This is a genomic window from Pseudomonas sp. P1.31 (assembly GCF_001269815.1).
GTDB lineage: Bacteria > Pseudomonadota > Gammaproteobacteria > Pseudomonadales > Pseudomonadaceae > Aquipseudomonas > Aquipseudomonas rustica.
The window spans coordinates 400361-458031 of record NZ_LHVN01000019.1; the positions used below are offsets into that span (position 1 = coordinate 400361).

The 57671-nt window shown below is 58.2% G+C and carries 48 protein-coding genes and 1 pseudogene (2 of these 49 running past the window's edge); 13 read left to right on the forward strand and 36 right to left on the reverse strand.

Features of this window, described 5'->3' with window-relative positions; translation table 11 throughout:
• The 3 genes from AD669_RS12575 to AD669_RS12585 all read right to left on the reverse strand — a co-directional run.
• Positions 1 to 781, reverse strand: the 5' portion of a protein-coding gene (locus AD669_RS12575) for a nucleoside permease (RefSeq protein ID WP_053120145.1). Its footprint begins 452 nt before the window's first position; 781 of the gene's 1233 nt are visible here — the first part of the coding sequence; the start codon lies at positions 779 to 781; its stop codon lies beyond the left edge, outside the window.
• Between the two features lie 69 nt (positions 782 to 850).
• Complete coding sequence (locus AD669_RS12580) at positions 851 to 1903, reverse strand: sugar phosphate isomerase/epimerase (protein WP_156316156.1); 1053 nt, start codon at positions 1901 to 1903, stop codon at positions 851 to 853.
• A gap of 19 nt (positions 1904 to 1922) precedes the next feature.
• Positions 1923 to 3116 carry a Gfo/Idh/MocA family protein gene (locus tag AD669_RS12585; protein WP_053120149.1) on the reverse strand — a complete coding sequence of 398 codons (1194 nt, stop codon included), beginning with the start codon at positions 3114 to 3116 and terminating at the stop codon, positions 1923 to 1925.
• Between the two features lie 187 nt (positions 3117 to 3303).
• On the opposite strand from AD669_RS12585, the gene AD669_RS12590 reads away from it, so the two are divergent.
• Positions 3304 to 4323: a LacI family DNA-binding transcriptional regulator gene (locus AD669_RS12590; protein WP_053120151.1), complete on the forward strand. Its 1020-nt coding sequence runs from the start codon at positions 3304 to 3306 to the stop codon at positions 4321 to 4323.
• Positions 4324 to 4330: 7 nt separating this feature from the next.
• Here AD669_RS12590 and AD669_RS12595 read toward each other — a convergent pair whose 3' ends face one another.
• The 16 genes from AD669_RS12595 to rfaH all read right to left on the reverse strand — a co-directional run bounded on the left by AD669_RS12595 (position 4331) and on the right by rfaH (position 23235).
• Positions 4331 to 5233: a bestrophin family protein gene (locus tag AD669_RS12595; RefSeq protein ID WP_053120153.1), complete on the reverse strand. Its 903-nt coding sequence runs from the start codon at positions 5231 to 5233 to the stop codon at positions 4331 to 4333.
• A 114-nt stretch (positions 5234 to 5347) separates the two neighbouring features.
• Positions 5348 to 6367 (reverse strand): acyltransferase, encoded by a 1020-nt coding sequence (locus tag AD669_RS12600; RefSeq protein WP_256218851.1) that lies wholly within the window; start codon positions 6365 to 6367, stop codon positions 5348 to 5350.
• 148 nt (positions 6368 to 6515) lie between these two features.
• A complete protein-coding gene (locus AD669_RS12605; RefSeq protein WP_053120157.1) occupies positions 6516 to 7991 on the reverse strand; it encodes a family 16 glycosylhydrolase in 1476 nt (491 codons plus the stop codon).
• Positions 7988 to 9043, reverse strand: coding sequence for a UDP-glucose 4-epimerase GalE (gene galE, locus AD669_RS12610; protein ID WP_053120159.1), 1056 nt, complete (start codon positions 9041 to 9043; stop codon positions 7988 to 7990). Before galE ends, AD669_RS12605 begins: the two co-directional genes overlap by 4 nt.
• A 30-nt stretch (positions 9044 to 9073) precedes the next feature.
• Positions 9074 to 10492, reverse strand: coding sequence for an oligosaccharide flippase family protein (locus AD669_RS12615; protein WP_053120161.1), 1419 nt, complete (start codon positions 10490 to 10492; stop codon positions 9074 to 9076).
• A 13-nt stretch (positions 10493 to 10505) separates the two neighbouring features.
• Positions 10506 to 11459 carry a glycosyltransferase family 2 protein gene (locus AD669_RS12620; protein WP_053120163.1) on the reverse strand — a complete coding sequence of 318 codons (954 nt, stop codon included), beginning with the start codon at positions 11457 to 11459 and terminating at the stop codon, positions 10506 to 10508.
• Between the two features lie 17 nt (positions 11460 to 11476).
• Positions 11477 to 12790 carry an O-antigen ligase gene (locus AD669_RS12625; RefSeq protein WP_053120165.1) on the reverse strand — a complete coding sequence of 438 codons (1314 nt, stop codon included), beginning with the start codon at positions 12788 to 12790 and terminating at the stop codon, positions 11477 to 11479.
• Positions 12787 to 13899 carry a glycosyltransferase gene (locus AD669_RS12630; RefSeq protein ID WP_053120167.1) on the reverse strand — a complete coding sequence of 371 codons (1113 nt, stop codon included), beginning with the start codon at positions 13897 to 13899 and terminating at the stop codon, positions 12787 to 12789. The genes AD669_RS12625 and AD669_RS12630 overlap by 4 nt, the downstream gene beginning before the upstream one ends.
• Entirely contained in the window at positions 13896 to 14978 is a 1083-nt protein-coding gene (locus AD669_RS12635; protein WP_053120169.1) for a glycosyltransferase, read from the reverse strand. Before AD669_RS12635 ends, AD669_RS12630 begins: the two co-directional genes overlap by 4 nt.
• A gap of 2 nt (positions 14979 to 14980) precedes the next feature.
• Positions 14981 to 15685, reverse strand: a complete 705-nt coding sequence (locus AD669_RS12640) for a WecB/TagA/CpsF family glycosyltransferase (protein WP_053120171.1) — start codon at positions 15683 to 15685, stop codon at positions 14981 to 14983.
• 13 nt (positions 15686 to 15698) lie between these two features.
• Complete coding sequence (locus tag AD669_RS12645; RefSeq protein ID WP_053120173.1) at positions 15699 to 17039, reverse strand: UDP-glucose/GDP-mannose dehydrogenase family protein; 1341 nt, start codon at positions 17037 to 17039, stop codon at positions 15699 to 15701.
• Positions 17040 to 17105: 66 nt separating this feature from the next.
• On the reverse strand, positions 17106 to 18497 hold the full coding sequence (locus AD669_RS12650; protein ID WP_053120176.1) for an undecaprenyl-phosphate glucose phosphotransferase: 1392 nt from the start codon (positions 18495 to 18497) through the stop codon (positions 17106 to 17108).
• Between the two features lie 145 nt (positions 18498 to 18642).
• Positions 18643 to 20955, reverse strand: coding sequence for a GNVR domain-containing protein (locus tag AD669_RS12655; RefSeq protein WP_053120178.1), 2313 nt, complete (start codon positions 20953 to 20955; stop codon positions 18643 to 18645).
• Positions 20956 to 20957: 2 nt separating this feature from the next.
• Complete coding sequence (locus AD669_RS12660) at positions 20958 to 21491, reverse strand: polysaccharide biosynthesis/export family protein (RefSeq protein ID WP_053120180.1); 534 nt, start codon at positions 21489 to 21491, stop codon at positions 20958 to 20960.
• A gap of 12 nt (positions 21492 to 21503) precedes the next feature.
• Positions 21504 to 22664: an outer membrane beta-barrel protein gene (locus tag AD669_RS12665; protein WP_053120182.1), complete on the reverse strand. Its 1161-nt coding sequence runs from the start codon at positions 22662 to 22664 to the stop codon at positions 21504 to 21506.
• 37 nt (positions 22665 to 22701) lie between these two features.
• Positions 22702 to 23235 (reverse strand): transcription/translation regulatory transformer protein RfaH, encoded by a 534-nt coding sequence (gene rfaH, locus AD669_RS12670; RefSeq protein WP_053120184.1) that lies wholly within the window; start codon positions 23233 to 23235, stop codon positions 22702 to 22704.
• Positions 23236 to 23839: 604 nt separating this feature from the next.
• Here rfaH and AD669_RS12675 point away from each other — a divergent pair.
• Positions 23840 to 24817, forward strand: coding sequence for an NAD-dependent epimerase/dehydratase family protein (locus AD669_RS12675; RefSeq protein WP_053120187.1), 978 nt, complete (start codon positions 23840 to 23842; stop codon positions 24815 to 24817).
• A 104-nt stretch (positions 24818 to 24921) separates the two neighbouring features.
• On the opposite strand, the gene AD669_RS12680 is transcribed toward AD669_RS12675, so the two are convergent.
• Positions 24922 to 26952 carry an alkyl/aryl-sulfatase gene (locus tag AD669_RS12680; RefSeq protein ID WP_082341436.1) on the reverse strand — a complete coding sequence of 677 codons (2031 nt, stop codon included), beginning with the start codon at positions 26950 to 26952 and terminating at the stop codon, positions 24922 to 24924.
• 443 nt (positions 26953 to 27395) lie between these two features.
• On the opposite strand from AD669_RS12680, the pseudogene AD669_RS28105 reads away from it, so the two are divergent.
• Positions 27396 to 27836 (forward strand): annotated as a pseudogene (locus tag AD669_RS28105) (DJ-1/PfpI family protein); the annotation flags it as partial.
• 63 nt (positions 27837 to 27899) lie between these two features.
• Here the strand turns inward: AD669_RS28105 and AD669_RS12685 are convergent.
• Positions 27900 to 29033, reverse strand: coding sequence for an aminotransferase class V-fold PLP-dependent enzyme (locus AD669_RS12685; protein WP_053120188.1), 1134 nt, complete (start codon positions 29031 to 29033; stop codon positions 27900 to 27902).
• A gap of 191 nt (positions 29034 to 29224) precedes the next feature.
• Here AD669_RS12685 and AD669_RS12690 point away from each other — a divergent pair, with 191 nt between their 5' ends.
• Positions 29225 to 29851, forward strand: a complete 627-nt coding sequence (locus tag AD669_RS12690; protein ID WP_053120190.1) for a dTMP kinase — start codon at positions 29225 to 29227, stop codon at positions 29849 to 29851.
• Here the strand turns inward: AD669_RS12690 and AD669_RS28110 are convergent.
• The gene (locus tag AD669_RS28110; RefSeq protein WP_082341438.1) at positions 29818 to 29946 is read right to left on the reverse strand and encodes a DUF2256 domain-containing protein; all 129 of its coding nucleotides are present in this window, start codon (positions 29944 to 29946) and stop codon (positions 29818 to 29820) included. The genes AD669_RS12690 and AD669_RS28110 overlap by 34 nt on opposite strands.
• Entirely contained in the window at positions 29943 to 31481 is a 1539-nt protein-coding gene (locus tag AD669_RS12695; RefSeq protein ID WP_053120192.1) for a cryptochrome/photolyase family protein, read from the reverse strand. The genes AD669_RS28110 and AD669_RS12695 overlap by 4 nt, the downstream gene beginning before the upstream one ends.
• A gap of 243 nt (positions 31482 to 31724) precedes the next feature.
• On the opposite strand from AD669_RS12695, the gene AD669_RS12700 reads away from it, so the two are divergent.
• The 4 genes from AD669_RS12700 (at position 31725) to AD669_RS12715 (ending at position 35629) form a co-directional block, all read left to right on the forward strand.
• Positions 31725 to 31973, forward strand: a complete 249-nt coding sequence (locus tag AD669_RS12700; protein WP_053120194.1) for a CsbD family protein — start codon at positions 31725 to 31727, stop codon at positions 31971 to 31973.
• An 87-nt stretch (positions 31974 to 32060) separates the two neighbouring features.
• Positions 32061 to 33176, forward strand: coding sequence for an aromatic ring-hydroxylating dioxygenase subunit alpha (locus AD669_RS12705; protein ID WP_053120196.1), 1116 nt, complete (start codon positions 32061 to 32063; stop codon positions 33174 to 33176).
• A 75-nt stretch (positions 33177 to 33251) separates the two neighbouring features.
• On the forward strand, positions 33252 to 34823 hold the full coding sequence (locus tag AD669_RS12710; RefSeq protein WP_053120198.1) for a gamma-glutamyltransferase family protein: 1572 nt from the start codon (positions 33252 to 33254) through the stop codon (positions 34821 to 34823).
• A gap of 113 nt (positions 34824 to 34936) precedes the next feature.
• The gene (locus AD669_RS12715) at positions 34937 to 35629 is read left to right on the forward strand and encodes a GntR family transcriptional regulator (RefSeq protein ID WP_053120200.1); all 693 of its coding nucleotides are present in this window, start codon (positions 34937 to 34939) and stop codon (positions 35627 to 35629) included.
• Here AD669_RS12715 and AD669_RS12720 read toward each other — a convergent pair.
• Genes AD669_RS12720 through AD669_RS12735 form a run of 4 tightly spaced genes read right to left on the reverse strand, consistent with a single transcriptional unit; the run spans position 35626 to position 41392 of the window.
• Positions 35626 to 36852, reverse strand: coding sequence for an amidohydrolase family protein (locus AD669_RS12720; protein ID WP_053120202.1), 1227 nt, complete (start codon positions 36850 to 36852; stop codon positions 35626 to 35628). The genes AD669_RS12715 and AD669_RS12720 overlap by 4 nt on opposite strands.
• Positions 36849 to 39329 (reverse strand): branched-chain amino acid ABC transporter ATP-binding protein/permease, encoded by a 2481-nt coding sequence (locus tag AD669_RS12725; protein WP_053120204.1) that lies wholly within the window; start codon positions 39327 to 39329, stop codon positions 36849 to 36851. Before AD669_RS12725 ends, AD669_RS12720 begins: the two co-directional genes overlap by 4 nt.
• Positions 39326 to 40195: a branched-chain amino acid ABC transporter permease gene (locus tag AD669_RS12730; RefSeq protein WP_053120206.1), complete on the reverse strand. Its 870-nt coding sequence runs from the start codon at positions 40193 to 40195 to the stop codon at positions 39326 to 39328. The genes AD669_RS12725 and AD669_RS12730 overlap by 4 nt, the downstream gene beginning before the upstream one ends.
• Before the next feature lie 3 nt (positions 40196 to 40198).
• Positions 40199 to 41392: an ABC transporter substrate-binding protein gene (locus AD669_RS12735; RefSeq protein WP_053120208.1), complete on the reverse strand. Its 1194-nt coding sequence runs from the start codon at positions 41390 to 41392 to the stop codon at positions 40199 to 40201.
• Between the two features lie 322 nt (positions 41393 to 41714).
• Between AD669_RS12735 and treS the strand changes: the two genes are divergently transcribed.
• Entirely contained in the window at positions 41715 to 43781 is a 2067-nt protein-coding gene (gene treS, locus AD669_RS12740; protein ID WP_053120482.1) for a maltose alpha-D-glucosyltransferase, read from the forward strand.
• Between the two features lie 48 nt (positions 43782 to 43829).
• Here treS and umuC read toward each other — a convergent pair whose 3' ends face one another.
• The 5 genes from umuC to AD669_RS12760 all read right to left on the reverse strand — a co-directional run bounded on the left by umuC (position 43830) and on the right by AD669_RS12760 (position 47221).
• On the reverse strand, positions 43830 to 45110 hold the full coding sequence (gene umuC / locus AD669_RS12745) for a translesion error-prone DNA polymerase V subunit UmuC (protein ID WP_053120210.1): 1281 nt from the start codon (positions 45108 to 45110) through the stop codon (positions 43830 to 43832).
• Complete coding sequence (locus AD669_RS12750) at positions 45097 to 45528, reverse strand: LexA family transcriptional regulator (RefSeq protein WP_053120212.1); 432 nt, start codon at positions 45526 to 45528, stop codon at positions 45097 to 45099. The genes umuC and AD669_RS12750 overlap by 14 nt, the downstream gene beginning before the upstream one ends.
• 108 nt (positions 45529 to 45636) lie before the next feature.
• On the reverse strand, positions 45637 to 45960 hold the full coding sequence (locus AD669_RS28775; RefSeq protein ID WP_082341439.1) for a hypothetical protein: 324 nt from the start codon (positions 45958 to 45960) through the stop codon (positions 45637 to 45639).
• 90 nt (positions 45961 to 46050) lie between these two features.
• The gene (locus tag AD669_RS12755) at positions 46051 to 46863 is read right to left on the reverse strand and encodes a DUF1206 domain-containing protein (protein WP_053120214.1); all 813 of its coding nucleotides are present in this window, start codon (positions 46861 to 46863) and stop codon (positions 46051 to 46053) included.
• Positions 46864 to 47002: 139 nt separating this feature from the next.
• On the reverse strand, positions 47003 to 47221 hold the full coding sequence (locus AD669_RS12760; RefSeq protein WP_053120216.1) for a hypothetical protein: 219 nt from the start codon (positions 47219 to 47221) through the stop codon (positions 47003 to 47005).
• Positions 47222 to 48866: 1645 nt separating this feature from the next.
• On the opposite strand from AD669_RS12760, the gene AD669_RS12765 reads away from it, so the two are divergent.
• The gene (locus AD669_RS12765; RefSeq protein ID WP_082341440.1) at positions 48867 to 49397 is read left to right on the forward strand and encodes a YkgB family protein; all 531 of its coding nucleotides are present in this window, start codon (positions 48867 to 48869) and stop codon (positions 49395 to 49397) included.
• Between the two features lie 52 nt (positions 49398 to 49449).
• Here AD669_RS12765 and AD669_RS12770 read toward each other — a convergent pair whose 3' ends face one another.
• From AD669_RS12770 to AD669_RS12785, 4 genes are all read right to left on the reverse strand, one after another.
• Positions 49450 to 51852 carry a TonB-dependent receptor gene (locus AD669_RS12770; protein WP_053120218.1) on the reverse strand — a complete coding sequence of 801 codons (2403 nt, stop codon included), beginning with the start codon at positions 51850 to 51852 and terminating at the stop codon, positions 49450 to 49452.
• Between the two features lie 67 nt (positions 51853 to 51919).
• Positions 51920 to 52867, reverse strand: a complete 948-nt coding sequence (locus AD669_RS12775) for a FecR domain-containing protein (protein ID WP_053120219.1) — start codon at positions 52865 to 52867, stop codon at positions 51920 to 51922.
• Positions 52867 to 53376 (reverse strand): sigma-70 family RNA polymerase sigma factor, encoded by a 510-nt coding sequence (locus AD669_RS12780; RefSeq protein WP_053120221.1) that lies wholly within the window; start codon positions 53374 to 53376, stop codon positions 52867 to 52869. Before AD669_RS12780 ends, AD669_RS12775 begins: the two co-directional genes overlap by 1 nt.
• A gap of 96 nt (positions 53377 to 53472) precedes the next feature.
• Positions 53473 to 54369 (reverse strand): helix-turn-helix domain-containing protein, encoded by an 897-nt coding sequence (locus tag AD669_RS12785; protein ID WP_053120223.1) that lies wholly within the window; start codon positions 54367 to 54369, stop codon positions 53473 to 53475.
• 162 nt (positions 54370 to 54531) lie between these two features.
• On the opposite strand from AD669_RS12785, the gene AD669_RS12790 reads away from it, so the two are divergent.
• The 3 genes from AD669_RS12790 to AD669_RS12800 form a co-directional block, all read left to right on the forward strand.
• Positions 54532 to 55890, forward strand: coding sequence for a glutamine synthetase family protein (locus AD669_RS12790; RefSeq protein ID WP_053120225.1), 1359 nt, complete (start codon positions 54532 to 54534; stop codon positions 55888 to 55890).
• A 157-nt stretch (positions 55891 to 56047) separates the two neighbouring features.
• On the forward strand, positions 56048 to 57136 hold the full coding sequence (locus AD669_RS12795) for a polyamine ABC transporter substrate-binding protein (protein WP_053120227.1): 1089 nt from the start codon (positions 56048 to 56050) through the stop codon (positions 57134 to 57136).
• Positions 57133 to 57671, forward strand: partial view of an FAD-binding oxidoreductase gene (locus AD669_RS12800; protein ID WP_053120229.1) — the 5' portion only. It continues 763 nt past the right edge of the window; 539 of the gene's 1302 nt are visible here — the first part of the coding sequence; it begins with the start codon at positions 57133 to 57135; its stop codon lies beyond the right edge, outside the window. The genes AD669_RS12795 and AD669_RS12800 overlap by 4 nt, the downstream gene beginning before the upstream one ends.

Here is a 57671-nt window from a genome sequence, read left to right on the forward strand (position 1 = left end):
CAGACACCTGCCCGATGGCCATTTTTGCGGTGGGGTTTTCAACACCGATTTCGGACAGGAACGGATTGGCGTTCTGGTAATAAAACGCCAGAGGAATACAGATCAGAATCGAGGCGATGAAGAAGATCAGGTAGCCTCGATCCTTCAGCAAACCTAGAGCCTCCACCCCCAGCAGCTGTTTGAGCCCACCGCTATTTTCACCGTGCTCGAGCGGCGCGGTCGCGGGCAAAGTGAAGCTGTAGACACCAAGGATCAACGAGGCGACGGCGGACATCAGAAAAGTGTTGCGCAGCGCTCCTTCCGCGATGGCCTGTTGAGAGTCCCAGGCAAAGCCGAAGCTGATCACCAGCCCGGCGATAATCCAGCCGATCGTTCCCCAAACGCGAATCCGCGAAAACTCCAGCGCGGGATCTTTCATTTGCCTGAACGCGACGGCATTGACCAATGCCAGGGTCGGCATATAGACCATCATGTAGGCGAGGACGTAAGGGTAAAACGCGCTGAAATCATCAGCGAGATAGAGCTGATAGAGCAGGGCGGCGCCCAGTAGATGCAGCACCGCCAGAATGCGTTCCGCGTTGAAAAAGCGGTCAGCAATCAGGCCAATCACGAACGGGGCGAAAATCGCTCCCCACGATTGCGTGGAGAAGGCCATGCCCACCTGACCGCCGCTGGCAGCCAGCGTCGTGGTGAGGAACGTCCCGAGGGTGACGAACCAGCCACCCCAGATAAAAAATTGCAGAAACATCATCGCGCTCAGTCGCGCGTTAATTCCAGGCATGTCAGTCACCCTATTATTCTTATTGGATAGACGTTATTGGATAGACGTTAGTGGCCAGCCGCTGTGGCGTCAGTCAGCGCCCAGGCCGAGCAGTCGTCGATTGGATTGCTGATCGGCCGTCACACGGGCGAAATCGTCGAAAGCCTTGTCGGTCTTCTTGATCATGTGTTGCTCTATGAATGCCGCGCCTTCTGCGGCGCCCTGGGCGGCGTCCTTCAGGCAGCATTCCCATTCCAGCACGGCCCAGCCGCTGAAATCGTATTGGGTCAATTTGCTGAAGATCGACTTGAAATCGATCTGGCCATCGCCCAGCGATCTGAATCTGCCGGGCCGATCCATCCAGCCCTGATACCCGCCGTACACGCCGGAGCGGGCGTCGGGACGGAACTCGGCATCCTTGACGTGGAACATGCGGATGCGCTCGTGATAGCGATCGATGAAACCCAGATAGTCCATTTGTTGTAAAAGCAGATGGCTTGGATCGTAGAGAATCGCCGCGCGCGGGTGATGATTCACCGCTTCGAGAAAGCGTTCGAACGAGGCGCCGTCGTGCAGATCTTCCCCAGGATGGATCTCGTAGCAGAGATCAACGCCCGCTGCTTCAAAGCAATCGAGGATCGGTAACCAGCGCCGCGCCAACTCGGCAAACCCCTCATCGACAAGCCCGGCCGGGCGTTGTGGCCACGGGTACAGAAACGGCCAGAGCAAGGCGCCGGAGAATGTCGCGTGAGCCGTCAAGCCTAAGCGTTGACTGGCGCGGGCGGCGAGTTTGAGCTGGGAAATTGCCCACTCTGTGCGAGCCTTGGGCTGGCCGCGTAAATGTTCAGGGGCGAAGTCGTCGAAGACGGCGTCGAATGCGGGATGCACGGCGACCAACTGGCCTTGCAGGTGCGTCGACAGTTCGCTGATGACCACGCCCGCTCGCGCACAGGTGGCGATGAGTTCGTCGCAGTAATCCTGACTCTCGGCTGCTCGCTCAAGGTCGATGAATTGCGTGCCGAGGGTCGGTATCTGGATCGCCTTGTAGCCTTGGGAGGCGGCCCATTGCGCGATCTCGGATAACGTATGGAACGGGCTCTCGCTGGACATGAACTGGGCGAGAAAAATACCCGGCCCGCGCATGCCTTTGGTCTGTCGCAACTCAGCGTTCATCTGAGGATTCTCCTGCGGTGTAGGTGTCGGGGATTTCGCTCCACTTGGCGTCACCCCGATGGTTGGCGATGGCCGTCTCGATGAACGCCATGCCGCGTAAACCAACGTTGATTCCGGGAACGCCCGGCGCATCGTGGCCTGGCACTTTGTGCAAAATCGATTGCGCCAGTGCGCGATAAAGATTGGCCATCGCTTCGAGATAACCCTCCGGATGCCCGGCGGGCAGGCGCATCCGCGTTAAGGCGTCGGCGCACAACCAGGGTTGCCCGACGCCTGAGCGCAACAGGCGGATCGGCTGGTCAATCGAGCGATGGATCAGGCTGGCCGGGTCTTCCTGACGCCACTCCAGCCCGCCTTTGTCACCGTAGAGGCGGATCTTCAGCGGGTTTTCCTCTCCCGCGCAGACCTGGCTGGCGATCAATACACCGCTGGCGCCATCGGCCATTTTGAACAGCATCGAGGCGTCGTCATCCAACTGACGGTTATCGAAGTGAGCGCTGAGCATTGCGCTGACGTGTTGAATTTTCTGGTCGGCGACAAACTCCGCGAGAGAGAAGGCGTGAGTGCCGATATCACCGATGCAGCCACCGATGCCGGACTGCGCGGGATCATCTCGCCAGTCCGCCTGTTTATTGCCGCGTCCGGAGACATCTTCGCTGAGCCAGCCTTGAGGATATTCGACCAGCACCTTGCGCAGGCGGCCGATCACACCGCTGCGTACCATTTCGCGGGCCTGCCAGACCATCGCATAGCCGAGGTAAGTGTGAGCCAGCCCGTAGATTCGATCGCTGTGGATGACGTCGTGTCGGAGCGACTGCAGTTCAGCAAGATCCAGCGCAGCAGGTTTTTCGCTGAACACATGGAAACCGGCGCGCAGCGCTTTACTGGCTATCGGTGCATGCAGATGGTTTGGCGTGACGATCACCAGCAATTCCATGCGCTGCTCAGGCGCAAGCACACTTTCGGCGTCGAGCATCGCCTGCCAGGTTTCGTAGCAGCGCTGGGCAGGCACACCCAATGCAGCGGCGGTGCGCTGGTTATTTTCAGGCGTGCGACTGAAGGCACCACAGACCAGCTCGAACTGGCCATCCAGGCGTGCCGCCTGCCGATGCGCCTGAGCAATGAAGGCGCCTTCACCGCCGCCGACAAAACCCATTCTTATTTTTCGACCTGCTGAACTCATGTGACTCGTCTCGGTAGGGTAATTGTTCACTATGCTTGAGTGGTGATGTAACCGGTTACATCTGCCCGGAAATTTAGGCTTCAATTCCGGCAGTGTCAAATCCTGCGACGATGTGGAGTGGACATTTCCGCCTGTCGCGACGTGCGGTAAGCTGCCGCACTCGATCTTCCGAACACGCGAGGCGTTTGTGTCAAATATCCGTGAGGTGGCTCGACTGGCAGGTGTATCCGTGGCGACGGTGTCCAGAACACTGAAATCACCGGAGAGGGTGCTCCCCGAAACCCGCGACAAGGTCAACGCCGCCGTCGAACAAGCCAACTACCGGCCGAACCTGATGGCCGTGCAGTTTCGCTCGCGAAAAACCGGCAACCTGGTGATCCTCGTTCCGGCAATCGCCAATACATTTTTCGCACGGGTGATCAGTGGGGCGCAGAAGGCGGCGCAGGCGGCCGGGTATCGGCTGCTGCTTTGCGATACTCAAGGGCAAGAAGCCGTCGAGCGGCAATTCGCCGAACTGGTATATGCCCACCAGGCGGACGGCGTGATTCAACTGCGCGCGTTTGACCCCTTTGATACCGCGGCTTCGAGCGCGGATCTGCCGCCGATCGTCAATGCCTGCGAAGTCATCAGCGACGGGCGTCACGCCACCATCAGCCTGGATAATTTCGCGGCCGCCAAGGCAATGACGGAACACCTTATCGCGCTGGGACATCAGCGGATCGGGCTGATCAAAGGCTCAAGAAGCAGTCCTCTGACACGCGACCGACTGGCCGGGTATCAGGCCGCTTTGCGCGAAGCCGGAATCGGTTTCGACGAGGAATTGGTCTGCCATGGCGACTTCACCCTGAATGCCGGGTTCGTCGGCGCTTCGACAATGCTCACGATGGCCACGAAGCCAACTGCGCTTTTCTGTGAAAACGACGAGATGGCCATCGGTGCCTTGAAACGCATCAAGCAAGCGGGTTTGCGCGTGCCTGAGGACATTTCGCTGGTGGGCTTCGACGATATTCCGATGGCCGCCTACTGCGATCCACCCCTGACGACCATCTCGCAACCCGCTGAGGCGTTCGGTGAGAAAGCCGTGCAAATGCTGATCATGCTGATCGATAAAAAGCCGCTGCCCAAGCGCCACGTCGTGCTGCCGTTCGAGTTCACCGGCCGCGCCAGTTCAGGCCCTTGCGCGGCTAGCAAAACGCAGCCGGTTTAAGCAAGCTTCAAGCAATTTCACCGTGCCGGCGCACGTCGCCCAACGAATCGCGTTGCATCGACTGCAGGTTTTTCTCGATGGTTTCGCACAGCGCTTCCATCTGAATCTGATGCTCGCTGTGGCGAAACGGGCTTTGCAGATCGGTGCCGATGCGCTCGATCGCCAGCAACATAAACCCGACCACGGTAGAGGCCAGCGGCGTAAACCAGCCCAGCGACTCCACCAGGCCCACCGGCACGATCAGGCAGAACAGCGAGATAAACAGGCGCGGAAAATACACATAAGGGTAGGGCAGCGGCGTATTCGCGATTCGCTCCATACCGCCCTGACTGTTCGACAGATCCACCAGCGTCGATTCCAGCCGCGCCAGACGAATGCTGTCCAGACGCCCGGCCTTGTATTCCCGCGCCAACAACGCAGCGGAGCCGGTGAGAATGTCGTTGGCGAAGTTATTGGTCGTGCCACTGCGGGCGAATTCGTCAGCGGGAATAAACGCCCGGACTTCCTCAGGGCAAGGCAAACCTTGCAGATGCGCCGCCAAGCAATTCACGTAAGCAACGTGACGGCGCAGCAACGTCGACTTGACCGGATTCACCTCGGTGCCGGGATCATCCAGCAAGGTCAGCACCTGCCGGGCAAAACTGCGCGAACTGTTGATCATCGAACCCCACAGCGTCCGCGCCTCCCACCAGCGGTTGTAAGCGCTGCTGTTACGAAAACTGATCAACACGATCAATGCCGAGCCCAATAACGTCAGGGGCATCAGCGGCAAATTCAGCTTGGCGTTGAGAAACAGCATGAAGTCGACCGTGACGGCGATGTCCCACAACAACAGCCAGAACAAGGCCCAGCCGACATAGCCCAGGGTCTTGATGATCAAACGGTATTTTTTGACGATGGCAGCTTTCAAACGGAAACCTCGTGGCGAGCGGGAAGCATTGATGCCTTAGCTCGGACGGTGTTTTCGCTGCAAGGTTCGATGAGGGCGGCGGGGGGCATGATAGATAGGGGTGCAGGAAGCCGGCTAATCGGCTCTGACACGTTTGAAGGAGATTGAAAGGTATCTTTTGATGAAGCGGGCAATCGGCGTTTCGATTTTCTTGTTGATGAACCAGGACGCGGCAATCATCAGGATGATGGTGCCCCAGAACAGCTGGTGCGGGTTAACCGCCGGGTAAGCGATGTTGAAGATCATGAAGCCGATCATTTGATGGAGCAGGTAAAGCGGATAAGTCAGTGCACCGAGAACAGTCCAGTTGCGCCGACTGATCGCAGGCGTTCGGTTGGTCGTGATCAAGTAGAACAGGATGAAAAACAGGCCGATCAGACCGCAGATGATCAGCGGATTGTATTCAGTCGAGTATTTGGTTTCGATCGATTCGGCCCACACCATCGCGGTAAAGCAGGCTAACGCCAACGCGCCCAGCAGTAGCAGAACCCGGGTTTTGTTAAAACCCTTGACCCACGCGAGGTAGAACGTGGCTCCGGCGATGAAGTAGGCGGCGTAATCAGTGATCAATAGCGAGCGTAGCTTTTCCAACACCAGTATTTCCGCTGTTGCAGAAACCAGCAGCCAGGCCACGAGGAACGGTTCGATTTTGTCTATTTTCTTCACGCTCAACAGGACGGAAATCATCAGGTAGAACTTTATTTCTACAAACAGTGACCAGTACACCCCATCGATCGGTTCTACATTCAGCATCTCGCTCAGAAAGGCCATGTTGATCAAGTATTGGTAAAGATCGGCCGAGAAGCGTGGCTGGCCGATGGCTAACGTGAACAAAAAGGTCAGCGTGCAGCACACCCAGAACGCCGGGCAGAGGCGCACGACGCGGGATATGAAAAATACGCTGAGGTTGTTGCTCGACGCGGTCATCAGGATGACAAATCCGCTGATCATGAAAAAAAGTTCGACGCCCAGATAACCGTATTTGGCAGGCTCGGCCAACCAGGGATAGGGCATCGTCGACATGTCGCCTTTTGCATAGCCGCGAAACGCATAGTGAAAAATCACGACGGCGATAGCGGCGAGGAAGCGCAGCAAATCCAGTTCCTGCAGCCGTCGGTTGTTCATATAGGGCGCTCCAGACTTTTTCGCGCTGATTGAAACTGACGACTCTGGTCACTGAAACGTGACCCCAGGCGAAAGCGATTGAAGCCGTGGCGATTCGTCCCCCGGTTTGATGAGACGGCTATGGACTGCGTTGCCACATGTGGATGTAGTCGATTTCGAAGGTGGAGGGCAGGTCAGCATCATCGACGATGCCGAACCACTTCCACATCGCCTCACTGTCAAAGACGATCTCCATGGGGAAGAAGAAGTGGCTGTTCTTCGATTCCCGCACCAGCACGCCATCGACGTACCAGCGCAGGGTGTCGGGCTGCCAGTCGAAGCCGTAGACATGGAAGTCTTCCGCCAGGCGCCATGGACTCAGCCAAATGCTGCCGTCGGCGATGTGTTCGCTGCTTTGCGGCGTGGCCCACAGGTGGGCGTTCATGTTGTACAAACGGTCGAGGGCGGCATTTTTGGTTTTGCCGCCGATTTCGAAAATGTCGATTTCGGTGGCGTTGTCCATCATGCCCGTCCACGCCAGCCAGAATGCGCTTGAGCCGGCGGAGTTCATCGGCTTGGCCCGTGCTTCGTAGTAACCGTAAAAACCGCGTTCAAGGGTGCGAACCATCGCTGAGGTGTAGTCCTTGAAACCGAGTTTGACGTACTTGTCGGGCAAGCTTTCTTTGCGGAAGACGATGTTCAGGTTGCCATCGTGGACAAAGGCATTGTTCGGCGAGTAAAGCGCCGGTTTACGTCCGAGCGATTCATTGCCGATGCCGTTATTGACGTGCCAGCGGGTGCGATCGAGGGCGGTGCCATTGAACTCGTCCGACAGGGTCGTGTTGAGCGTCCACTGACCGGCATTGGCCTGATCGGACAGCGGCAGATCGGGATTACTCCGCGTCGGCAACCGGCCTAGCGACCCCACGCGCGTCCAGGTATTGGCCACGCTGGGGACGGCCACTGACCACTTGTTTGCCAGGTAATGAAAGACTTGCTGGCGCTCGGCGAGGGAGGCAAACGCTCGGTCGTAAACCAGCACTTCGGCGATGTCGCCACGAAAGTTTTCGGCATTGCCCACGGCATTAAGACCAACCCCATACGGGCCAATCGGTACGTCGTAAAGCTCCAGCACGGACACCGTCGGCGCGTACGCGTCGGTCTGCGCCAGGCTGATGGCGATATTCGGCAGCACGTTATCGTTTTGCGACGGCTGCGGGCGTGAACTGAACAAGCGTTGCCAAGGGTCACTCCCGGCCTGTTCGGGCAGTCGGCGCGACACGATCAATACCGTCACCGGGCCTTTGGCGCTGCGCAGGGTCGTACCCAGAAACCCCGACTCACCAGTGAAACGCACCACCGGAAGGCTATTCAGTGCGTTCGCCATGCGCTGTGGCGGCGCGACGGCCTCGTCGACGCTGGCATCATTGCCCTTGCCGGATTTGTCCTTCCAATGCCGGACACGGTTCTGTCCGTCCAGGGTCATCGTTGACGGATCCGCCGCATCCAGCCACAGCACCAGCCCGGTGGTGGGTACAGCGGGCGGCGTCGATGCGGCGTTGCCCGCCATCGAAACCGCCAGCACGGCGATCAGCAAAGCGCCTCTAACGCTCATTTGACTGCAGTCAGCGTTGGCACTTCGAAGGAAGACTGATACCCCTGCGGATTACACGACTGCCACCGCCACGTATCGACAATCATCTGTTGCAGATCGCGTTGCGCCGTCCAGCCCAATTCGCGTCCAGCCTTGCCGGGGTCGGCCCAGCATTTTGCGATGTCACCCTCGCGTCGCGGGGCGAAACGGTAGGGAATGGTGATGCCGGTGATGTCTTCAAAGCTCTGGATGATCTGCAGCACGCTGTAGCCCACGCCGGTGCCGAGGTTCCAGAAATGGATGCCATTATTGCGCTGCAACACCAGCAGTGCCTTGAGGTGGCCGATGGCTAGGTCGACCACGTGGATGTAGTCGCGCACGCAGGTGCCGTCCACCGTGGGGTAATCGCTGCCGTACACCGTGAGTTCGGCAATCCGGCCAATGGCGACCTGGGTCAGACACGGCAACAGATTGTTGGGACGGCCTCGGGGATCTTCGCCGATCATTCCGCTTTCGTGGGCGCCAATCGGGTTGAAATAGCGTAATAAGCCGATGCTCCAGCGCGGGTCGGAGTGGCACAGATCGGTGAGTAACTCTTCGATCATCAGCTTGGTGCGGCCGTAGGGATTGACCGGTTTGCCGGTGCCGCAATCTTCGGCAATCGGTATCCGTGTCGGCTCGCCGTAGACCGTGGCCGAGGAGCTGAACACCAATTGAAAGACGTTATTGCGCGCCATCGCCCGGCACAGTTCAAGGGTGCCGGCGACGTTGTTGGTGTAGTAATCCAATGGCTTGCGCACGCTTTCTTCAACGGATTTGAGGCTGGCAAAATGCACCACGGCATCGATGTCATAGCGTCGGAAGATGTCGTCCAGCAGGGCCGCATCGCGGATATCGCCGTGGATGAAATCGACCCGCGTCAAGGTCAGTTGCTCAAGACGCTCGATGCACTCTCGACAGCTGTTGCTCAAATTGTCGAGCACCACCACGGGGTGACCGGCATTGATCAGTGCCAACGCGGTGTGTGAGCCAATGTAGCCGGCCCCTCCGGTAATCAAGGTCGTTTTGCGCATAGTGCGGGCTTCCTGTCTCAGGGAGTGAATTCAGCGGGAGGTAAAAACCGATTTGAATTCTTGCGGCCAGCGCGGGTGCATGACGCTATACGTCACGCCATAGCTCAGCGCGCCGATCACAACGTTGCCGATCAGGTGCAGGTAGCCCTGCAAACCTGAGTGTGCCGAGGCATACGAGACGGTGGCGGCCATCACCAGGGAGGCCGTCACGCTGCGGTAATTGGAGTCGAAGAACCGCTGCCAGCCGTAGCCGATGGCCGCATTGAGTCCACGGATTTGCAGGGGGGTGATGATCAGCATCCGCGCCAACAGGGCAATGGCGGCGGCCATGCCGCCATAAACGCTGCCAAAGCCGTAGACCAGCGCCAGCGCCAGAACGGTGGTGAGCACTTCCGCCTTGATCGTCAGCTGGCAGCGGTTGACCGCCACCAGTGCGGTAGTGGCGTACATGGCGGTGTTGCCAATGGCCACTGTGCAAGCCAGCACTTGCAGCAGGGGAATGGCTTCGGCCCACTTGGCGCCGAATATCAACAGGATGAGGTCGTTGGCCGTGAGCGCGATGCCGATGAACAACGGCGTCAACACGAAGCCGCTGACGGCGGTGGAATCGCCAAGGATCCCGAGCAGTCGTCCCGGCTCCGCACTGCGTCGTGAGAACACCGGCAGCGCATAACTGAGCAGGCCGTTATAAATGGCCGTGCGTGGCAGATCGATGATGCGCATTGCCATGTTGAACATGCCGACCGCATTCGCGCCGGCCGTCATCCCCAGCACCACGTTGACCCCGCGCTGCAGTGTCTGAGAACTCAGTGCGTTGATGGCAACCGGAGTGCCGGCCTTCAACAGTTCGCGCAAGAACCGAAGGTCTATATGAAACGCTATGCGCCGTGGCTCTGCGCGCATCAACACGATGATCGACACGAACTCCATGATCAGTGCCTGGGCAATCACCGCCCAGGCCCCCAATCCCCACAGCGCGACCGCGATGCCGCCAACACCGCCGAAGACTTTGCCCAGTAACGTACGCGACGCCAGCATCTTGAAATTGCCGCTGCGGCGCATCTGCGCCACATAGACCCTCGCCATCATGGTGAAGAGGATTTTCACCGAGGCCGCCGCCGTCATCCATCGCAGCAACGGATCCTGCGTGTACAGCATCACTGCGGCAGAAATGATCACGATGGACAACAGGCTGACGATGACCGACGCCCAGAAGGCCGTGCTGATGTGTTTTTCCTCCAGGCGCTCGAGGCGTACCAGCGGGTCTTCCAGCACCGATGAATACACCAGACCGACCAATTCGACGATGGCAATGATGATCGTGCCCACGCCCAACTCGGCGGGCGACAGCAGCCTGGCGTAGGCAACAAAGGTGATCATCGAGAGGAAGATCAGTCCGAATTTCTCGGTGAATATCCAGCCCAGTGTGATGAGGCGACGATTGGCCATGGCGGATACCGGTTCAATGAGCGGCGGTTGAAACCGTTGGCTTGCGCAATGTTTTGGCGCGGGCGTAGAGGTAGCGCAACGTCGGCTTACCGTGGTCGAAGATCAGGGTTTGCCAGGAATGCCGGAACATGCGCTGGTACACGTCGATCACTTCGACATGCTCGCCGCCTCGGGAAAATGTGTTGAGAAAATCGGTGTGGTTGCCCAGCACGAAGTCGATCTGTTGCTGCTTGCTCAACTGTGCGGCGTAACGGGCGAGGTAAACCTCAATGAAGCGGATCTTGTTCTGGTAGTACTTTTTCGGCTGCGCGGTCATGTTGCCGCTGTTGATCGAACGCTCCAGCAACACCTGCGGCACCGTGTGGATCTCCCAGTTTTCCGCGATTCGTGTCCACATGAAGCGGTCTTCGCTGTAACGCAGGCCCGCATCGAAGCCGCCGAGCTGCATGATCACATCGCGTTTGACCAGGGCCGCGGATACGCCGTTGACGACATTGGCGTGGATGAAATCGTAGAAGTGCATGCCGTTCTTCAGGCGGTTGTCCATTTGCCGCCTGCCGTCGCTGTAATTGACCTGCACATAGCAGTCGATCAGCCCCACCGGTCGGCCCTGACGAGTCAGTTCGTCGTACAGGGCCAGTTGCAGCTCCAGCTTTTGCGGACGCCATTGGTCGTCGGCATCCAGCATCGCCACGAACGTCTCCTGGCTGTGGCGCATGCCGTGGTTGCGCGCGCTGGACTGGCCTTCGTTGGCTTGTTGCAGCAACGTCAGGCGAAACGGCGCTTTGAAATCCCTGACCCGTTGCGGGCCGTCATCGGTGGAGCCGTCGTCGATGACGATGACGTGATCGGGCAGGCGGGTCTGGTCGGCCAGGGATGCCAGCGTTTGCTCGATACTGGCGGCGCCGTTGTACATCGGGATGACCACGCACACGGAATGCGCTGTACGGAGGACTGGGTTGGGCACGGTTGTTTCTCCTGCTGTTACGCCTTGGCTGAATCACGCGGAAATACGGCGCCAGCGCTAGGCTGACGCAGGGTGGCCGGTGATGACTCGGGGAATGTCGCGGGGTGACGCCGAAAGGACAGAGCGAGGGTGCAGAACACCAGGAACTCGGCGGATCGATAGTTGGGGATCACGTACGCCACGTAATTGGTGACGGCGAACAAACCGATGATCACCAGCGCGCTGGCGCGAAACTGTGCGGCCTGGTTCGCTGTTACGGCGCGGTATTGTTTGAGCAGCGCTTCGCCCAGCAGCAACACCAATGCCGCCAACTGAATCAAACCGCCGTTGAGCAGGGTTTCCATGTAGCCGCTGTGGGCGTTGCCGATGTAACCCCAACGCGTGATGAACGCGTCGGCATCAGGACTGGCCCAGAACGCGCCGTAGCCATAACCCTTGAGCCATTGCTGGTCGACATACGGCGCGAGCAGCTCCCAGATCAGCGTGCGGTCAGTCAGTGAGGGATCGCGGCCGGCCACCTCCAGCAGCCATGCAATGTGGTTGTACAGCAGCAGGCAAAACAGCATGAACACCAAGGTGCAACCGAGGAACAGCCACTGCGAGCGATTGATACGCAAGCGGATCAGCGTGAGGAAGTAGCCGTAGCTCGCCGTGCCGCAAATGATCAACGCCACGCCGGTGGCCGACTGGGCGAGCAGGATGGCGATCAGCGAAAAAAACGAGCAGAACAGCGCCCAGCGGTTGCCTTTGCGGATCATCGGCAGCAACAGCAGGATGGCGATCGCGTTGAGCCGTGCGCCGGCGTTCTTCTCGGCAAAAATCCCTTTGAATGCGCCGTCGCGGATCCCTCCGGACAGGAACGCGACGCTTGGCATGACCACGGCGAGTATCAAGCCGATCAACGCCGCCACGCCGATGGCACAGCCGAGCATGAAAGTGATTTTTTCCAGTGGGTAGTTGTAGGCAATGAACCCGGCAAAAAACACCACGCTGAGCATCGCGACGACGCGTTTGAGGCTCAGCATCGGGTCGTAAGACCAACCGATTGAGGCGATCACCGTGAGCAGGAACAGCAGCAGAAAGACGTTGCTGCGATAAAAGGTTTTGCTCAGGAAAACCTTGTTGCGGATAAAGAAGAACAGCGGCACCAACAGGGTGATGAGACCGCAGACCTGGTTGGCAACGCTGCCCTCGAGGTCGCGATCGACATCGCCGAAATTGAACCCTCCACCGAGGCCAAAGATAAAGGTGAGCACCTGGATGTAAAACAGCACACCGAACAGGGTGAAGCCATCCCGCAGCGTCGAATATCTGATCGCCAGTGTGTTCACGGTGATGGACTCCCCAGCAACGCATCGAGGTAGGACTGCACCGCTTTGGCATTCATGAATCGGGCGGCCGCCTGAAGGCGCAGATGACGTTGAAAATGGCGGGGGGTGGCGAGTTGCAGGGCAATCGCTTGCGCCAATGCCGGCGGGTCGTCGACGTCGACAAGCGGCGCAACCAGACCACCGATCAAAATGTCCTGAGGCCCATGGGGGCAGCGCGTCGCCACCACCGGAGTACCCGTCGACAACGCTTCAACCAGCGCGTTGGGGCTGCCTTCGAAGCGCGACGACAGCACAAAGCAATCGGCCGCCGCGACTTCCGCCAAGGGGTCGATGGTGTAACCGGGGAGGTCGACGCGATCGGCGACGCCCAATGTGCAGGCCAAATCAACGAGTCGAGACTTGAGCGCGCCTTCACCAAAAATGATCAAACGCACACGGCTGTCCGGCAACGCGGCGAACGCTCGGATCAGGGTGTCGAAGCCTTTTTGCGGCGCCAGGCGTCCGACCGCGACCACTACTGGGCCGGACTTTTCCCGCAACCATTGATGGCTGGGCCGCGCCGGTGTCTTCTCGCGAAAGTCGTTGTCGAGCACCGGGTTGTCGGCAGTGGTCACGTCCTGATGCCGCGCAATGGTGGTTTCGACCAGATCCAGCGCGACACCGCGCGAGACGCAGATCACCGGGTTGGGTATCAGCCGATACAGCAACGGAGCCAACAGATAAGCGACGCGCACCATGAAAGCGGGGTTGACGTGTTTGTCATGGGAAAAGGCATTGCGTTCGCTGACGTGCAAACGTGCGAGCGTGCCGGACAGTGCAGCCGCAGCGATCGCCACGACGTTGACGTGAGTGAGGGCCGCCAGTTGCGCATCAAAGCGATTGCGCCGAAGAAATCGCGCGAGTGCCGGCACCGCACGCACGCTGCGCGGGCTGTGCAATTCAACTTTTTTCACGCGCGGGTCGAGGTGCGCGGCGTTGACGCCGCCGCCGGTGAGCATCAACAACGTCACGTCGTTACCGGCGTCGACCAGTGCGCCGGCCAGTCGCGTCATCATTTTCTCGGCACCGCCGGCGCCCAGATCGTGCAGGATAATCAGCAATTTTTTCATTGGTTCCACACCTGGTAATAGGCCTGCGCGGCGTGCTGACTGGTGTACGGGCGGATGGCGTCAGTGATCATGGTTTCGCTGGGCCCAGCAGCATCCCGCGCTGACAGGCTTCGGAGCATTCCATCGGCCAGTGCCGGTACGTCGTTGACCTTGACCAAAAGGCCCAGTCGGCCGCCGTCGAGCAGCTCTCTGGGGCCTGTCTGGCAGTCGCAGGCAAGTACTGGCGTGCCCAGCGCCAAGGCCTCGATCAGTACGGTCGGCATGCCTTCATGCAGGGAACTCAGGATGAACAGGCGCGCGTGTCGGAGCAGGGGGTAGGGGTTATGCAAATAACCGGTGAAGTGCACCCGCTGCGCGACGCCCAGACGCTGGGCCTGCGCCGCTAACGCAGCGCGCAAGTGGCCGTCGCCGGCGATCACCAGATCCGGCAGCACCCGGCGGTGCAATGCCAAAGCGTAGGCATCGAGCAACAGGTGAAAGCCTTTTTGCTCGGTCAGTCGACCCAGCGCCAACCAATAGTCGCCGGGTAATCCTGCGGGCAGCGGCGCCTGCGCGGCTTGAAACAGTTGCTCGCTGATGACCGCGTTGGGGCAATAGCTGACGCGCTGCTGACCCCAAGGCAGCAAGTCGACAAGTGACTGGCGCAGCACCGTGGAAACCGTCACCACTTTTCCGCTGCCGCACAGGTACAAGGCATAGAGCAGGCGCAGGCTAGAAGGGCTGGTTTTTTGCTCAGTGCTATCGAGCGTCACGTGCCGGCTGTAGATGACTTTGCAGGCACTGCCCAAGGTGGCGAACCAGGTGCAGACGTTGGCCTGTTCCTTGGCGGAAATGAGATGAGTGACGTCCTCGCGATGAATCAGCCGGCGCAAAAGGATGATCGAACGGATCAACCCGGCGATGCCACTGCCACCACCGTTGTGATGACGCTGATCGCCTTCAGTGTCCGGCGTCTCACCGTTCATGACAAAGAAGCTCACCCGCTGGCCATCCTTGAGAAACTGCTCGGACAACCGTCGCTGGACGCGCTCGACGCCACCGCCCAACTTGAAATCCTTGAGGATAAACAGGATGTGCATGGTCATTCCCCAACGCTGATGGCGACTTTGTGCCGGGCCAGCATCGCCAGCAGCTGCACAAAGTTGCTGGGGTAATCGATGAGGTAGCGCTTGATCGTGTGGGGCTCGCGGTACATGCGATAAAACGCGCGCAAATGCAGGCGATTGATCAGTGCCGGGTAGTACTGCCGCGTTGCCAACGCTTCCTGACGAATGAACCCGCCACAGGTAAAAGCGACCCCGCGAAAGCCTGCCTGCAACGCATCCTGTTCGAACTGTTCCTGCAGTCCGGCGCCGAGGCCGACGATCAGGATGTCCGCTTCGCTGCGACAGATATCAGCCCTTATGCCTTCGGCCTGTTCGGCGTTGAAATAGCCATGGTGATAACCGGCGATGACCAGTTGCGGATAGAGGCTTTTGATCTTGAGGATGAACAGATCCAGCTCGGCTTGCCGGGCACCGACGAAGTACACACGCTTGCCCAGTTGTTCGGCACCGCTGAGCACGCGGTCGGCAATCGAGGTGAAGTCAAAACTGACCCGGCCGATCGTCCTGCCGGTCACGCGCGACATGAATGTCGACATGAGCATGCCGTCGCAAAAATAGGTAATGGTGCCCGGGTTCTGCTCGAACACGCTGCCGATGGAGGCGAAATTGATGAAGGAATACGCTTGGTTGGCGTCCAGTAAGTGCGGTGAGTAATGCCCGACCAATTCCAGTTTGAACATGGCGTGGCTCCTTTCAGATGACTGAAGGGGTTGGCCGCCCCACGGATACGTAGGTGAAGCCGCGCTTACTCAAGCGCTGCGGATCGAACAGATTGCGCCCATCGAAAATCAACGGGTGCTTGAGCTGCTCAGCAATCCGGTCGAAGTCCGGCGCACGAAACGCTTGCCACTCGGTGACGATGATCAGCGCGTCGGCATTTTTCAGCGCGGCTTCCTTGGTGCCCGCGAGCGTCAGGTCATCACGCGCGCCATAAATGCGCTGGGCCTCTTCCATGGCTTTCGGATCAAAGGCCTGGACGCTGGCGCCGGCCTGCCACAACGCCTCCATCAATACGCGGCTGGGCGCTTCGCGCATGTCGTCGGTATTGGGCTTGAAGCTCAACCCCCACAGGGCAAAGGTCTTGCCGCGCAGGTGACCTTCGAAGTGGTTGAACACCTTGCTGTACAGACTGGCTTTCTGCTCCTGGTTGCGTGACTCCACTGCCTTGAGCAGCCGAGCGTCAATGTCGACACTGGTCGCGGCATGGATCAGTGCCTTCACGTCTTTGGGAAAACACGAGCCGCCGTAGCCGAGGCCGGGATAGATAAACTGATAACCGATGCGGGGATCAGAGCCGATGCCGTGGCGCACCTTCTCGATGTCGGCGCCGAGTTTTTCCGCCAGACAGGCCATTTCGTTCATGAAACTGATCTTGGTCGCGAGCATGCAATTGGCGGCGTACTTGGTCAGTTCGGCACTGCGCACGTCCATGACGATGATTTTTTCGCGGCTGCGATTGAACGGCTCATACAGTTCACGCATGACCTCTTCAGCGCGCGGGCTATCGGTACCGACGATGATTCGGTCGGGGCGCATGCAGTCTTCGACCGCGCAGCCTTCCTTGAGAAATTCAGGATTGGAAACCACGTCGAACGTCAGATCGCCGCGATCATGGTCGGCCAGCACCTGCTCGACACACTCACGCACCCGGTCGCCCGTGCCCACCGGCACCGTGGACTTGTTGACGATGATGAGGTGACGATCCATGTTCAGCGCGACGGTTTGCGCCACGCTCAAGACGTATTTGAGGTCGGCTGATCCGTCCTCGTCTGGCGGAGTGCCGACGGCGATCAACAACACATCACCGTGTTGTACGGCTGCGGCCAGATCCGTACCGAAACGCAGTCGGCCACTCTTAAAGTTGTCGCGCACCAAGGTTTTCAGGCCCGGCTCGTAGATGGGCAGCGTGCCTTCTTTCAGCGCCTCCACCCTGGCAACATCGACGTCCACGCAGAGCACGTTGTGCCCCACCTCGGCCAGTGCAGCGCCTTGAACAAGGCCCACGTAACCAATACCGAATACGCTCACATTCATGGTCAAACCTCAGGTCGTTTGATGGGTGTCAACGCAGGGGCAGGGGCTGAAGCGCTCGGGCAGCGGTCAGTAGATGTTTTTCGAAAACAGCGTGAAGGGGGTTTTGAGGAGGATTTTCAGGTCGAGCCACAGCGACCATTGGTTGATGTAGTTGAGGTCTTGGGCGACGCGCAGCTGCATCTTTTCCACCGTCTCGGTTTCGCCGCGATGCCCGGTAATCTGGGCCAACCCGGTGATGCCCGGCTTGAGACGATGACGGGCCATGTAGGCGCGCACCTTGCCGGTGTAATAGAGGTTGTGGGTGACGGCATGCGGGCGCGGGCCAACCAGCGCCATCTGGCCGCAGACGACATTGAACAGCTGGGGCAACTCGTCGATGGAGGTGCTGCGCAGGAAGTGCCCGATTGACGTCAGTCGGTCATCGTTACGGGTGGCCTGACGCACCTCGCGGTCGTCGTGGACGCGCATCGACCGAAACTTCCAGACCTTGATCACTTCACCGTTGCAACCGTGGCGGTTTTGCTTGAACAGCACCGGGCCCGGCGAGGTCAGTTTGACCGCGGCCGCCACGCCCAACAGCAGCGGGCTGAGCAGAGCAATTGCCAGCGTGGCCAGGCTGCGCTCCAACAGATCCTTGCAAAGCAGGCTGGCAGGGTGCGAGCTGATCAGGCTTTCATTGAGGTAAATGGCGGGCATTCGCTCGATTTCCGAGATCGAATGGTTGAGGAGCATCATGCTGCCAAAATCAGGTATCCACACGACGTCGACATTCATGTCCAGCAGGTCGATGTAGAGCGCTTCAATGGTCGCGGCATGGGCCAGGGTCAGCACGATATACACGCGGCGCACTTCCCGGCGCGTGATGATTTCGCGGATCGCATCGACGTGGCCGAGCAGCGGCAAAATGCTCGGCGCCGGGCCGCTGTCATCGGCTGTGGCGATGAAGCCCAGCACCAATGCGCGGTTCGGTCTGGAGAGTTTCTTCGCCAGCTCGTGGGCGGTCGGGCAGGTGCCGATGATCACTGCACGACGCCCGTTGCACACCCTGCGCGAGTGCAGCCTGGCGAAGTAATGCAGCGGCAGAAAACTCAACGCCTGCACCACGAAACCCAGCACCGCCCAAATCATGATCACCTGGCGCGAATAAATCGCACTGGTCTGGGTGCTAAAAGCAATCGCGGCGAGCACGGCCAGCAGGATCAACCAGCCAGCCAGCAACCTGCCGAGTCCGACCAACAGTCCATGGCGCTTGTGGTAGACCTGCATCACGCTGTAAATCGGCACTGAACCGAGCACGGTCAGAATGATCAGGACGCGGTATTCGCTGGTCAGGCTGCCGACGCGCCAATACACCAACAGCATCAGCAGCGAGGTGGCCAGCGCCAGCGCACAGGCCCACTGGCCCCAGAACGTTAGGCCGCGGCGGTGCGTCATATGAGCGGTATAAAGCGGCGTCATGGGCTTAACCTCAGGCAACAGTTATCCATCAGCGCTGATCGGCCAAACACGAGGTGTCTTCCGCAGGCTGTTCCGTGGTCAGGCAGAGGTGACGCGAATAAGTGATGGCGAAACGGGGCGTAGCGGCAGGCGTGTCAGCCCGCAATTATCTGGGCGCGAAGTCGTAGTCGTAGAACGCCCGGGAGTGGTGATAGCCGTACTTGCGTGCCTTGCGCAGATCCACCTGGTTGAGGACGGAGCCAAACACCGGCACTTGGCTCTGCTGCAACATGGCGATTCCCCGCTGAACCTGGCTGACTGGCGTGCTGTCGGCCTTGACCACATAGATCACGGCATCCGAATGCTTGGCCAGCAGCAACGCGTCGCTGATCATCTCGGCAGGCGGGGAATCGATAATGATGTGGCGATACCGCGACCGCAGCACCTCCAGCATCCGCGCCATGCGCGGCGAGCTGAGCAAATCCTGCGGTGGTGGCTGCAACGCCGGGTTGAGCGCAGCGGCAGGGGATGGCAAGCGCGGCGCCGTGAGCATGTCCAGCGCAGGCGGGAGGACTTTCCCGGCCGGCAACATGTCCAGATTGCCCACCGAAACAATGCAGTCTTCGAGTCGGGCGGTGCCGGCAATGACATTCGCCAGTCCCGGGCTGTCCGGTGGGAAATCAAAGTTCAGCGAGAGCGTGGGCTGACGCATGTCGGCGTCGATCAGCAGCACACGCTCGAGCGACGTCAGGGAACTGGCCAGATTGGTGGCGATGGTGCTCTTACCTTCACCTGCAACCGTCGACGTCACCAGAACAACCTGCGAAGGCATTTCACTGCTTTGCAGCATCAACCAGGTGCGCAGATTACGAATCGTCTCGGAAAAGCGCGGGTTGTCGTTGTCGGCAAACAAGCGTGCCAGTTGCCGGCGGGTTTTCTTGGTCACCAACGGCACGACGCTGAGCAGCGGAATGTTCAGCATGCTTTCGATCGACTCGTCGGTTTTGAAGGTGTTGCTCAGACTGTCGAACAGCAGTGCCAGCGCGACACCGATCACCGCCGCGATCAAACCGACGATGGCGACGATCAGCGTTTTACGCGGTTTGCTCGCATCGACGGGAACAATGGCCGGGTCGACGATACGGACTTTTGTCGAGTCCATGTCGGCGGTGGCAGTGGTTTCTTTCAAGCGGGTGACGAAGGTTTCATAGAGCGCTCGTGAGCTGTCGACCTCGCGCTGGAACTCGCGCAACTGAAACTCTTTGCGCGCGATGTCCTGAATTTGCGCCTTGTTGCTGTTAAAGGATTGGCGCAGCGACGCCTCGCTCGCCGTGGCGAGTTGGTATTGCCGCTCTATGCCGGCCACCACTTGCTGCACCTGTAATTGCAGGCTGGTGGTCGCGGTACGCAGTTCGGATTGCGCCGAGAGCAGGCTCGGATGTTTGGGGCCGTAGCGACCTGCCAATTCATCAACCTTGGCTTGGGCGAGGGCGCGATCCGCCTGGAATTTCTGCACCAACGGATTGCTCAAGACCGCCGGTACGCTGGACAGTCGGCTCAGATCGCCGTTGCCCAACGCCTTCGCCTGGCGGTACTCGCTTTCCGCTTCTGCGCGGTTACGCCGGGCATCAACCATGCGATTACCGGTCATTTCCAGTTCATTGGCGCTGATGGTGGCCACCCCGCCAACGTCGACCAGACCTTGCTCTTCGCGATAGCCCTGAAGCTTTTTCTCGGCAGCACGCAAATTGTCGCGCAGCTTGACCAACCGGGTGTTCATCCAGGCGGTGGTGGTTTGCGACGACTTCTCGCTGGTGTCGAGCTGGCTGTCGGTAAAGCCCTGAGCCAATGCGTTGGCCGCCGCTGCTGCCAGAGCGGGATCGGGCATCTCGACCTCGATCTCGAGCAATTGGCTCTTGCCGACGAACTTGACGCTGGTGTGCAGCATGAGGTTTTGCGTGACCTCATTGAAGGCGTCTTCCTCAGTCGGTGCCTCGTTGGGCGGTAAAAAGCGGCTCCAGCCAGGGATCCATTGGTCAAGGTCAAGCCCGCCCAGCCAATCGCGCGGCGTAAACCAGGGCTTCGGTTGCTGACGCGGGTCGGTAATCGGGTTGCTGGTCAGACCGAGCTTTTTCACCGCGCGCTCGGCTAGATCGCGCGATTGCAACAGCGCCTGTTGGGTCTGCAAGTAATCAGTGGCGTTGCCGCTGGAATCCTTGACCTGCTGGAACGACATCAGCGGCGGCGTTTTATCGTTGAACAGCAGGGTGGTGCTGCCGATGTATTGCGGGGTGATGGTGGAAACCACCGCTGCCGCCAGCAGAGCGCTGAGCACAACCCCCCAGCCGATGGCCCATTTGGCGCGCCAGATGACCCTCCAGAGTTTGAGAAGATCCAGGGTGTCCTTGTCTTCGCTGTACTGCTGATGCAGATGCGCTTGGAGAGGACGTTCGACGTAGGTGCTAGGGCTGTTGTCCATGATTAGAAAAAGCCTTGTGCAATGGAAATGGTGTCGCCGGGAGCAATCGTGGTGTTTCGCGTAACGTTATCGGTGAGGGTCGAGCCACCGTCGCCGCGCATGATGGTCACGCGCTTGATCGAGGCCCGCTCGGTCAGGCCGCCGCCCAACGCGATGGCTTTCTCCAGTGTCAGGCCCGGTACGAAGGGGTAGCTGCCGGGTTTTTGCACTTCGCCATTGATGTAGAAAGCCCGGTATTCAATCTGGCTCAGGCTGACTTTCGGATCGATCAGGTAACCCTGTTTGAGCCCGTCCACGATGATTTTTTCAACCTGGCCCGGGGTCAGTCCTTTGGCGGAAATTTCGCCCAGAAACGGATAGGAAAAGGTGCCCGCGTCGCTGAGGCGGATCTTTTTCAGACTCAACTCCGGTTCACCGAACACGATGATGCGCAAGACATCGCCGGCAGCCAGTTTGTATTGAGTGCCCGGATCCGCAGCAAAAACGGAGGGTACAAACGCCAGCGCAAACAAAAAGAAAAGACCGTGCCTGTTCATGTCGATACCCTCTTAAAGGCTGACGTTGAAGCTGATCTGAAACACGTTGCGGGTGAAGCTTTCATCGTCGGCATCGGAATCGTTGTCGCGATATCGATAGCCGAGTTCGATGTCCAGCCATCGGCGCATCGCGTACACCACCGCCAGGTTGTAGTCCTGAAAGTTGTCGGTGCGGCTTTGGCCTTCGTAGACATAACGGCCGATCCCGGCCTGCGCCACCGTGGTGATCCGTTCCGTCCAGCCATGACGCCAACCGACCTGGGTGAACGTCGACTTCACTGCCTCCGCGCCATCGTCACCCTCGGCGAGTGCCTGGCGGGCGACAAAGGTAAACGTTGAATAAGTGCGCGGTTTCCATTGCAGATCCACCTGCCAGGTGGGGTTGTCGAGGTCTTTGGATTCGCTGTTGTCGAAGTTCTTTTTTTCATAGCCCACACGCACTTTGCCCGTCGTGCGTGCCGTGAAATCCCAGACGGCACCGGCCAGTACGGCATCGGAGTTACTGCTGCGCGGACTGTCGGCTTGCAGGTAATCAAAATGGGTGTGGTCATATTCCAGCAAGCCTCGGGTGTTACTACCGATACGGTGGTACCAGGTGCTGGTGAGTGCGGTGGTATCACGTTCTTTGTCGTCGTTGATGCCGTCGCCATTGTCGTAACGAAGTTCGGCGTAATTGGCCCCGACATCGATTTGATTGTCCGCGCTCTTGGCGCCAAAGGTGTAAAGACCGCCGACGCGTTTGTTGTTGAGCTTATCGTTGATGCCTTCGACCGCCGTCGATTCGGTGCGCTCCCATTTGCGGTATTCCGCTTCGAGCTTCAGGCGATGGCGATCGGTGAACTCCATGACACTTTCCGCGCGCACGCGCTGTGCGGTGTTCGAGGCATCCGACTCGTCGTGATAAATGTAGCGAGTGGGCTGCCAGATCAATCGCGTGGCGCTGTTGCGATCTTCGGCCTTGAGTTCGAAGGTGGGCGCCAACTTGGTGATCATTGAGGACTTTTTGTTGTTTTCCACTTCGCGAAAGTTGTCGTCGTAACTTTCCGAGAACAGGAAAGATGGCGTGAAGTCGAACCCGTACACATCAATGGCTTGCGGATTAATACTCCAGGCCATTCCGGGATAGAGAGAGGCCATAATCAGTGCGACAGGGCATCGTGACTTCAAGGCCATGTTTAAGCTCCTGAGCAAAGGCAGAAAAGACACGTCGTCATTGGCAGGGCTGAAAGGCGCGCGGTTGACGCTCGATAACGCTGCGTGGCAAGCAGACCGATTGCTCCCGGTTGAGAAACTGCAGCAGCAGCATTACGCGGTCGTTGCCGTGCAAAGCGAGGAAGACACCCTCGAGTGGCGATAGCGGGCCACTGATGATTTGCAAAGGCTCGCCGGGCCGCAGGGCCTCGTCTGTCGCCATCTCCGACGCCAGGCAACGCCCACGCAGATGCTCGATGACGTGCTCTGCCACCGTCGCAGGACCATGATTGAATTCGACAACTCGACTGACGCCACGCGTGGAGCGCAAGGGTGCCCAGTTGTCATTTCGGCTGAGTTGGATAAACAAATATCCGGGGAACAGTGATTCCGACACCCGCTGTCGTTTCCCGCGAATAACGCGCTCACGGACAAGCTGGGGGTGGTAGACCACGTAATTCTGCTGAAGCAGATTCAGGTGGGCACGTTCATCCTGGCGGGGTTTGCATTGCAACAAGTACCAATTAGGTCGATCCGGGCTGGTGACTGGCATGCTGGTAAACTCTGGAATGATCGAAAGTTTAAGCAGGCAGGCGCTCAATTTGAGGGCGATGAAGAGACCATTGGCAAAAGATTGTTTTTATGATGTAACGCGAGAAGTGTTTCATTAATGAATCAATTAACGAGTCATTAAGGTGCACAGCGGAGGAGTGTGACGCTATTGTGTGCAACGTATTGGGTTTAAGGCATAGCCCAACTTCTTTAGAGACAAAGCTACCGCACGGTCTGCATATTGCAGTACGGGTGAGGTGTCGCCAAGTCGTTGTCTCTATAATGCCGTTTGTCGAGTCAATATAAACTCGCGCCTTATACAGCGAGACCTCGGTAGTTATCGGCCAGCCTGTGCAATCTGTCAAACGTTAGCAGTCAAAAAACTCGCCATTTGTCCAATAACGAGCTTGTTCGAGCATAGGCTGCTGATTTTATTCTTTATTTTTTCTGGCATATCGAACAAAATTTTCTGTATTTAAGGGGCGCGGCTATTGGAAGAATGCGATAGCCGGTTCCCCATAGTTGGGGGTCAATATAAAGTCTGGACGTCATTTCCCTAACGACGTTATAACTAATCGTCTACCAGATTGATGGGAGCAGGGACTATGACCGTTCTTGTGACAGGTGCTGCGGGCTTCATCGGATATCACACGGTCAAACGATTGTCTCTGGAGGGCCATACAGTAATAGGCATCGATAACCTCAATGACTATTACAGCGTGGCGCTTAAACAGGCACGGCTCAACGAGTTGACCGACGTGAAAGGATTCCGTTTCCAAACGATGGATATTGTTGATAAACCGGCCTTGATGGCGCTGTTCGAGGAGGAAGGTTTTAGCGAGGTTATCCACCTCGCCGCACAGGCGGGTGTTCGTTACTCGTTGGATAATCCGGATGTGTATGGGCAGTCGAATCTGGTGGGTTTTTTGAATGTGCTGGAAGCCTGCCGACATTACCCACCCGCGCATCTGATCTACGCGTCGAGCAGTTCCGTTTATGGAGCCAACAGCAACTTACCCTACCGGGTCGATGACGCAGTGGAACTGCCGGTTTCCCTGTATGCCGCGACCAAGCGCGCCAACGAGTTGCTGGCCGCCAGCTACTGCCATCTCTACGGCCTGAAGGCCAGCGGGCTGCGTTTTTTTACCGTTTACGGGCCTTGGGGGCGACCGGACATGGCGCTGTTCAAATTCACCGAAGCGATCCTCGGCGGCCTGCCGGTTGATATTTACAACCATGGCCAGATGGCGCGGGACTTCACCTACATCGATGACATTGTCGAAAGCATCGCCCGACTGTTTCCAAAGCCGCCGTTACCAGCCAAGGACGCCGCGGGCGTCAACCGTATTTTCAATATTGGGCGCGGCAGCCCGGTCGCGTTGCTGGACTTTGTTGATTGCCTGGAGAGGGCCTTGGGCAGAAAAGCTCATCGCAACTTTTTGCCGATGCAGGCGGGCGATGTCGTCAAGACCTGGGCAGACGTTTCGGCGCTGGCCGAGTGGATCGGCTTTTCTCCGCAGGTGGAAGTCGAGGCGGGCGTGGGGGAGTTTGTCAGGTGGTATCGCCAGTTTTATCAGGTTTGAGTCTTGGCGGTGATGCTGTTCATATCAATGCTCCACGCGAGTTTCGTCTGGCTGATATGACGGCAGTTGAACTGCCGTCATTCTCACGGTCGTTGATCAACCCCTCATGGCGTCACGATGTTGAACCAGAAATCGAAGTTATCCATATAGGACACCAGCTCCTCCAGCTTGCCCTTGGTTCCTTCTTCCTTGATATCACCCGAAGCCAGAGCATCTTTTAGCGTCGTTTCCTTTAACACGATTTTGTTCAGCGTATCGCGGGTCAAACTGATCGTCGCGTCGGCGTCTTTGGCTGCCAACCCCTCCGTGTGGTTGAGCACACCGTTTTCCATTTCCACCGAGTATTTTTGCTTCAGATCGGTGAAATCGAAATTGAGCGACAGACGTTTGTCTTCTGCTTTTGGCGCATTCAGGCGCATGGCCAAGAAATCGAAGAACAGATCCAGATCCATCGCTCGCACAGTGTCCGGGCTGGCAGTGTCCGGGGTCGGCAACTTCATGACGCCTTCGCGCAGTTCTTTGGCACCGGTGAGGTAGAAGTTGCGCCAAGGTCCACTTTCCGCCTGGTAACCTAGCTGCTCAAGAGCATCCGCTTGTAGGTTCTTCGCTGCCTGACTGCTCGGGTTGGCGAATACCGCATGGTTAACGACTTCGGCGACCCAGCGGAACTCTCCCTTATCGAAGTATTCTTTGGCCTTCTTCAGAAGCGCCTCTTCACCCCCCATCATTTCCACGTAATGCTTGGCACCTTCTTCCGGGGGGAGTTCGTTCAGCGTTGCCGGATTACCGTTAAACCAACCCAGATACAAAACGTACGTGGCTTTGACGTTGTGGTTCACCGAACCGTAATAGCCACGGTTGGAGAACTTATTGGCGATCCCTTTCGGCAATTTAAATTGCTCGGCGATCTCGACCATGGTGTAGCCCTTGTTGGCAAGGCGCAGGGTTTCGTCATTGATATAACGGTACATGTCGCGCTGAGAAGACAGTTGCTCGCGTACTTCTTTATTGCCCCAAACTGGCCAGTGATGCATGGCGTACATGACCTGGACATCATCGCCCCACAACTTCAGCGTCTCGTTCAAGTATTTCGACCAAGCCAACGGATCGCGGATTTTCGCTCCACGCAGCGAATACGTGTTGTGCAACGTATGTGTGGAGTCTTCGGCAGTGTTTAGCGCTTTCTTTTCCTTGATGTAATAAAGCATTTCAGCTGGCGCTTCGCTGCCAGGTGCATACAGGAACTGATAGGTCAGGCCATCAATGACATGAGTTTCGCCAGTGGTCTTGATAATGTCGGTTGGCGGAATAAGCGTTACCGTACCGGCTGATGTGGTGGTGCCCAGACCCGCGCCTAGTTGGCCCGTCGGTGTCGGGGGAAGCAGGTTGCCGTACATGTAGCTCGCGCGACGACTCATGGCATTGCCTGCCATCACGTTTTCGGCGACCGCATGTTCAATGAAGCCTAGAGGGGCATAAATCTTCACCTTGCCGGCTTTAACATCGTCCTCGTTCACCACACCGCGTACACCACCGTAATGGTCGATATGGCTATGGGTATAGATGACGGCCACGACTGGTTTCTTTGGCCGATGCTGATAGTAAAGCTCGAGTGCTGCCTTTGCTGTTTCGGTGGAGATCAGTGGGTCGAAAACAGTAATGCCGTCCTTGCCCTCGACGATGGTCATGTTGGACAGATCGTAGTTACGCACCTGGTAGATGCCATCGGTGACTTCGAACAGCCCGGAAATGTTGATCAGTTGAGACTGGCGCCACAGACTTGGATTGGTGGTGTCCGGTGCGGCCTCACCTTCCTTGATAAAGTTATACTTACCAGGATCCCAAATGACATTGCCCGAAGAGCCCTTGATTACTGTCGATGGCAACGGGGCAATAAAGCCTTTGTGCGCCAGTTCGAATGACGTCTTGTCATTGAACGGCAGCTCATTGAGCAACGCACTGTTCGCCGCCTTGGTGGCTTCCGAGGCAGGCTTTGGTTTTTCCCCGTCAGCCGCGAGGGCTTGCGAAGCCAATGCTATGGCTGCCACCAACGAAAAAGTGGCACCAGCCAATTTCAAGGAACGCCAATCCCCTCGTGGTTGACGATGCACTGTCGAGTTACTTTCCAAAACCATCTTCTACGCTCCTTCATAGTAGGAATGCGCTAAGCCTAAAGCGCAAAAAAAGCCCATTTGAAGGTAGTAGGGATTCGCAATCCGATAAGAAAAAAACGCTCATTTTCAGAGATCAAGTGAAACAATTTTTATCGTGAGCAATACAAGCTCATGACTCTGACAGGTGGGGGTTTTTCAGGTGAATCAGTCTGAAAAATATAAAAACACCAGTAATAACAATAGGTTGCAAGTTTTCTAAAGAGCTTTTCGCGTATTTTCGATTCGTCAATAACTGTAATCCGCGAACTGTCGTCACTTGCTGTTAAGAGGCGACGAACGGTAATTACGCTGAATAACGTAACAATGTAACGATAGTCGCAAATGGCCATGCATATGAAATTTTAAAGTCAGTCATGAATGCCTCCTAATGGCCGATTGCTAACTGTCGCAAATCATTGAAATCCAAGTCGCAGGGAGGGTTGGCCTCAACGGTCGATAGCAGCTTGCAATATTGTCTGGACTGGACGCCCGACGTTGTCGTCGTCATCGGAGGCATGGCCTGGGAGCGATCAGACGCTCCGGACATTCGAAACTTTCTTCGTACCAGTCGCTCAAGTGGCGCAACAATTGCCGGTATCTGTGGGGGAACGTTGGCACTAGCGAGGGCTGGCCTTCTCGACACCGTTCCTCATACCTCGAACAGTGCCGATTTTTTGCAACAGAATGCCGTGGATTATGAAGCGAGCACCCTTTATAGAAACAGTCCGGTAGCTGTGGTGGCAGACCGAATCATAACGGCTCCCGGCCCTGCACCCATTAGCTTCACCTGCGCAGTGTTCGAAAGCGCCGGACTGTCCTCAGAGATTGTTTCTCAGTTCAGATCAATGTTGGCAGCGGAACATTGATGACCACTTCGGCCGGGTAATCGAAAGTCTGCAGTGGGCAGGCTTCGCGAGGCCGATGAAGTCTCAATCAACCATCACCTCATCCAGCGCCTGCTCAAGCGTGCTCATCGTACGCTCGATATTGTGCAGCTTCTCCAGCCCGAACAACCCGATGCGGAAGGTCTGAAAGTCGGCCGGCTCGTCGCATTGCAACGGCACGCCAGCGGCGATCTGCAGACCGTGGTTGGCAAATTTCTTGCCGTTTTTGATGTCGGCATCATCGGTGTAACTCACCACCACGCCCGGGGCCTGAAAGCCTTCAGCGGCCACGCTTTTGAAGCCTTTGCCGGTCAACATCGCGCGTACCCGATCGCCCAGAGCCTGTTGCTCGTCGCGAATCTTGTCGAAACCGTAGGCCTGGGTTTCTTTCATCACGTCGTTAAACCGCGCGAGGGAATCGCTGGGCATGGTCGCGTGGTAGGCGTGGCCGCCCTGTTCGTAGGCTTGCATGATCTGCAGCCATTTTTTCAGGTCGCAGGCGAAGCTGCTGCTTTGCGTGTGTTCGATGCGCTCAAGGGCCAATGAACTGAACATCACCAGCGCGCAGCAAGGGGAGGCGCTCCAGCCCTTCTGCGGGGCGCTGATCAGCAGGTCGACGGCGCATTTGTGCATATCAACCCAAAGCGTGCCCGAGGCGATGCAGTCCAGCACGAACAGACCACCCACCGCATGCACGGCATCGCCGACGGCCCGCAGGTACTCGTCGGGCAGGATAATCCCGGAGGACGTTTCAACGTGGGGCGCGAAGACAATCTTCGGCTTTTGCGCGGCGATCGCTGCCAGCACTTCGTCCAGCGGCGGCGGGGCGTACGCAGCCTGGTGACCGGCATCGACGGGGCGAGCTTTCAGCACGGTGGTGGCCGCCGGGATGTTGCCCATTTCAAGGATCTGGCTCCAGCGATAACTGAACCAGCCATTGCGTATCACCAGGCATTGCTGGCCAGTCGCAAACTGCCGCGCCACCGCTTCCATGCCGAACGTGCCGCTGCCCGGTACCACCGCAACCGCCTCGGCGTTGTAGACCTGCTTGAGGGTCTGGGAAATGTTCTTCATCACCGCTTGAAAGGACTGCGACATGTGGTTCAGCGAGCGGTCGGTGTAGACCACGGAGTACTCGACCAACCCCTCGGGATCGATACTGGGATAGAGCTTCGACATGGCGTGATTCCTTTGGCAGAGATGTCAGTGGGTTCGACCGTGCCTCAAGTGTTGGCAAATGACAAGATTGCAGAGATTGAAATGCAGCTTCGGGTCAGGCAAAGAAGTGTAGGCAAGGTACAGCTATGAGCTGATTGAATGTCATCAATACGGTTAAAGTGCTCACCAATGTCTCCACCAACGTGTGAACGATGAATCCCGCGCTGTTTATTTCTCTCGATGGCCCCAAAGGCACCGGCAAAACCACATTGTTGGAAGCCGTGACGGCAGCCCTGAGGGCCGACAACAAGAAAGTCATTCGCCTGTGCGAGAGAAAAAACGATCCCGACAGGGCTGGCACCATGGCCCTCGTCAATCAATTCGCGAGACACCCCTCCACGGATCTTGAGTGGGCTATTTGTCAGCGCCTGGCGGATAGCCGCAGCTGGATTTCACAGCATGTGCTGCCCAAGCAACCGCTGGACAGCATCGTCCTGATCGACCGTTGGTACCCGTCAGACGCGGCGTTTCGCCGAACCGTCCCGTTCGCAGAGATTCTCCAACTGAACATGGCGCGAGACGTGCGCGTGCCGGATCTGCATGTCGGCGTCGTGACCGATCCTGATATTTCCTGGGCAAGGGCGGCGGCACGCTCCCGGGGGCTGGGCAGCACGGTGATCCACAAGCGCGAAGAGCACGTGGCATGTACCGAGGCGTTCGCGCGCGCGGTGGCGGATCAGGGTTGGGTGTTGTGCCGCAATGAAGGCACGATTGAAGAAGCCGTGGCTCAGGTGGTTGGCGAGATTTATCGGGTTCTTCGGCAGCGCTCCGAGCAGTAGCGCACTTGTTCCCAGCAGCGCGACCATTTCTTTCTCCAAGTGAACGGAAGGCCGCAGGTCACGCAGGTTTTGACCGGCAGCTCGCTCTTTTTCACAACGACTCACCGTGATCCAGTTTGGCGAGCAAGAACTCGCCGCGTTGCCATAGCGCCTGCTGCTTGGCTTCAGGCATGCGGTCGAGGTTTTTATAGAGCATGCTCATGCGTTGATTGCCGCGCAGTAGGTCGCCGTGGCGCATGAGGAAGTGCCAATACAAAGAATTGAAAGGGCAGGCGTCGTCGGTGGTGCTTTCGCTGACTTTGTAGGCGCAGCCACGACAATAGTCAGACATGCGCTTGATGTACTGGCCGCTCGCGCAATAGGGTTTTGAACCCAGATAACCACCATCGGCGTGCATGACCATGCCCAGTGTATTGGGCAGTTCCACCCAGTCGAAGGCGTCCATGTAGATCGCCAGATACCATTCGCATATCTGGCTGGGCGCGATACCCGCGAGCAGAGCGAAATTGCCGGTGACCATCAGCCTTTGGATGTGGTGCGCGTAGGCATGTTCCAGGCTTTGACCGATGGCCTGGCGCATGCAGTTCATCTGCGTTTTGCCTGTCCAGTAAAACTCTGGAAGCGCGCGGGTGTTGCCGAAGACATTGCCTTGCGCGTAGTCGGGCATCTTCAGCCAGTAGACGCCATGGACGTACTCGCGCCAGCCGATCAGTTGCCGAATAAAACCTTCAGCCGCGTTGAGCGGAATGCCGCCCGACCAATAGGCTGATTCGACATCGCTGCAAATCTGCCGAAGATCCAGCAGACCAATATTGAGCGCCGCGCTGATCCGCGCATGGAACAGAAAGGGTTCGTTGCTGGCCATGGCGTCTTGATAATCGCCGAACGCGGCCAGTCCCCAATCGAGAAAGTACTCCCACAATACCTGTGCGTCGGCGTGCGTCACCGGGTAGTCGAATGTGTCGAGCGCGCCGTAGTGGCTGGCGAAGTGTTCGGCCACCAACGCAAGCACCTCTTGGGTGATGGCGTCGGGTTTGAAGCGCACGGGAGGAGGGGGCCGAACGCCCTTGGGCAAGGCTTTGCGATTGTCGGCGTCGAAGTTCCAGGCGCCTCCGACCGGGCTGCCGTCACCGTTGAGTAACAGCCTGCTTTTGCGGCGCATCTCACGGTAAAAGAACTCCATGCGCAGCTGCTTTTTGCCCTGCGCCCAGTCGGAGAATTCGTTACGTGTGCAGAGGAAGCGAGCATCGCTGTGCCACTGGATGGGCAAGCCGCAATCCTTGATCGATTGCTCGAGGCGCCAGTCACCGCACTCTGTCAGGTGAATCTCACTGGGATTAAGCAGTGCGTGCCAGCGCTGTAATTCGTTCGGCACCGATCCGCTGTTGTCCGGATCCGTCAGGGTGACGTAGTGCACGCGCAACCCGCGCTGACGCAAAGCCTCGGCGAAATGCCGCATGGCACTGAAGATCAGCACGATTTTTTGTGGATGGTGGGGGACATGGCTGGCTTCCTCCATCACCTCGACCAGCAGCACGGCATCGTGATCCTGATCGAGGCCTTGCAGGGAGGCGAGGTCGAAAGATAATTGGTCGCCCAAGACCAGGCACAAGCGCCGCGTCGCATTCATCAATCCGAGTCCGTTAAGTTCGAGGTCATCGCCAGGCCGGCAATAAGTTATACAAGGGTAGTCTTCTGTATAGGTTTTTGCGAGTTTAGGCGGACGTCAGCAAACAGTGGTTTTCGGCTGCTGAAGCTCATTTCGATGGAACCAATCACCACGCCCGTTCCCCTAATGCTGTGCAGATAGCCTCTCGGCACACGCTCAGGTCGATTCTGAACTCTCCACTTACAGACGAAGGTTTGATGAATTATGAAAAGTGAACAAGTTGAAGGCGTTGCAGAAAAACTCGCTGGCAAGGCGCAGAGCGCAGTCGGGAAATTGATCGGTGATTCAAGGCTGGACGCTGAAGGCGCTGCACGTCAGGCCTCGGGCCAACTGACCAAAACCTACGGCGACACGTTGGACAACGTCTCGACGTTTGTTAAAGAAAAACCAGTGGCTGCACTGGCCATCGGCGCGGCAGTGCTGCTGTTGGTCAACCGCTTTCTGCGTCGTTGAATCACGAAAGGCAGACATAGCGGCTCTTCGGAGCCGCTTTCGTTTTATGATCTCAGCTAACCGAATTGACGGAATCACCCGCGCCCCATGCTCACGAACCTCTGGTATGTCGTTCTGCCCTCGTCGCAATTGACTGAAGGATTGATGCCGGTGCAATTGCTCGGGCAACCGTTTGTGGCGTTCCGTGATGAGGCGGGCGTCGCGCATCTGCTTTCAGACGTTTGCGTGCATCGCGGCGGTTCGCTGTCGGCCGGCAGCAAGGTCGGCAACAGCGTGCAGTGTCCTTATCACGGCTGGCGGTTTGGTGCGGATGGCGTCTGCACGCACATACCCGCGCAGCCACACCTGCGGATTCCGGCGAAGGCTCGCGTCGACGCCTATCCAACGCTGGAACGCTATGGCTGGATCTGGGCGTTTTTAGGTGATCTCCCTGAAGCGGAACGTCCGCCTCTACCAACGCTCGACTGGATCGACGATCCGGCCATTCGGGTGGTCAGTGGTCATTTCGATTGGCAGGCCAGTTGGGATCGGATTATCGAAAACGGCCTCGATTTCGCCCACGCTCCCTTTGTGCATGGTTCAACCTTCGGTGATCCCGATCATCCCGAGATTGAAGCGTTCGATGTGGAAAGCGATGCGTGGAGCGGCAGCGCACAAATGCTCATGCGCAGGCCCGCGCGCAAGGGGCTGTTGAGGCGCAAATCTTCCACCGATTTTGTCAGTGTGGTCACCGTTCCGGGTTTTCATTTGTCCGGGCCGTGCACAACGCTGGAGCTCGAATTACCCAATGGCTGGCGGATCTACATCGTCTCGGCGCACGTGCCGATTGACGCCAACCGCACGCGAACCTGGTGGATGATGGGCAGAACATTCCTGCGCTCACGACTGCTGGATCGCCGGTTCATTGCCAGCAATATTCGTATCTTTGAACAGGATCATGCGGTGCTGAAAAACGTACGTCCCGAGCGCGTGCCGGACTCCTTTCAGCAAGAGGTCTCGTTGAAATCCGACGCGCTGCAAATCGCCTTTCGTAAAGACGTGCAGGCACTGGAACAGCGTGGCTGGCGCATCGATGAAGAACGCCTTGCGCGAACGTTCACCGGGCGTAAGGCCTGTGCGGTACCGAGCCCCGAGCGTCGTCAAATCCGCGCCTGGGCAATCGAGCCGATCCCGCTGGTGGACGTTACCCACGAGGAGGAATAGCGGCTCCCGAAGGCATACATCTTGCTTTGCTAGCAATCAACATAACGATCACTAGCAAAGAGAGAGCCCGCCACCATGATCGCAACCTCCAGCCGTGCGGTGATCTGTACGCCTCATGCCGATGCAAGCGCCGCCGGCCTGCGTATTCTCGACGCGGGCGGCACAGCCATTGATGCCATGCTCGCCGCCAGTGCGATGCTCGCTGCGGTGTTCCCGCACATGACTGGCCTGGGCGGCGATGCCCTATGGATGATCCACGACAGTCAGGTGCGCACCATCGTGGGGATTGGTCAGGCCGGGCAACGTTTGCCCGAGGGCGGAATCATCACCGTGCGCGGCCCGGCGTCGGTTGCCAGCACGGCGGGCGCGATGGCCAGTTGGCAGACGGCGGCGAACATCAGTCGGCATGAATGGGGCTCGCGGCTCGGCTGGGCTGATCTGTTAAGTGACGCCGCCAGCGTAGCCGATGCCGGTGTGCAGGTGTCGCGCTCGCAGCTGTTCTGGCAAACCCTGCGCCAACCTCTGATCGAGCAATTGCAGGATCTGCATCGTCTGTGCAAACACGATGGGCACTGGTTACGCGAGGGCGACACCCTGCGCCAACCCGAGCTGGCCAACACCCTGCGGCATCTGGCGAAACACGGCGTCGAGGATTTCTACCACGGCGAACTGGCCGAGGCGTTTGGAGCTGCGTTTGATCGCTTGGGCTGCGGTTTGACGACGGCCGATCTGGCGGCAACTCGCGCACCCGAAGTCGCACCGATTTCGGTACGTTATCGCGATGGTCGGCTCTACAACGTCGCGCCACCAAGTCAAGGTTTGTACACGCTGCAAGCCATGGCCGCGCTGCAACACAAACCGTTGGCGGACGTCGGTAATGGCAGTGCGCTTTACTATCACTATCTGGTCGAAGCGATCAAACAGGGCCTGCTGCGCCGCAATGCGCAGTTGTGCGATCCGCTGAGCCAGCCGTGGGATTTCGCCGCCACTCTCGAAGATGCGCAGATTAAAGCCTACGCCGATGCCATCGACGATCAGCGCGCGGCGCCGTGGAACGAGCCGGGACGCCCGGCCGATACCATCTGGATGGCCGCGACCGATGCGCAGGGCCATACCGCTTGCCTGATCCAGAGCCTGTTCCATGACTTCGGGTCGGGCTGCATCCTCGGTGACACCGGCGTGCTGTGGCAAAATCGCGCGGCCGGATTTAACGCCAATCCCCAACACGTCAACGGCTGGGCACCGGGCAAGCGTCCGGCGCACACGCTTAATCCGTCCTGCTATCTGGCTGACGATGGCCGCCGCTGGTTCTTCGGCACGCAGGGCGGCGATGGTCAACCGCAAACGCAGATGGTGCTGGCGACGCAACTGATCGACTATCAACAACCGATTGATCAGGCGTTGCACGCGCCGCGTTTTCTGTTGGGTCGCAGCTTTTTCGACAGCACGGACAACCTCAAACTCGAAGGCGATATGGCTGCGACCACGATTGAAGGCCTCGGCATGCTGGGCCATGAGGTGGAAATCATTCCAGTGCGCAGCCCCATGACCGGCCACGCCGGGATTATTGCGATTGACGCCGAGGGTCGGCGCAGCGCCATGCACGATCCACGGGGGGAGGGCACCGGGCTCGGTCAACCGGACTGATCCTTGCAGCGCACATTTGCCGGGCTCGGGCGGCTGGCGGATAATGCCGCCGATTGCCCGCCAGACACATTGTTGTGGATTGGCCTGCGGCGTTCTGAAAAACAGAGGAAAGGATGGGCTTGAGCACTGTCACCGCCAAACAGCTTGAGGTGCAACGGATCGTCGATGCGCTGTTCAAGGCTATCGCCCAGCATCGCCTGCCGCCCGGCACGCGATTGATCGAAGCGCATATCGTCGAAACCCTGCAAGCCAACCGCAATCATGTGCAGGTGGCGTTGCAGCGTCTGGCGATGCAAAAAGTGGTGACTATCGAAGCCAATCGCGGCGCCATGGTTGCCCAGCCGACGGCACGCGAAGCGCGGGATATTTTCAGCGCCCGGCGCGCCATCGAGCGCGCAATTGTCGAGGCGATCACGCCGCAAACCATGCGCACGCAGCGTCAGCGTATCGCCCAACACATGAACAACGAACGCAAAGCCACCAACGACACCGATCGCCGCGCCATCGTCCGCGAGCTGAGCGAGTTTCACCTGCTGCTCGGCGAGATCAGTGGCAACACGGTGCTCAGCGATATCCTCGCCAACCTGATGGTGCGCAGCTCATTGATCGTCGCGCTGTATCAGCGTAATGACGTGCCGTCGTGTGCGTCCGACGAGCACCAGGAGATCATCACCGCGCTGGAAAATGGCGATAACGCCAAAGCCGTGGCGGTGATGATCGAGCATCTGGATGAACTGGAAGCGCAGCTGGCGCTGGAAGAAACTGCGCCCGCCGAGTTCAACCTCAAGCAGGCGCTGATTGATTAACGCGGTTTGATCAACGTTGTTGCCGGCCGACTAAACGTCTGGCGCCCGCCCTTGAAGCCCATCAACGGCGCGCTTATTTCAGCGATCACTGCCGCTGGCGAGGACGCGTCGAACACGATGAAATCGGCGCGGCAGCCTGGTCGCAAACCGTAATCCTGCAATCGCAGCATCACCGCCGACTCGCTGGAGACCCACGCCAGGCATTGCAGCAGTTCCGCCACCGTGCCCATCTGACTGACGTTGGCGAACAGGTTGGCCTGACGAATCAACGACGCATCGCCATACGGCGTAAACGGGTTACCGATGTTGTTGGTCGAGACCGAGCAGGTCACGCCGCACGCATGCAAATGCGCGAGTGGCGCCAAGCCTCTGGGTTTGTTGTGGAACGCGTCGCGGCCGAGCAAAAACAGATCGGTGCTCGGCAGGCAGGTCACCTGCACGCCTGCTTTGGCAAGATGCAGAGCCAGCACCGTCAGTGGCTCACGGGGCAGCGTCGACAACTTGGTCGCGTGCCCGATGGTGACGCGTCCGCCCCAGCCGTGCAGCTGCGTGCAGCGTGCGACTTCCATGACCGTCATGCCTTCGGTGTTCAGGTCGAAATCCAGGTGCAGATCGAGGTCGCAGTCGTAGCGCACCGCCAGTTCAAACAGACGCTGGATCTGCCCATGAGGGTCGCTGTCCATGTACGGGCAGCCGCCGAGCACCGTCGCGCCGCTTTCCAGTGCCTGACACAACAGCGCCTCAGTCCCGGGATTATTCAGCAGACCCTCCTGGGGAAACACGCAGATTTCCAGACTGATGGCCCAGGCGTAATCAGCCTGCAAACGGCGAATCGCGTTGAATCCGGTCAGGCCTATCTGCGGATCCAGCTCGACGTGGGTGCGCATGTGCGTCGTGCCTTGCACAATCGCCTTGTCCAGCACCTGCGCACCGCGCTGATAAACATCGTCTTCAGTGAATTCGGCTTTCGCCGCGCGGGTTTGCGCGACGGCTTCAGCCAGGGTGCCTTCCTGCAAATGACAGCGCTGCATGATGCAGGCCTTGTCCAGATGGATATGGGTTTCGATCAGACCGGGCATCATCAGTTGGCCGTGTAGATCGAGGGTTTGCCAGTGGCTGGCATTCGGGCTGAAGCCTTCGACGAAGTAACCGTTCTCAACGTAGAACTCGCTCACGCGGTGATCGCTTCCGAGCCGTGCATTGATGATTTTCAGGGCGCTCATGCGCTGGCCCCTTCACCCAGATAAGCCGCAGCCAGCGCTTTGTCGGCGCGCAGTTCTGCGGAGCCGGCGGCTTTGACGATGATGCCGGTTTCGAGGACGTAAGCGCGATCCGCTACTTGCAGCGCGAGGTTGGCCATTTGATCCACGAGCAGGATGGTCACGCCCTCGTCGCGTAGCGCCGCCAGTGCGTCGTACAACTCGCCAATCATCGCGGGCGAAAGACCCAGCGACGGCTCATCGAGCAAGAGGATTTTTGGCTTGGCCATCAGGCCACGGCCCACGGCGACCATTTGTTGTTCGCCGCCGGAAAGTAGCCCGGCCGGGTTGTCGATGCGATCTCGCAGGCGCGGGAAGCGCTTGAGGATGGCCTCGATTTCAGCCTCGGCATCGAAGCTGTCACGGCGCGAATAGCCGCCGAGCAACAGGTTGTCGCGCACACTCAAATACGGGAAAACCTGACGGCCCTCCGGCACCAGGGCCAGACCTTTCGCGGCGATGGTGCTGGCGTTGGCCAGTTCGATGTTTTCGTTGTCCAGCAAAATACTGCCGCCGCTGGCGCGATGCAGTCCGGCCAGACATTGCAGGATGCTCGATTTGCCCGCGCCGTTCGCGCCAAGAATTGCCACCAGTTCGCCCGGATTAACCAGCAAATTGACCTTGTCGACCACGGCTGACGCGCCGTAATCGATGACCAGATCCTTGACGTACAAACGCGCATCGCGGCTGCCGTTCCACACTTGTTCGCGAGGCGTGGCTTGATACTCGGTACCGCCCAGATACGCGGCAATGACTTGCGGGTTTTGCCGAATTTCCGCCGGCGGCCCCGAGGCAATAGGTTTGCCGGCGTCGAGCACCAGCAAGTGCTCTGACACCGACATGACCAGCGCCATGTCGTGCTCGACCAGAATCACTGTCAGGCCGAAATCCGCCAGTTTGCGCAGCAGAATGGCCAGGTTATCCGTGTCACGACGACTGAGGCCCGCGGCCGGTTCATCCAGCAACAACACCGCAGGCGCCGTCGCCAGCGCCCGGGCAATTTCCACCAGACGCCGATCCACATGCGGCAGATCTTCGGCGGCAATATTCACTTCACCGCGATAGCCGACCAGTGCCAACAGATCCAGCGCCAGACTGCGCTGCTCGACTGTGGAAAGGCTGAACGGCAGGCCCATGCGACCCTGCTGCATCGCCACCAGAAGGTTGTCCAACACCGACATTTCGCCGAACAGCAGGGTGGTCTGATACGTACGGGCAATCCCGGCCCGAGCGCTTTTCCAGGCAGGCAGCCCGGCCAGCGGTTGTTGCAGTTCAATCTGGCCAGAGTCCGGCACATAGAAGCCGCTGATCATATTGAGCACAGTGGTTTTGCCCGCGCCGTTAGGGCCGATGATGCTGGTGATGCTGCCAGCCGGGGCATGCAAACTGACGTGTTGCGCGGCCTGCACGCCGCCGAAGCGAATGCCGATATCAGTCACCCGCAAGCCTGAGTTCACGCCACGGCTGCGCAGATGCGCGGCGATACGATCCTCATTGAAGCGCGCGGGCGGCAGCAAACGCGTCGGTTTGATCCAGCGTCGGGCGAGGGCGCCCAGCAGGCCATTCGGTGCGATCCACAGCACCAACAGCAGCAGCGTGGAAAAAATCAGCAAACGATATTCGGCAAAATCCGACAGCAGTTCCGGCACCAGCACAATCAACAGCGCGCCAATCAGCGGCCCGAAGAGCATGCCGCTGCCACCGACGATCACTGCCAGCACAAACAAAATCGACTGCGAAAACGGAAAGGATTCCGGGTTGATGAACATCAGCAACGGCGCGAGCAAGCCACCCGCGAGTCCGGTCAACGCCGCCGACAAAGCAAAGGCGAGGGTTTTGCTGATGACCGGATTGAAGCCCAGCGAGCGCGCAGCGATTTCTGAAGCTTTCACCGCGCGCATGGCTTTGCCCCAGCGGCTGTGACTGAGGCGCTGATAGAAGAGCAGGGCGCCAATCATCAATGCCGCAGCCAATAGCGCGAGGAAAATCGACGGATCAAGCCCGGCAAATTCCGGCATCGGGATGCCCATCAAACCGTTGGAGCCGCCCGTGACGTCACGCCATTCGATCAAACTGTGGTGCACGACAAACGCAAAAGCGATGGTGATCATCGCCAAATATGGGCCGCTAACCCGCAGGGCCGGAATCGCCAACAGCGCGCCGATGACTCCCGCCGCGACACCGGCGATCGGCAGGGCCAGCCATAACGGCCAACCCGCCAAGGTCAGCAGTGCCGACACATAGGCACCGATCGCGTAGAAAGCAATATGACCAAAGGAAATCTGCCCGCTCAGGCCGATCAGAATATTCAGGCTCACGCCAACCACTGTCGCCAGCGCGCACAGGGTGAAAACCAGCAGGGAATAGCTGTCCAGCGTGAACGCCATGACCCCAGAAACGACCGCGAGGAGGGCGATCAGCAAGGAGGGAAGGTTCTTCATACTTTCACCAATGCCTGGCTGCCGAACAGACCGTTGGGACGAATCGCCAGCGCGACAATCACCAGCGCAAACGTGAATATCTGGGTAAACGCCGAGCCGAAATACATGGTGATCAGCGCTTCCGTCAGACCAAACAGCAACCCTGCCGTGAACACGCCGCCAGCGCTGGTGATGCCGCCAAGAATCGCCACCGCAAAGGCTTTCAGGCCAAACAACATGCCCATCTCCGCGTTGACGCTGAACAGCGGCGCAATCAACAAACCGGCGACGGCGGCAAACACTGTCGAGATCGCAAAAGCGATGGCGACCACACGATTGACGTTGATGCCCATCAGCATCGCCGCGCGAGGATTCTGCACGCAGGCTTCCAGCACTTTGCCCAGCCGGGTGTAACGCCGCACCAGATACAGCGCCAGCGCAATCGCCGCGCCCGCCAGCGGAATCAGCAATTGCAGGGCACCGACGTTGCTGCCGAACATCTCGACATTCAGGTTGGCGAGGCTGCTTTCGAACTGCCGAGGCTCCTTGCCGAAAGTGAACAACGCCAGGTTATCCACCAGAATCCCGCCGGCCACCGTCGCCATCAGCCACGCCTGTGAGCCGCGACCGTGAAACGGCCGCACCAGCCAGCGCTCGATGGCCAAGCCATACAGCGCACAGAGCAGCAACGTCAGCGGCAGCGCAAACCACAGCGACCAGCCCCAGTTGATGCAAAAGGTGTAGCCCAACACCGCGCCGACCATCATGGCGCTGCCCTGGGCAAAGTTGACGGTGCGCGAGACGACGTAGGTCAGGTGAAACCCTAACGCCAGCAACGCGTACATGCTGCCGAGGCCCAGCCCGGAGATGATGGCGGCGGTGTACATGGCTTACTCCTTAGGCGCGAGCGGGACGATTTGATCGTTGACGAAGTGCGTGAACAGGTAATCGTCCGGCCCTAACGCGTCATGCTTGGTCGGGGTAAACGGTTGCTTGTAGTCCTTGATCAAACCGTCGTATTCGCTGATGGCGTAAAAGCCGTCGCGGATCGCTTTGCCGTCGGTGCTGCCGGCCTTTTTGATCGCTTCAACGGCGAGGTGCAGCCCGTCGTAAGCATTGGCGATGCCCACGGCCGGGGTGACGTCAGCCAGGGTTTTGATCTGCGGGTAGGCGGTTTTCAATGCGGCCAACAAGGCATCGCCCTTGGCGCTGTTGTGCTCGGTGAACACGTAGGTCTGGATGAAATGCACGCGCCCGGCGTTCGGCCCCGCGAGTTCGCCGAAGCGGCCACCGGCCGGGCCCCAGTGCGAAACGACCGGCACGTCCCAGCCCATGCGATCCAGAGATTTCACGACTTGCGCGGAAGGGCTGACGTTACCGACGAGGAGGAGGGTGTCGGCACCGGCGTTTTTCAAGCGAGTGAGTTGCGGAACGACGTCGAGATCGCTGTCCTGAATCCGCTCGACACCGGCGTTGTCCATGCCGCGTTTTTCCAGCGCACGCTTGAAGCCCGCCTCGTTAGATTCGCCCCACGGATTGTTGATGAGGATCATCCCCGGCTTCTTCATGCCGTGGTCGACGCCGTATTTCACCAGCGCCTCATCCACCAGTTCATCGACAGCGGAAACCCGGAACACATAGTTGTCAGGCGCGCCGTTTTCGGTGATTTTCGTACCCGCCGCCCAGATGCCCATGAACGGCACTTTCATCTGATTGACCAGCGGCACGATGGCCAGCGAAACCGGTGTATCAAGACCACCAAACAGTACGGCGACTTTCTCGCGCTGCACCAGTTCGCGCGCGGCGAGAATGCCCTTCGACGGATTGCTTTCATCGTCGCGACGCACCAATTCCAGCGGACGGCCGAGCACGCCGCCACTGGCGTTGACCTCATTGATCGCCATGGTCAAACCCCGCGTCAGGGCTTCACCGGATTTGGCCGACTGCCCGGAAAGGGCCGCGACCAGACCGACCTTGATCGGCGGCTCGGCCGCTTGCGCGCCACCGAACATTGCCATATTGAGCGTGACTGCCGCAGCCACGGGAAACAGCAGACGTTGCAGGTTTTGAAACCGAGTTGCCATGGGTGATTCTCCTGATTGCTAGCAGTTACGGATTTATTGCTAGCAAGGAGGGTGCCACTCGGATTTTCCTTGGAAACTACAATGTTTACGGGGCGCAAACGGAGAGATTGCGCTCCAAATAAAGGCGAATTGCACCATGGCGAGGCGCCGGGCCATTTGGCTATTTGATTTTCCGCCCTGTCTACCGGGTCGAGGCGCCTTCGCCAAGACCAATGCAACGAAATCCACCTCCGGGCCTCATACATAAATGAATCGGGCGGTGTCGCTGTGCTGGATGCAAGGCCCGATCGCAGGCTCACTCCAACGAGAGGCAATGGTTTTCATGACGACGGCTGAACAGAACCAAGTGGCGTGGTTGGTCGAACAATCCATGCTGCATGCCGCAAGGCAGCGGGCCAAACTCTATTCGGGACAGGGCCGCTTGTGGCAGCAGCCCTACGCCCATACCCGCCCTCGGGACGCTTCGGCTTTGGCTTCGGTCTGGTTTACCGCGTATCCGGCTTCCATTGTTACCCGTGAAAACGGCACCGTGCTGGAGGCCTTGGGCGATGAAGGTTTGTGGCACCTGCTCTCGAAAATCGGCATTCAGGGCATCCATAACGGGCCGCTGAAAAAGTCCGGGGGCCTGCGGGGCACTGAGCACACGCCGACTATCGACGGCAATTTCGACCGCATCAGTTTCGACATCGACCCGCAACTGGGCACCGAGGCGCAGTTGCAGGCGCTGACCCGCATGGCCGCTGCGCACAACGCCGTCGTCATCGATGATGTGATCCCGTCGCACACCGGCAAGGGCGCGGATTTTCGTCTGGCCGAGATGGCCTATGAAGATTATCCGGGCCTCTATCACATGGTCGAAATCCGTGAGGAAGACTGGCCGCTGCTGCCTGATGTCTCAGAGGGGCGTGACGCGCAAAACCTCAGCCCGCAGCAGGTTGATGCGCTGCGCGACAAGCATTACATCGTCGGCCAGCTGCAACGGGTGATCTTCTTCGAGCCGGGGGTCAAGGAAACCGACTGGAGCGCGACGTCGATCGTCATGGGTGTCGATGGCAAGCTGCGTCGCTGGGTGTACTTGCATTATTTCAAGGAAGGCCAGCCGTCGTTGAACTGGCTGGATCCGACCTTTGCCGCGCAGCAGATGATCATCGGCGATGCGCTGCATGCCATTGACGTGATGGGCGCGAAAATCCTCCGTCTCGATGCCAACGGTTTTCTCGGTGTGGAGCGCAAGCTCGACGGCACTGCGTGGTCGGAAAGCCATCCGCTGTCGATCACCGGCAACCAATTGCTGGGCGGGGCGATTCGCAAGGCCGGCGGCTTCAGCTTTCAGGAGTTGAACCTGACGGTTGACGACATCGCTGCCATGTCCCACGGCGGCGCCGATCTCTCCTACGATTTCATCACCCGGCCGGCCTACCAGCACGCGTTGCTGATGGGCGATACCGAATTCCTGCGCCTGATGCTGCGCCAGATGCACACGCTCGGCATCGACCCGGGCTCGCTGATCCATGCCTTGCAGAACCATGACGAATTGACGCTGGAACTGGTGCATTTCTGGACGTTGCATGCCCACGACACCTACATGTTCCAAGGCCAGACGTTCCCCGGCAACATCTTGCGCGAACACATCCGCGAGCAGATGTACGAGCGCCTGACCGGTGAGCACGCTCCCTACAATCTCAAGTTCGTGACCAACGGCGTGTCCTGCACCACCGCCAGTATCATCACCGCCGCCCTTGGCATTCGCGACCTTGATGCCATTACCCCTGCGGATATTCAGCAGATCAAGCAGATCCATTTGCTGCTGGTGATGTACAACGCGATGCAACCCGGGGTGTTCGCGTTGTCGGGGTGGGATCTTGTCGGTGCACTGCCTTTGCCGGCAGAGCAGGTCGAGCATCTGATGGGCGATGGCGATACTCGCTGGATTCATCGTGGCGCTTACGATCTGGTGGATCTGAACCCGGAGGCGTCGCTGTCAGCGGGCCTCATGCCGCGTTCGAAATCCTTGTACGGCAGCCTGCCTGCGCAAATGCAGGATCCGGATTCGTTTGCCTCGCAACTGCAGCGAATTCTCTCCGCGCGCCGGGCCTACGATATTGCCGCCAGCCGACAGATTCTGGTTCCGGACGTTGAACACCCGGGGTTGCTGATCATGGTTCACGAACTGCCTGCGGGCAAAGGCACGCAGATCACCGCCCTGAACTTCGGCGCGACACCGATTACTGAAACCCTGCATTTGCCAAACATTGCGCCGGGGCCGGTGGTCGACATCATCAACGAGCGGGTCGAAGGTGACCTTACGCCCGAGGGTGAATTCACCATTGTTCTCGATGCCTATGAAGGCCTCGCGCTGCGGGTGGTCAGCAGTTCGCCGATGATCTAGGACTTTGCCGCTAGCGGGTGTTGTCAAATGTTCGGCAACACCCACCGGCTATCGGGCCTTGACCGTCCACAGCTGATTGACCTTGGTCGTGTAGCTTTGGCTCATCAGGTCTCGACGCATCCCCCAATCAGGCGCGGCGGGCACACTGGCTACCCGAAGAACGCCCTTGCCCCAGCGGCCATTGATCTCATCCAGAACGCTCATGACCTTGTCAGCCATCGCCGGCTGCGAATGGGCGAACAGGTCATCCGTGAATTCACCCGGCTGCCGCAAATCCATCAGCAGCACTTCGGCCTTGCTGTATCTGAAACCCGGTCGAAACAGCCGATTGACCGCTTCCGTGGCTGCTTTCGTCATCAAGCGAACGTCGTTGGTCGGGTAGGGCAACTCCACCAGCGCGCCGTTCGCATACTTCGCTTCTTCCGGATTGAACATGCCGGTGCGAATGCTCACGCGGATCTTCTTGCACAGCGAGTTCTGCGCGCGGAGTTTTTCGGCCGCACGCTGGGTGTAGGTAGCAACAGCTTCCTTGATCGGCTCGATCTGCGTTAGTCGCGTGCCGAACATCCGGCTGCAGCAGATTTCCTGCTTCGGCGGGTCAGCTTCTCCCAGTTCGAGGCATGACGTGCCGGCGAGCTCGCGCGCAGTCTTTTCGATCACCACGCTGAATTTCTGCCGAAGCATCCACGGGTCGGCCTTCGCCAAGTCCATGGCAGTGTTGATGCCCATGACTTCCAGGTGAGCTTTCATACGCCTGCCGATGCCCCAGACCTCGCCGACATCGGTATTGCGCAGCGTCCAGTCGCGTTTGAACGGATCGCAGAGATCGACCACGCCGCCGGTGATGTCCAGCAGCCTTTTCGCGGTATGGTTGGCGAGCTTGGCCAAGGTTTTGGTGCGAGCAATGCCCACCCCGACAGGAATGCCCGTACGTTTGAGCAGTGCAGAACGCATCTGCCGACCAAACGCGGACAAGTCACCGGCAATGCCCGTCAGATCGGCAAACGCCTCGTCGATGCTGTAGACCTCAAGCGCAGGCACCAGCGATTCGATGATGGTCATGACGCGTTCGCTCATGTCGCCATACAGCGCGTAATTACTGCTGAACGCGACGATGCCGTTACGGCGCAGATGATCCTTGATCTGGAAGTACGGCTGGCCCATTTTCACAAACGGTTTGGCGTCGTAGCTGCGCGCAATCACACAGCCATCGTTGTTGGACAGCACCACGATGGGCGTCTTCGCCAGGTCGGGCCGGAAAACGCGCTCGCAACTCGCATAAAACGAATTGCAGTCAATCAGGGCGAAGACCGGTTCAGGTGTTGTCATGATCGCGCACGCTGTATTTCACCACACCCCAGATCACCAGCTCATCGCCTTCCATGACATGTCTTGCCGGGTATTTCGGGTTCTCTGATAAAAGCATCACGGCGTTCTCGCGCAGCAGCAGACGCTTGCAGAAAGGTTCGGAGTTCAACGCGGCGATGACGATATCGCCACTGACCGCATCGATACTTCGATCAACGACCACCAGATCCCCTGAATAGATGCCGGCGCCCTGCATGCTGTCGCCGTCAATTCTCACCAGGTACACGTGCGGCGCGCGAATATCGAACAGCTCATCAAGGGAAATGTGCTTTTCGATGTGATCAGCCGCCGGGGAAGGGAAGCCCGCTGGCACCCGGGATGAGTAGAGGGGCAGCTTCTGGCCGCCGGTCGCAAGTGGGCCGAGGAGGGTGATGCTCATGATGCAAGCCTTATCAGGGTAACTGTACATGCATACAGTTAACGATTTGCTTGGCTTTTGGTCAATCTCAGGGCTCGGCAATTCGACGGGTGACCGTATTGGCGGGGGCTAGTCAGTTCCTTTGCAGAGCGTTTCATACCATTGCGCGTAAGGCGTATTGGAAACTTGATGCCTGTTTAGATCAGGACTGCCATCGTCCCACCACACCGGGCCTCGTTCTCCGAGTGCAACTTTTGCAGCATGGACGCGTGCTCTGACTGCTTTCAATTGCTGCGGATCACTGGCGACTTTCGCAACTTTTACGTCCCGTCGGGCGGCCATGAGTTCGTTTACAAGTTGCTGTCGCAGATCTTCTTGCAGCGAGGGATTGGTGCATCGCCATAGCTGCCCTTTGACAACAAAGTAGCGACCGTCAGGCGTCACTGGGTGCATTGCTCATCTCCGATCGTCCAAAGAATGCTCGATGGACGATTGTCGAAGTATCGGGAACAGGAGGGCGGTTCGTAGTTAATTCCTGAAGATCTACTGGCTGGAAACGCCCGGCACGTCCATGTTGATCTTGCGCCAGCACGCTTCAGAAAAACTGTAGACCGAAAAGGCAATCAGCCCCAAGGCCATCACCATCAAAATCAGCCATCCTGCGGGCAGATTTTGCAGCGCGTCCAAAGCTTCTTTCATACCGGGAGGATCCATCGCCTGATAAGCGGAACCGCTGACGACCAGCAGCAATGCGATCTCTATAAACACCACGCCACGGGCGATCAGACCAAATCGGGACACCGGGCGAACATAGCGCATGACGTCCTCGTCGGCCTCGAAATACTTTTCAAACGAGGCCTTCCAGCCCTTGATGATGTGAGCAATGCCAACGCCTAACGGAATAAGCGCAATCAGGTAAACCAATAAATTCGAGTATTCCCACGACAACAGATGCGCCAGCCAGTCTTTGGTTTGCCCTCCGGAACTGCCCGAACTTTTGATCCCGCTCACAAGCAGGCTCAAGGCAAATAACGCGAGCGCGCCATTGACCAGACCGCCCGCCATAAGACCCGCGCGAATTACCAAACCTTTGAGTTTTGTGCCGTGGTGATCAACATCACGCGTGGCTTGAAGCACACGCCAGGCTGCGAACGCGAGCAGACCTGTGACCACAAGTCCTACTAAAAAATAGCCGAATGGCTGGGCCAACAAAGCTTCGAGACTTTTGTGACTGTCTTTGGGTTTGGTTGAGTCATGGGCGGCGAGTAACGCGAAGATACCGATGATCAAATAGAGCACGCCTCGAGCGGCGTATCCACCTCGAGCGAGTATCACAAGACTGCGGTGCGCGGACATCGGATCAATTCCTGAGAGTAATAAGGAACAGACCGTTGCGGTTCGGAGGGGTTCTACTGCGATTTACTGGGTGGGGAATCCAGGTTTAGAGGCGCTAGTCGCCCAGAGAGGCGGAGCACTATGGCTCCGCACAGGCACTTCAGACTTTATTAGCGTTGAGCTTGCGCAGCTCTTCGTAAGTCGCCGACTGGACGAACCAGAAACCGGAAACGATGCACCAAACCAACGTGCCGGCCACGAAAATCCCCAGCGCTGGCAAGAAACCGGCGGTGAACAGGGAAACGATAGCGACCAGCCAGATAACGGCCAGAGAAACGTAGAGGACGAGGTTGTTGACGCTGATGACGAAGTCTTTCACAGGACGTGTTCCTTACGGGAAGTGATAAAGCCCCCAATCCGGGGGGGGCGCATGCTATCACCAGCCGCCATGACTTTGAACAACAAGGCCCGTTGAAAGAGCGTGATCATCTGAAACGAATTTATCGAAGCCGTGATGCAGAGAGCTAGTGAACAGCATTCCGTAATACATGATTTAACATAATATACATTACACGTAACAAAGTATTGCGAGGTTGGGGTGGTTGCGCACAGTATTTAAATAGCGCTCTGAAGTAAAAGTTTGAAATTTTGGGAAGTAAATGTTTGAAACGATGGTTTCGTCTCCATTAAAAAAAATTACTTCCTCGTGGTCTAGCCCGCGCATTTAGCATTCTATCTGATGAGTTTAGGGTCAGTACGATCGCCCGATGATCTGCACTGGTTCTCCATACCGTGTTCATTTTTGTCTCCATTAATACTCGCGGTCTCCGTTTAAAGGTTTACTTGCTGGGCCCGCGCGGGTCTATTTCCCCAAAACGACGCTGCGTGAAATCTGAAGCCTGCAGCGCAGAGTTGATGCTCGGATTTCACCGGTTGTCTCTCGTGGTAAGGATCAACGGCTGAGACATTCCATTCAGTTAAGGTCATAGAGCTAGTGCGATTACCTGGCAGCCTAGGGGCTGCAATGCTTACGACACATCCCCACCTGCAATCACGTCGCTGTGTGAAATCTGTAGCGTTCAGCATGGAGTTGGTGCGCTGGTTTCAAGGGCAGCCACTACCGGTATGGGGAAAAGGCAAACGTCGGCCGAATTACATGCAGATACGGAGGGTTTTGCGGTGTTCACCTTGGGCTTGAGGGTTGTGCAGCTTTCCTGCCACCAAATATCCTGGAAGCTCGCCAGAATTCGGCAGATTCAAAAGCTCAGCAAATTGATAGTCCCGTACCGCTGTAAACCACAATTTTGACTTGTTAACTACCGTAGTTAACAAGTCAAAAAACGAGTTAACAGAATGGTACTGAGCCTGCGTACAAGCGTTGATTTGCCTCGCGCCGCTGGGGTTTCAATGCTCTGTATCGCTGCTCGAACTTTTGGGGTTCGCGTTGAGATGGTTAGATCTATTATTGCTTTTGATGCACTGTCGATGATGACCGTAATCATCGGTTTCGGTAGGTGTTGTCCCTCTTCATCGACCATTAAAATATCAAGGAGAAACGTATCAATCACTACGGATTTTTCCAGTTTTGCTACTCCGCAAGATTAGGTTGATGCCACATCAGAGCACATAGCGCAAGTTGCCTGATGGGTGATTTTTGCTCTTGAAGCTAGACTATGTACTACCAGTCGTGATGCCTTCCTAACAACCTCAATGGTAAAGTCATTTGCCAACTCAACTAAACATCTATTTAGTGTAGTTAAGTATATCGCCATCCCCAGACGCTCTCTCCAACTAAATTCAGGCAAAAAAAACCTCCCAAACGGGAGGCGAAGAATGAGAAGAGCCACAAGTCAACGTCCAATAGACTGGCTGCACACGCTAAGCGTACGCAGTGCCAGAATCTGTAGGCTATTTCCGTAACGGTTTGTTTTTCTCAATCCTTCACCCTCCCTGGGGTGATGTGTAATTTTCGACGTTGATCCTTCTCTATGGGTTGTCATCTACCTTAAAGACAAGGATTTACCATGAACTCACCCGCCCTCCTTCGCTTGCTCTCCAACGACTTTGAAATCAAATTAATGCGTTGGGCGCTGATACTGATCTTCGCAATATTTGGCTATGCCAAATGGTTTCCCTATGAAGCTGAGGGTTTGGTGCCGTTGCTCAGTAACAGCGCAATCCTCGGCTGGATGCACAGTGCGTTCGGGATACAAGGTGCCAGCTACGCCTTGGGTGTGGCGGAATGGACCATCGGCCTGGGTTTGATTCTGGGTATCTGGTTTCCGCGAATTTCCGTGCTGGCGTCCGCAGGCTCGGTCGTCACTTACCTGACCACCCTCACCCTGATTTTCACCACCCCGGGCGCCTGGGAAGCGTCGGCTGGCGGCTTTCCGGCGATGGGCGGTGCGACCAGTTTTCTGATCAAGGATGCGGTGTTGCTGGCCGGCTCGGTGGTGTTGCTCAAGCACAGCCTGCTGACGGTGTTGAGAAACTCAAAAGGCAACGTCGCCTGCCAGAACCCGCTGGCCCCGGTTGAAGAGCACAGCGGACTTTGAATCTATTCTGATCAGAACAATCATGCGCCCGGTTATACCGGGCGTTTTCATATCAGAAATCCACAGTGGCCGAGAGCAAATAAGTCCGTGGCGTCGACAGCGTCAACCCCGGTTCACTGTCATCTGACGCCCCTGCCGAACTCCAATAACGCTTATCCAGCACGTTCTCGATATTGCCGCGCAAGGTGATGGTCTTTTCATCCAGCTTGAACGTGTATCGCGTGCCGACATCGAAGCGCTCCCAGGAGTCGATCTCCTTCTGGTTTGACTGATCCAGATACTGCGAACTCGAATAGATCCCGCGCCCAGTCAGCGTCAGCCCCTGCACGTTCGGCACATCCCACTCTGCCCCCAGATTGACGTTGTACTTCGGCGTCGCCGGCGCACGATTGCCGTCAAATGTGCCGTTGGTGGTTTCAGTCAACTCGCTGTCGATGTACATCACACCGCCGAGCAAGCGGAAGCCTTTCAGCGGTTCGCCAAACACGCTGAGTTCAACGCCATTGTTCTCGCGTTTGCCATTGGGCCCGAACACGCGCGTGGTGGCGTTGGTTTCATACGCTGGTTGCTTGATGCGGAAAACCGCAGCGGTCAGCGCATAGGCGCCGGCATCGTACTTGGCGCCGACTTCGACCTGACGGCTAATGAACGGCGGGAAAATCTCATCCTCGTTCACCGATGTAGACGGCGCGATCTTGCCCTGGCTCAGGCCTTCCATGTAGTTGGCGTACAGCGACAGTTTGTCGGTCGCCTTGAACAGAATGCCGCCGGATGGCGAAACTTTTACCTCGTCATAAGCGGTGTCGCCCTTCACGTCGTCGCTCCAGTCATCGACTTTGACCCGCTGCCAGCGCGCACCGAGGGTCAGCAGTAAACGATCATCGAAGAAACCCAAGGTGTCCGAGAGCGCCACGCCGCTGAAACGGTTTTCGGTATAAACCTTGGCGTCGTAGCGCGTCGGCGTGCCGGGTTTCGCCGTTTCCACCGGGTCATACAGATTGCTGCGCCCTGCCGCATAACGCGCGCCGCCGTTCTCGAAATCCATGTAGAAGTAGCTGGCCGCGAGGTTGACCTCGTGGCTCACCGGCCCGGTGTGAAACCAGTTGCGCACACCGGCCGTGGCCGTACGCACGTTTTCGTCGCGGGTGAAGTCGCGCGGCAGAACGCTGAAATCACCGGCATCGTTGGTCACGGAAACCGCATGACGCAGGAAGTCATGATTGCTTTTGCGCGCGCCGACGCCGCCGTACAGCATCACAGAATCACTCACATCAAATTCGGCGTTGACCGTACCGAAGGTGTCCTCGGTTTTCGCCTGGCTCCACGGTTGCGCGTAGTTGCGATGCACGTCGTTGGCGCTCGGCACCTTGGCATTGGCCGCGACCTGCACGCGTTCCTGCGGCGCATCGGTATCGCGTTCGGTGTGGCCGACATCGGTGGAAAGCCGCAAGCGCTCACCGCGAAAGTCCAGCCCCAGCACGGCCATGTCACGGTCAACACTCTGGTGATCCCATTCAGTGTCGCCGGACTGTTTGACGCCGTTGAAGCGCAGACCAAACTTATTGTCCTCACCGAAACGCCGGCCGACATCCACCGCGCCGCCAAGCTGATTGTTCGAGGCGTAATTGGCGGTCAGCGAAGTGATCGGTTGGTCGGTGGCATGCTTGGGCACGATGTTGATCCCGCCGCCGACACTGCCCCGTGGCGAGATCCCGTTGATCAGTTGGCTCGGGCCTTTGAGGATGTCGACGCGATCGGCCATTTCCATGTCGATGGTGTACGTCGGCAACACACCGTAGAGGCCGTTATACGACACGTCGCTGTTGAACAGGCTGAAACCACGGATGGTGAATTGCTCATAGCGACCACCCGCCGGGTTGGTCGCGCGCACCGAGGGGTCGCTGGAAATCAGATCGCCCAAGGTGCGCGCCTGCTGATTCTTCACCGCTTCGCTGGTGTAAGTGGTCATGCTGAACGGCGTTTCCATAAAGTCTTTCGACCCCAGCAAGCCCTGCGAGCCACGCCGCGCAACCTGGCCGCCAGCAAACACATCGGCATCGCTCGATCCGGTGGCGCCGAGAATCGAGGTCGGCGCCAGTTGCAGGCTGCTGCCATCGGCCGCCGGAATCAGCGTATAAGCGTGATCGCCGACCGGTTGCAGTTGCAGACCGGAGCCCAGCAACAAGCGGGTGAAGCCCTCCTCCACGCCAAATTCGCCGGACAAACCGTTGCTGTTGCGGCCACTGACCAGCGCCGGATCCACCGACAGATTGACCCCGGCCAACCCGGCAAACCGAGTCAGCGCAGCACTCAAACTGCCGGCGGGCACCTGATAACTGCGGCGGGCCGCGTCATCGGCCCAACTGGATTGAATCAACACGGGGCTGGCACTCAGGCTCAGCAGGAGGCTCAACTGCAACAACGGACGCAAACGACTTGGGAATACTGCGGGCATTGGAAGAAGCTCTCGATTTTGTTCACTTACCTGCAATGACCGGTGAGGCGAATAAAAGGGACAGGCTTCAGACGATATTTTTTCGCGGCATCAATGTGACCCAGAAACGCGTGCGCGAATGCACCTCCAGCGGCAGGCTCGCCGCCAGCAGTGCGAGGACTTTATCGGTGTTGTCGAGGCGGAAACTGCCGGTGATGCGCAGGTTTTCCAGTGCCGGATCCCAGCGCAGCAAACCCGGGCGATAGCGGCTCAACTCACGCAGGAAGTCGCCTAATGGCTGGTTTTGCGCCATCAACACACCGTCGCGCCAGCCTGGCATTTTCGTGTCGTAAGGCGTGATCAAACCGGCGCCTGAGGCTTGCAGGTTAATCTGTTGCCCGGCATTCAGTTGCAGCAAAGGCCCGTGTAACGGCTGCAATTGTACGGAACCGCTGAGCACCGATACGTTGCAATCACGCTCGTTAAGACGCACGCAGACTTCGCTGCGGCTGACGATGATCCGGCTGTAAGGCGCATTGATCGTCAACGCCGCGCCGCCACGGACGTTGAGCGCCATTTCGCCGCGTACCAAGGTCAGTTCACGGCTGGTGAGATCGACATTCACCGCACTCGCCGTGTTCAGCTGCAAGGTGCTGCCATCGGCCAGCAGCGTCTGTTTGTGTTCGCCGGTGCTGGTGTGCAAATCGGCGCGCCAGACGTCCAACGGTAATTGGCGACTGATCAGCCACGCCGTCGGCACAAGTGCGGCCAGAGCCAGCGCCCGTTTTAGGGCCGCACGCCGCGCCAGATCCGGTCGATCGAGGGTGGCCATGGCCAATTCTGTGGGCAGACTGGAAAATCGCTGACGTAATAACTGAATCTTCTGCCAGGCGTTTTCGTGGCGGCTGTCGCTCTCGCGCCAGGTCTTAAGCCGTGAGTGATCGGCTTCATTGGCTTCACCGGACTCGAGCAACGCAAGCCATTGCGCGGCAGCGCGCGCCACTTCCCGCGCTTCATTACCGGGCGCTATTCTCATCATAGATCTAGCATCAAACAATGCTCGTAAGCCGTTGCCATATAACGTTTTATGGTTCGCTCAGAGACTTGCAAGCGCTCGGCAATCTCGCGGTAACCCAGGCCTTCGAGCTGACTCCATAGAAACGCCTTACGCACCGCTCGCGGCAAGCCATCGAGTAATTCGTCCAATGCTTGCAGGGTTTCCAGCAGCAGCCAACGCTGCTCGGGCGACGGCACGCACTCTTCGGGCAATTGCGCGAGGGCTTCGAGGTAGGCTTTTTCGAGACTGCGGCGAGTGTAGAAATTGCTCAGCAGACGTTTGCCGACCGTAAGCAAATAGGCCCGCGGTTCACGCATTTCGACGATGGGTTGCGCGCTGCACAGCACGCGCATGAAGGTGTCCTGACTGAGATCCGCCGCATCCCAGGCATTGCCCATGCGCCGCCGCAACCAGGTTTCGAGAAAGCCACGATGATCGCGGTACAGCTCGTGCAGGCTCTGCTGCGATGGCGTCGCTGCTTCAGTCATCTCGAGAGGCCCTGCGCGAAGTAAGAATTCAAATGAGACTGATTCTAATTAACTTCACTCAGGAGACAAAGGTCTTTTTCGCCGCTGCAGTATTCATTAACGCTTGAGCGTCTCGCTCGGCAACTCGTTAAACAACGCCCGATAACTGCTGGAAAACCGCCCCAAATGCCAGAACGACCACTGCATCGCCACCTCGGCCACCGTGGTTTCCGTGGGTCTGCGCTTGAGCAATTCGCGGTGGGCACTGTTCAACCGGCGCAAACGCAGCCAGTGGCTGGGCGTCATTCCGGTGTAGGCCTTGAACGCTTGCTGCAACTGACGCAACGACACACCCGCAACGTTGGAAAGCTCAAGCAGATTGACGGTGTCTTCCGGCGAATCTGCGGCCCACTCCCCTACCCGTTTCATGATGCTTCGCTCTTCGGCGCGGCGCTGTAATCCGCCGCCGTCGAGACACACGCGTGCGTTGTCGAGAAGGAACATACAGTCCTCAAGCAGCTGTTTTGTCAGTGCGTCTTTTTCATCAATATCAAGTGGTTGCGTCAACTTCGTGAGAGTTGAGCTTAACCAGCGACTGAACAGGGCGTTCTGTCCACAGTTGAGCTGGGTCATGAACAAACCTTCGAGTTTCGCCACGTCCAGGCCGTGCTGACGGACGAACTCCGGGCCGAACACCACGGCAATTTCCTGATAGTTCTCCGGGGTGATCCAGATGTTGCGGCTGTCTTCATTGAGCAGGTACAGCGCGTTATCACTGCGATCAAAACAAAACGCCAAAGCACCCGACGGTGCGCTGAAATTCTGCTCGACGCGGGTGTTCATCTGCTCTTCGTAAACCTCGACACCCTGCAGATCCAGATAGCGAATCTGCCCGGCGAAATGGCCCGGCGACATCTGTTGGTAATGCTGTACCCAGCCCGGCGTGGCGCGGACTTGCTCGGCCACATCGGCGGTGTTGAACGCTTGTACCTGGAGCGGATTGCACGTTGTCATGGGGTGACCTTGCGCACTCTTTTGGTGCGCTTTGGTGCTGCTTAAAGTGGATAGATGGAACTGCAAGGCTTGCCCAAGATAGTCGTCAACGCGCCACAGGGGAAGGGGCGGAAGATGAAACCCGCCCTCCCCGGCGTCTATAAAACCAATAACGAGGTCTTTATGAATGCCCCTTTCGATCAGCTGTTCACGTGGCTGAAAGATCACAAGATTACCGAAGTTGAATGTGTGGTCAGTGACCTGACCGGCATTGCCCGCGGCAAGATCGCACCGACCAACAAGTTCCTGCATGAGCGAGGCATGCGCCTGCCGGAAAGTGTGCTGCTGCAAACGGTAACCGGGGATTTTGTCGACGACGACATCTACTACGACCTGCTCGATCCTGCCGATATCGACATGGTCTGCAAGCCAGTGGCTGACGCGGTCTACGTGATTCCATGGGCGATCGAACCGACCGCCATCGTCATCCACGACACCTTCGACAAGTTCGGCAACCCGATCGAACTGTCGCCGCGCAACGTCCTCAAGAAAGTCTTGCAGCTCTACACCGACAAAGGCTGGAAGCCGATCGTTGCGCCGGAAATGGAGTTCTACCTGACTCAACGCTGCGAAGACCCGGACTTGCCGCTCAAGGCGCCATTGGGTCGCTCGGGCCGTGCTGAAAGTGGTCGTCAGTCATTCTCGATTGATGCCGCCAACGAATTCGATCCGTTATTCGAAGACGTCTACGACTGGTGCGAACTGCAAGGTCTGGATCTCGACACGCTGATCCACGAAGACGGCCCGGCGCAGATGGAAATCAACTTCCGTCACGGCGACGCACTGGATCTGGCTGACCAGATCACCGTGTTCAAACGCACCATGCGTGAAGCTGCGCTCAAGCACAACGTCGCCGCGACGTTCATGGCCAAGCCGATCGGCGATGAGCCCGGCAGCGCCATGCACATTCACCAGAGCGTGGTTGAAATCGCCACCGGCAAACCGATCTTCGCCAATGAAGACGGGCAGATGAGCGAGCTGTTCCTCAATTACATCGGCGGTTTGCAGAAGTACATCCCGAAAGTGCTGCCGATGTTCGCGCCCAACGTCAACTCGTTCCGCCGTTTCCTGCCGGACACCTCGGCACCGGTCAACGTCGAATGGGGCGAAGAAAACCGCACTGTCGGCCTGCGCGTGCCGACCTCCAGCCCTGAAGCGATGCGTGTGGAAAACCGTTTGCCGGGCGCCGATGCCAACCCGTATCTGGCGATCGCCGCGAGTTTGCTCTGCGGTTACATCGGCATGGTCGACAAGGTGCAGCCGAGCGCTGCCGTGGAAGGTCGGGCTTATGAACGCCGCAACCTGCGCCTGCCGATCACCATCGAAGAAGCGCTGACGCAAATGGAAGAGTGCGAAACCGTTGCGCAATACCTCGGCGACAAATTCGTGCGTGGCTACGTCGCGGTGAAACGCGCCGAGCATGAAAACTTCAAGCGCGTGATCAGCTCGTGGGAGCGCGAGTTCCTGCTGCTGAGCGTTTAACCCAACCCAAAAGATCCCCTGTGTCGATCGTTCCCACGCTCTGCGTGGGAATGCAGCCCGGGACGCTCCGCGTCCCATCCAAAGCCGAACGCGGAGCGTCCGTTGAGGCATTCCCACGCAGAGCGTGGGAACGATCATTATAAGAAGAGGTGTCGATATGCGTCTGTTGAAATCCGTAATCCCGGTGGCCCTGAGCGTTCTGTTCAGTGCTGTAGCCCACGCCCAGCCACAAGTCAGCGTCTACAACTGGACCGACTACATCGGCGAAACCACCCTCGCCGACTTCCAGGCCAAAACCGGGATCAAGGTGATCTACGACGTTTTCGACTCCAACGAAACCCTTGAAGGCAAACTCCTCGCCGGCCGCACCGGCTATGACGTGGTCGTGCCGTCCAACCATTTCCTCGCCCGACAGGTAAAGGCCGGCGCGTTCCTCAAACTGGACCGCGAGCAACTGCCGAACTTCAAGAACCTCGACCCGAAACTGCTTGAACTGCTGCAGAAAAACGACCCGGGCAACGAGCACTCGGTGCCGTACCTTTGGGGCACCAACGGCATCGGTTACAACGTCGACAAGGTCAAGCAAGTGCTGGGCATCGATCACATCGATTCCTGGGCCGTGCTGTTCGAGCCGGAAAACCTGAAAAAACTCACCCAGTGTGGCGTGTCGATGATGGACTCCGCCGACGAAGTCTTCCCCGCGGTGCTCAACTACATGGGCATGGACCCGCGCAGCGAAAACCCGGAAGACTATAAGAAGGCAGAAGCCAAACTGCTGAGCATCCGTCCGTACATCACCTATTTCCATTCCTCGAAATACGTGTCGGATCTGGCCAACGGCGACATCTGCGTAGCCTTCGGTTATTCCGGCGACGTGTTCCAGGCCGCCAACCGCGCCAAGGAAGCGAAAAACGGTGTAAACATCGCTTACGCCATCCCGAAAGAAGGCGCCAACCTCTGGTTCGACCTGCTGGCGATTCCGGCCGATGCGAGCAACACCAAAGAAGCCCACGCCTTCATCAATTACCTGCTGGATCCGCAAGTGATCGCCAAGGTCAGCGCTTCGGTCGGTTACGCCAACCCGAACCCGGCCGCCAAGCAGTTCATGGATCCGGAGCTGGTCAACAATCCTGAGGTGTATCCGCCACAGGAAGTGCTCGACAAGCTCTACATTTCTACCACCCCGCCCCAGGCGATCATGCGTCTGATGACCCGCTCCTGGAGCAAAGTGAAGTCGAACAAATGAATCAGTACACCGAAGAACACGCCCGATCCTATTACGCCGCTTCGGCTCGGGCGACTGCACCTTATCCGCAACTGGAAGGTGATCTGAGCGCCGATGTCTGTGTGATCGGCGGCGGGTTCACCGGGGTGAACACCGCCATTGAACTGGCGCAGCGCGGGCTCTCGGTGATTCTGATCGAGGGCCGGCGAATCGGCTGGGGCGCCAGCGGGCGCAATGGCGGCCAGTTGATCCGTGGCATCGGCCATGACGTCGACGGGTTCGCCAAATACGTCGGTCAGGAAGGCGTGCGTTATTTACAGCGCGCCGGCATCGATTCGGTGGAGCTGGTGCGCAATCGCATCGGCGACAACGGCATCGAGTGCGACCTGCGCTGGGGTTTCTGTGATCTGGCCAACACCACCGCACAGTTCGATGCGTTCAAGGACGAACTGCTCGACCTCGCCGAACTCGGCTATGCCCACGAAACCCGCCTGATCGGCCCGGAGCAGATTCGCCAGCAAGTGGTTAACTCCGACATCTATGCCGGCGGGCTGGT

Bases quoted from the DNA above. Each gene is read 5' to 3' on its own strand.
- AD669_RS12580 (WP_156316156.1), bottom strand. From the start codon at position 1,903: ATGCGCGGGCCGGGTATTTTTCTCGCCCAGTTCATGTCCAGCGAGAGC.
- AD669_RS12585 (WP_053120149.1), bottom strand. From the start codon at position 3,116: ATGAGTTCAGCAGGTCGAAAAATAAGAATGGGTTTTGTCGGCGGCGGT.
- AD669_RS12605 (WP_053120157.1), bottom strand. From the start codon at position 7,991: ATGAGCGTTAGAGGCGCTTTGCTGATCGCCGTGCTGGCGGTTTCGATG.
- galE (WP_053120159.1), bottom strand. From the start codon at position 9,043: ATGCGCAAAACGACCTTGATTACCGGAGGGGCCGGCTACATTGGCTCA.
- AD669_RS12615 (WP_053120161.1), bottom strand. From the start codon at position 10,492: ATGGCCAATCGTCGCCTCATCACACTGGGCTGGATATTCACCGAGAAA.
- AD669_RS12630 (WP_053120167.1), bottom strand. From the start codon at position 13,899: ATGAAAAAATTGCTGATTATCCTGCACGATCTGGGCGCCGGCGGTGCC.
- AD669_RS12635 (WP_053120169.1), bottom strand. From the start codon at position 14,978: ATGCACATCCTGTTTATCCTCAAGGATTTCAAGTTGGGCGGTGGCGTC.
- AD669_RS12640 (WP_053120171.1), bottom strand. From the start codon at position 15,685: ATGTTCAAACTGGAATTGGTCGGGCATTACTCACCGCACTTACTGGAC.
- AD669_RS12645 (WP_053120173.1), bottom strand. From the start codon at position 17,039: ATGAATGTGAGCGTATTCGGTATTGGTTACGTGGGCCTTGTTCAAGGC.
- AD669_RS12650 (WP_053120176.1), bottom strand. From the start codon at position 18,497: ATGACGCCGCTTTATACCGCTCATATGACGCACCGCCGCGGCCTAACG.
- AD669_RS12655 (WP_053120178.1), bottom strand. From the start codon at position 20,955: ATGGACAACAGCCCTAGCACCTACGTCGAACGTCCTCTCCAAGCGCAT.
- AD669_RS12660 (WP_053120180.1), bottom strand. From the start codon at position 21,491: ATGAACAGGCACGGTCTTTTCTTTTTGTTTGCGCTGGCGTTTGTACCC.
- AD669_RS12665 (WP_053120182.1), bottom strand. From the start codon at position 22,664: ATGGCCTTGAAGTCACGATGCCCTGTCGCACTGATTATGGCCTCTCTC.
- rfaH (WP_053120184.1), bottom strand. From the start codon at position 23,235: ATGCCAGTCACCAGCCCGGATCGACCTAATTGGTACTTGTTGCAATGC.
- AD669_RS12675 (WP_053120187.1), top strand. From the start codon at position 23,840: ATGACCGTTCTTGTGACAGGTGCTGCGGGCTTCATCGGATATCACACG.
- AD669_RS12680 (WP_082341436.1), bottom strand. From the start codon at position 26,952: ATGGTTTTGGAAAGTAACTCGACAGTGCATCGTCAACCACGAGGGGAT.
- AD669_RS12685 (WP_053120188.1), bottom strand. From the start codon at position 29,033: ATGTCGAAGCTCTATCCCAGTATCGATCCCGAGGGGTTGGTCGAGTAC.
- AD669_RS12690 (WP_053120190.1), top strand. From the start codon at position 29,225: ATGAATCCCGCGCTGTTTATTTCTCTCGATGGCCCCAAAGGCACCGGC.
- AD669_RS12695 (WP_053120192.1), bottom strand. From the start codon at position 31,481: ATGAATGCGACGCGGCGCTTGTGCCTGGTCTTGGGCGACCAATTATCT.
- AD669_RS12700 (WP_053120194.1), top strand. From the start codon at position 31,725: ATGAAAAGTGAACAAGTTGAAGGCGTTGCAGAAAAACTCGCTGGCAAG.
- AD669_RS12705 (WP_053120196.1), top strand. From the start codon at position 32,061: ATGCTCACGAACCTCTGGTATGTCGTTCTGCCCTCGTCGCAATTGACT.
- AD669_RS12710 (WP_053120198.1), top strand. From the start codon at position 33,252: ATGATCGCAACCTCCAGCCGTGCGGTGATCTGTACGCCTCATGCCGAT.
- AD669_RS12715 (WP_053120200.1), top strand. From the start codon at position 34,937: ATGGGCTTGAGCACTGTCACCGCCAAACAGCTTGAGGTGCAACGGATC.
- AD669_RS12720 (WP_053120202.1), bottom strand. From the start codon at position 36,852: ATGAGCGCCCTGAAAATCATCAATGCACGGCTCGGAAGCGATCACCGC.
- AD669_RS12725 (WP_053120204.1), bottom strand. From the start codon at position 39,329: ATGAAGAACCTTCCCTCCTTGCTGATCGCCCTCCTCGCGGTCGTTTCT.
- AD669_RS12730 (WP_053120206.1), bottom strand. From the start codon at position 40,195: ATGTACACCGCCGCCATCATCTCCGGGCTGGGCCTCGGCAGCATGTAC.
- AD669_RS12735 (WP_053120208.1), bottom strand. From the start codon at position 41,392: ATGGCAACTCGGTTTCAAAACCTGCAACGTCTGCTGTTTCCCGTGGCT.
- treS (WP_053120482.1), top strand. From the start codon at position 41,715: ATGACGACGGCTGAACAGAACCAAGTGGCGTGGTTGGTCGAACAATCC.
- umuC (WP_053120210.1), bottom strand. From the start codon at position 45,110: ATGACAACACCTGAACCGGTCTTCGCCCTGATTGACTGCAATTCGTTT.
- AD669_RS12750 (WP_053120212.1), bottom strand. From the start codon at position 45,528: ATGAGCATCACCCTCCTCGGCCCACTTGCGACCGGCGGCCAGAAGCTG.
- AD669_RS28775 (WP_082341439.1), bottom strand. From the start codon at position 45,960: ATGCACCCAGTGACGCCTGACGGTCGCTACTTTGTTGTCAAAGGGCAG.
- AD669_RS12755 (WP_053120214.1), bottom strand. From the start codon at position 46,863: ATGTCCGCGCACCGCAGTCTTGTGATACTCGCTCGAGGTGGATACGCC.
- AD669_RS12765 (WP_082341440.1), top strand. From the start codon at position 48,867: ATGAACTCACCCGCCCTCCTTCGCTTGCTCTCCAACGACTTTGAAATC.
- AD669_RS12770 (WP_053120218.1), bottom strand. From the start codon at position 51,852: ATGCCCGCAGTATTCCCAAGTCGTTTGCGTCCGTTGTTGCAGTTGAGC.
- AD669_RS12775 (WP_053120219.1), bottom strand. From the start codon at position 52,867: ATGAGAATAGCGCCCGGTAATGAAGCGCGGGAAGTGGCGCGCGCTGCC.
- AD669_RS12780 (WP_053120221.1), bottom strand. From the start codon at position 53,376: ATGACTGAAGCAGCGACGCCATCGCAGCAGAGCCTGCACGAGCTGTAC.
- AD669_RS12785 (WP_053120223.1), bottom strand. From the start codon at position 54,369: ATGACAACGTGCAATCCGCTCCAGGTACAAGCGTTCAACACCGCCGAT.
- AD669_RS12790 (WP_053120225.1), top strand. From the start codon at position 54,532: ATGAATGCCCCTTTCGATCAGCTGTTCACGTGGCTGAAAGATCACAAG.
- AD669_RS12795 (WP_053120227.1), top strand. From the start codon at position 56,048: ATGCGTCTGTTGAAATCCGTAATCCCGGTGGCCCTGAGCGTTCTGTTC.